This window comes from Arenimonas sp., from assembly GCF_044348765.1.
Taxonomy (GTDB): Bacteria; Pseudomonadota; Gammaproteobacteria; order Xanthomonadales; family Xanthomonadaceae; genus Arenimonas.
On sequence record NZ_JBIKSE010000007.1, the window covers coordinates 1 to 57,671 of the forward strand.

Genomic DNA, 57,671 nt, shown 5'->3' on the forward strand with positions numbered 1-57,671 from the left:
CCTTGGATGTACGGACTCGACATGCTGCATCAGGCCTCAGGGCGTTGGAAACTCGGTTTGTTGTTGGCGCTGGTCACTGCGGCGTGTTGGGCGACCCTGCCGGTGGCTCTGAAGATGAGTCTGAGCGTAATCGACCCGATGACCCTGACCTGGTTCCGCTTCGCCTTTGCCGCGGTGTTCATGGGTTTGTGGTTAGTGGGCAAACGCCGAATGGCGGCTTTCGGAGCCTTGCAACCCACGCAATGGCGCTGGCTGCTGCTGGCTACCGTTTTATTGATTAGCAATTATGTCGGGTATTTGCTCGGGGTGAAATACACCTCGCCCGGCAATGCGCAGCTGCTGATTCAGCTGGCGCCCTTGCTGATGGCGCTCGGTGGTGTGTTCATCTTCCGCGAACGGTTCGTCTGGGGACAATGGCTGGGGCTGCTGATCATCGTGCTGGGTCTGGGCCTGTTCTTCCGTGATCAGTTCGCCGGCGGTCTGGTCACCGGCCACAACTATCTGCTCGGTTCGACTATCGTCGGTGCCGCTGCCTTGTCGTGGGCCGCTTATGCCCTGATGCAGAAGCAACTGTTGTTGAGGCTGTCCTCGCAGCATATTCTCGCGGTCATCTATCTGTTTTCGGCATTGCTGCTGTGGCCATTCGCGCATCCTTCGGCACTGGCCAATCTCGATGTCCTGCATTGGGCGCTGCTGCTGTATTGCGCCGTGAATACCCTGGTCGCCTATGGCGCCTTCGCCGAAGCTCTGGAACATTGGCAGGCCTCGCGGGTGTCAGCGGTCTTGGCGACTACGCCGATGTTGTGTTTGGGCGTGATTGCGCTGGTGCATGCGCTCTGGCCCGATGCCGTGGCTGCCGAGCATGTAGGCCTGCTCGGCTTTGCCGGCGCCGTGCTGGTCGTGCTCGGCTCCGCGCTGAGCAGTCTGCTTGGTCAGAAACCGGAGCAGAAAACATGATCGGTTATGCCGACATCCTCGCTGCCGCCGCGCGCATCGCGCCCTATGCGCTGCGTACACCGGTGAAATCCTCTGCGGCGCTGGATGCCTTATCCGGCGCATCCTTGTTTTTCAAATGCGAGAACCTGCAGGTCGGTGGTGCGTTTAAATTCCGCGGTGCAATCAATGCCGTATTCGCTCTGGACGAAGCCACTGCCGCACGCGGGGTGATCACACATTCCTCCGGCAATCACGGCGCGGCGCTGGCGCGGGCCGCGAAACTGCGCGGTATCGTCGCGCATGTGGTGGTGCCCGAAGGGGCGGTATCCTCGAAACTGGAGGCCATGCGCACCGCCGGTGCCATCGTGCACCGCTGCGCGCCGACCCAGACCGCGCGCGAAGCAATGACCCGCGATCTCATTGCTGAAACCGGCGCCACGCTGGTGCATCCATACGAAGATCCGCAGGTGATGGCCGGGCAAGGCACCGCCACCTTGGAGCTGTTGGCCGAAGTGCCCGCCCTGGATGCCGTGATGGTGCCGATCGGCGGCGGTGGTCTGATTGCCGGCACCGCCGTTGCGCTGGATCCGGTCGATGTTCCACTGTACGGTGTGGAGCCGGAAAGCGCGGCCGACACGGTGGCTTCGCTGCTGGCCAAGGAGCGCATCACCCATCTGGTACCCGATACCATCTGCGATGGCCTGCGCGCTGTGGTCGGCGTGCCCAACTTCGCCATCATCGCCGAACACGTGCTGCAGGTGTTGACCGTTTCCGATGCACAATGCCGTGACGCACAGGCCTTGGTTGCCGAGCAATTGGGCAGTGTCATCGAACCCAGCAGCGCCACCGTGCTGGCGGCAGTGCTGGCCAATCCGGCATTGTTCACCGGCAAGCGCATCGGCTTGATTCTGACCGGCGGCAATGTGTGAAGGCACAGTATTCAAACACTCGTTGGCTAGCATGCGTTTTATAATGAATTCCCGACATTCACGGTCGCTTCCGGCCGAATCAGGACCACTGCCATGATCATCACCCCGAAAACCCGCGGCTTCATCTGCACCACCACCCACCCGACCGGTTGCGCCGTGCATGTTGCCGAACAGATTGCGGTGGTCAAGGAAAACGGTAGCATCGATGGCGGTCCGAAGAGGGTGCTGGTCATCGGCGCTTCCACCGGCTATGGTCTGGCTTCACGCATTACCGCTGCCTTCGGTTGCCATGCCGCCACGCTTGGCGTGTTTCTGGAAAAACCGGCCAGCGAATCCAAGCCCGGCAGCGCCGGTTGGTATAACTCGGCGGCGTTCGAAAAAGCCGCGCATGCCGAAGGCCTGTATGCCAAGAGCGTGAACGGTGATGCCTTCTCGCATGAGATGCGTGCCAAGGTCATCGACATCATCAAGGCCGATCTCGGCCAGGTCGACATGGTGGTCTATTCCCTGGCCTCGCCGGTGCGCAGACTGCCGGACAGTGGTGAGCTGGTGCGCTCGGCACTGAAGCCGATCGGTACCCCGTATCAGTCAACCGCCATCGACACCAGCAAGGATGTCATCATCCATGCCGAAGTGGAGCCGGCCACCGCAGAGGAAATCGCCAACACCGTGACGGTCATGGGTGGTGAGGATTGGGAGCTGTGGATGGACGCCCTGCAGGCCGCCGGCATGCTGGCCGAGGGCGTGAAAACGGTGTCCTACAGCTACATCGGCACCGAGATCACCTGGCCAATTTACTGGCACGGTGCGCTCGGCAAGGCCAAGGAAGACATGGACCGTGCCGCCGCTGCGCTGCGCGCGAAATTAGCAGCGCTCAACGGCAGCGCCAATGTCGCCGTGCTGAAATCGGTGGTCACCCAGGCCTCGGCCGCGATTCCGGTGATGCCGCTGTACATCTCCATCTGTTTCCGGGTGATGAAGCAGCTCGGCCTGCATGAAGGCCCGATCGAGCAGATCGACCGCATGTTTCGCACCGAGCTGTACGGCGCGGGCAACGATCGCGATGAACAGCAGCGCATCCGCATGGATGATTGGGAACTGCGTGAGGAAGTGCAGCACGCGGTGAAACTGATTTGGCCGACAGTGACTACGGTCAATCTGTTCGAACACACTGATTACGCCAGCTACAAAGCCGAGTTCCTGAAACTGTTTGGCTTCGGCATCGCCGGCGTCGATTACGCGGCCGATGTCGATCCGGTGGTGCCGTTCGATGCTATCGAACTGACCTGAGCTGCGCCGCACTTCCAGACAATTTATTGATCGATTATGGTCACAGCGTCCGCAAGGTTTCATTTGGCGGCGCTTCGGTCACCCGCCGCGTGGCCCACAGGCCGGTGACCAGCGCCAGCAGGGTGCCGCCGAGAATGCCATACAGCAACAGCGTGGTTTCGAAACGCCAGGGCAGATTGAACACCTGCACGGTAATCAGGCCAGCGATGGTGCTGGCCGCTAGCGCCGCTACCGTGCCGGCCAGCAAACCGAGGCTGCCGAATTCCGTGGCCTGAGCCAGACGCAGCTGTTTCTTGGAAGCGCCCAGCACGCGCATCACGCCGGCTTCCTGCAGGCGTTCGTCCTGCGAGGCCTGCACCGCGGCAATCAGCACCAGCAATCCCGCCAGCAGTGAAAAATAGAAGACCGATTCGACCACGCGACTGACCTGATCGACCGTACTGCGGACCTGGTTCAACACCGCATCGATATCAATGACCGACAGGTTCGGGTATTCGCGCACCAGCGCATCGATGGTCGGCAGTTTCTGTTTCGGCACATGCAGTGCGGAAATGTAGCTGGCCGAGAAGCCGTCAAGCGCGCCCGGCGAGACCAGCACGAAGAAATTCGGCTTGAAGCTTTCCCATTCCACTTTGCGCAGACTGGTGATGCGTGCCTCCAAAGGCGTTCCGGCCACATCGAAACGGATGCGGTCGCCGAGCTTCCAGTTCAGGGTCTCGGCGAATTCCTCTTCCACCGACAGCTGCACCGGACCGCGGTAGTCCGCATTCCAATAAGTGCCGGCGGTACGCTGGTTGTCGGCGCCGAAACTGGCAGCAGACGAGAGATTGAATTCACGCTCGGCCAGTCGCCGTGCACGCTCGCCCTTGCCGGCATAGGCGGCAGCATTGACCGGCGCGCCATTCACCGCCTGCAGGCGGGCCCGCACCATTGGATACAGCAGCGGTTCGGTCAGGCCCTGCGCTTTTGCAAAGGCACGCACGCCATCGACCTGCTCGCTCTGGACATTGATGACGAAGCGGTTCGGTGCATCGACCGGCAGGGTCTGCTGCCAGCGGCTGAGCAGATCGGTACGCACGAACAGCAGCAGCAACAGGGCCATCAGCCCCAGGCCGAGTGCGGACACCTGGGTGAGCGTCATGCCCTGATGCCGGCTGAGATTGGCCAGGCCGTAACGCCAGGGACCATGCAGCCGGCCGCGCACCTGTTTCAGCCAGCGCAACAGCAAGCAGGCAATCCCGGCCAGAATGATGGCGGTGCCGGCAATGCCGCCAAGAATGATGGTGCCGAGTTCCGCCGATCCGGCTTTCCACCACAGCAGTGCCGCCAAACCGGCGACGCCGAGCAGACCGACCGTCCATGCACTGGGTTCATTGACCGGCACATCGCGGCGCAGCACGCGCAGGGCCGGCACTTTGCGCAGCGCCAGCACCGGCGGCACGGCAAACGCGATCAACACGGTGAAGCCCACCGCATAACCGGACAGCACCGAGCCCCAGCCGACGGCCGGTAACGTCACGCCCATGGCATCGGCCAACCACATTCCCACGCCCCATTGCAGCAGCCAGGCCAGGAACACACCGGCGCTTGCACCGAGCAGTCCGATGAAAAACAATTCGCCCAGCTGCAAGGCCGCGATGCGGCCTTGGCTGGCGCCCAGACAACGCATGACTGCGCTGGCATCCAGATGGCGTGCGCTGTGTCGCCGCGCGGCCAGCGCGATGGCGACCGCCGCCAGAATCAACGACACCAATGCCGCCAGTGACAGAAAGCGGTTGGCCCGGTCGAGTGCCGAACGGATTTCCGGCCGTGCATCCTCCCGGCTCTCCAGGCGCTGTCCGCGTTTGAGATTTTTGCCTTGCTGCGCGGTGAATTGCGTCACGGCGCCATCGTCGCCGGCCACCACCATGCGGTATTGGATGCGGCTGCCATTTTGCACGAGGCCGCTGGCCGACAGGTCGGCATAGGCGATCAGCACTTTCGGAGCGACATTGAAATAATCGAGCGCGGCGTCCGGTTCCTTAATCAGCGTTGCGGCATAACGCAGCTGCAGATTGCCGACACCGACGGCATCACCGATACGGACATTCAATTTTCGTGCGGCATCGCCGGACAGCCAAAGCGTGCCGGCTTCGGGTCCGCCCTGTTGGGCGGTGGTGTTGCCATCGGTACCACGCAGTTCGAATTCGCCACGCAGCGGAAAGCGGCTGTCCACCGCGCGGATGTCGGCAAGGGTCACGGCGCCGGCGGTCTGCACCATGCTCGGGAAGTTCGCGGTCTGTGCATATTGAAGTCCGAGGCCTTCCGCGCGTAGCGAAACGGCATCGGCAATCGGTGTATCGGTGCGCAAAGCGGCATCGCCGCCGAACAGACGGTTGGCTTCCTGTTGCAGGCCGGCTTCGGCGCGGTCGGTGAGCATGCCGACGGCGGTGACGGCCATCACCGCCAGTACCAGAGCCATCACCATCAAACGGATTTCACCCGCCGCCAGATCGCGTTGGGTCTGCCGCCAGGCCAGCTTCAGAACGTTCATGCCACCAGACGCCCGGCGTTCAGGCGCAGCTGGCGCTGACAGCGGGCGGCAAGACGCTCATCGTGGGTGACCAGCACCAGCGTGGTGCCGCGGGTGGCGTTGAGTTCGAACAGTAGATCGGCGATGGTGCGCCCGGTATCGGTGTCAAGGTTTCCGGTCGGCTCATCGGCAAATAACACCGCCGGATTGACCACGAATGCGCGCGCGATGGCGACGCGTTGCTGCTCGCCGCCGGAGAGCTGACGCGGATAGTGCTGCAGGCGCTCGGCCAGGCCGACCTTGTCGAGAATATCGCGCGCTGCGCCTTCCGGATCGGCATGGCCGCTTAATTCCAGCGGCAGCATCACGTTCTCCAGTGCGGTCAGCGCCGGCAGCAGTTGGAAGTTCTGGAATACGAAGCCGACCGACGCACCACGCAGTTTGGCGCGACCGTCTTCGTCGAGCGCGTTCAGTGCGGTACCGAGGATGTCGACGCCGCCTTCACTGGGCGTGTCCAATCCTGCCATCAGCGAGAGCAAGGTGCTTTTGCCGGAGCCGGAAGCGCCGATAATGGCCGCGGTTTCGCCGCGGTTCAGGCTGAAGCTGACATCCTCGAGGATGCACAGTTCCGATTCCGGCAGGCGCACGCGCTTGCCGAGCTTTGTTACCCTGATGGCTGTATCCACTGATTGCTCCCGGAGATCCATGCGAAATCGCGCCCGTAATCTGTTACATGCAGTCTGGCACAGCCAATATCAAGGTTTTGTGTGTCTGGTGCTTGTGCTGATGGTCATGGCTGGCCCAGTTTCGGCCAAACAGACCCTGCTGGTGATGGGCGATTCGCTGTCGGCGGCCTATAACCTGCCGTCCGAACAGGGTTGGGTGGCGCTGACTGCGGCGCGGATGAAAAGCACGCATCCGTCCTGGCAGGTGGTCAATGCCAGCGTGTCGGGGGAAACCTCGGCCGGTGGCAAATCACGGCTGCCGGCGGCGTTGAAGACGCACAAACCGGCCTTGGTCATCATCGAATTGGGTGCCAATGACGGCCTGCGCGGACTGCCGTTGGCACAGACCCGCGCCAATCTGCAGGCGATGATCCGGCAGTCCAAAGCCGGCGGTGCCAAGGTGTTTTTGATCGGCATCCAGATGCCGCCGAATTACGGCAAGGTCTACACCGAGGGCTTCGCGGCCATTTACACCGATCTGGCCAAACAGGAAAAGACCGCGCTCCTGCCGTTTTTGTTGGCACCAATTGCGAGCGACCGTTCCTATTTTCTACCGGACCAGCTGCACCCGAACGCGAAAGGCCAGATCAAGATGCGTGATCACGTGTGGCCTATGCTCAAGCCTTTACTATAAATCTTGGGTTTTGTGCGCGAGTATATTCACCGGCGTTCCCAGGCCTCGTAATGCAGCGCACCGCATGGGCAGGTCCCAGCATAGATTGTGTCATTGTCCAAAGTAAATGCGCATCAACTGTGCACGTAATTCCGACGGCTGTTCGGCGATGGTCTCCAGTAGCCGAAAAATCCCGCGGCAGCGCAGGGTTGGGGCGGTGTTGTCGTTCTGCATGCGTTCGAGATCCTCCAGACCATCGCGGCCGTAGCGTTCGCCGATGCGCGCAGCGATGCGCTGGGTGAATTGCTGGTTCTGCCCTTCCGGAAGCGTTCGTGGCGCCTTGTCCTGGGCACTGGTCACGATTTGGAACAGGGCCGACTCCAGATCCGGCTGCAGTGCGCGGTAGGGTTTGCGCAGCAACCATGGGGTATGGCCGTTTTCATCCAAGCGCGCGGTGGTGGTGTTGAGCAGAATGCCGCACAGCCGGGCATCGGTCTGCGCCATGGCCATCAAGCGCCGTTGCTGGACCAGTAGGGCGTCGATGGCATTGTCATCGCTGCGGGACAGATATGCAGTGCTGGCATTCAGGCCCAATGCCGTGGCGATGGCGCGGCTGGCCACCTGCGTGTTGCGGCGGCCGTTGACGGCCATGAACTGACGCACCTGTTCGCGCCAGCTCACCAGAAAGCCGGCCTGCTGTTCGGCCAGCAGTGCATATGCCGGCTGCCGTTTCCGCGTTTCCATCACGACAGCCTCAGCCTGTCTTTGCAAAGCTACCGGATCCGGAGTGCTGGCAGCACGGCCGATCATGGGCATGATAAGCAGCAGCGATAAAAACAGTCGACGCATCATGAACGTATCCGTCGGGGTATTTGACTGACATCGATACTCGCCACAATCCCATCTTCTCGAGGCCCAGGACTCTGTCCGGGACGGAATGCGATGGCACTAATCACTTCCCAGCTGCTGGCGATACGCCCATCCCGGATCGGGTAGGCGGCGTTCAAGGCGCGCCAGCGGTTTTTACCGGCCAGGCCGCGCGGGCGTTGCGGGCGGGCGTCGGTGGCACCGATGGCCTGCAGCTCCTGCATGAGTGCACGCAGATCTGGGTAGTGCATGGTGTACAGTTCGCGATCGAGCACGCTGTTGCGGAAGCCCGCGCCCTGCAGCGCATCGCCGATCTGCTGGATGGCCGCAAACGGCGACACCGGCGGTGTTTCACCGATGCCGACATAGGCCTCGCGCAGCTCCGTCAGTGTTTCCGGTCCGAAACTGGAGAAGGCGAACAAGCCGCCGGGCGTCAGCACGCGGCGGATCTCACGCAGCGCATCCGGCAGCGGATGCACCCATTGCAGGCAGAGGCTGGAGAAAATGAAGTCGAAGCTGCGGTCACGGAACGGCAATTGCAGCGCATCGGCGCACACGCGTTTGATCGGCCGCCAGAAGCGCGTCTGTTGTGACACCTGGCGCAGCATGGGCAGGGCGATATCCATGGCGATGACTTGCGCTTTCGGCCAGCGTTTTTTCAGAATACCCGCTGCCCGTCCGGGTCCGGAGCCGAGATCGAGAATGCGTTTCGGCGCCGATTCCAGATAGTCGGCCTGCTCCAGCAGGCGGGCTTCTACTTCTTTCTGCAAGGCCGCCGCTGCCAGATAGGATTCGGCGGCCCGTGCGAAATGGCGTTTGATGCCGCGGCGGTCGAACAGATTCTCAGGCATGCACGCCCTCAGCAAACATCCGGATCGCATCGGCAATCGCCGCCGGATGGGTCAGGAATGGTGCGTGTCCGCCATGTTCGTCGCACTGGAAATCACCACCGGCCGTTTCTGCCGCCGCCTGCATGGCTGCCGGATTTACCAGGCGGTCGCGGCGTCCAGCCAGCCACAGGCTCGGCACCTGTAGCTGCGGCAGCTGTCCGCGCAGATCGGTGCTTTCCAGCAGATACAGACCCTGGCGCAACACCTCCGGGTCCGGCGGCCCGAACTCGAAAGCGTTGGCCTGCAGACGGCGCAGGTCGGCACGCAGATGTTCCGAGCCTTGGGCCTCGAGCATGAAGAAACGATGCAGGGTGCCGTCGTAGTCCTGCGCAAGATCAGCGGCAAACTGACGGAACACCGCTGCCGGCATGCCTTCCGGCCAATCAGGACGATCCACGAAACTGGGGCTGGCGTTCATCAGAATCAGGCTGCGGATATGATCCGGAAAATTCAATGCTCCGTGCAGTGCAAACAGACCGCCGAGCGACCAGCCGAGCACGTAACATGGAGATTCCAGTGTCGGCAGCAGGTGATGCCAGAAGGACGGATATTCCAGCGGCAGGATGCTGTCGCGTTGGCTGCCGTGCCCGGGAAGATCAATGCAGCGCACATGGAAGTGAGTCTGCAGGTGCGGCAACAGCGGCGCAAAGATACCGCCATGCATCGCCCAGCCATGCAGCAGAAGCAATTGCGGCTTGACCTTGTCTAAGTCAGTGGCGGCCATCGTCTTTCTCGGTGATTTGTGAAAGCGCATCCACCAATGCATCGATCTGTTTTTCCGTATGTAATGCCGTCAGAGTGATGCGCAAGCGCGATTTGCCTTGCGGTACGGTCGGCGGCCGGATGGCACTCACCCAGAAGCCGGCATCGCACAGCTGTTCGCTCCAGCGCAGCGCACTTGCGTTATCGCCGGCCATCAGCGGTTGAATGGCGGTGTGCGAATCTAGTATTGGTAGGCCGGCAGTCACGGCGCGGCGCCGGAAATGATGGATGTTGTCTAGTAATGCGGCATGGTATTGGGTCTGTGTTTCCAGCAAGTGCAGCGAGGCTGTCAGTGCCGCCGCCATTGCCGGCGCCGGCGCGGTACTGAATAGATACGGGCGCGCAGTTTCCAACAGGTGCTGGATGATGTCGCGTTGGGCAAAAATCAGAGCACCTTGCCCGCCCAGGGCTTTGCCGGCCGGCAATACCAGGATCGGCACATCCGCTGCCTGCAGACCAGCTGCCTGCAGACTACCCAGACCGGTTGCACCCAGTACACCGACGCCATGCGCATCGTCGATCATCAGCGTGGCGTGGTAGCGTTGCGCGATGGCGTGCAGAACCGGGAGATCCGCGGCGTCACCGTCCATGCTGAATACGCCGTCACTGGCCAGAAATAGGGTATCGGTGTTCGCTTCGGCGCAACGTGCTTCGGCCTGAACCATATCGGCATGCGGATAGCGCTTCAAGGTAGCGCCGGAAAAGCGAGCACCATCGAGCAGGCAGGCGTGGTTGTATTTGTCCTGCACGCACACCGACGCGTCATCAAGCAAGGACTGCAGAATCCCGAGGTTGGCCAGATAGCCGCTGCCGGTGAATAGGGCCGCTTCATAACCGAACAAGGCCGCCGCCTGCAATTCCAGCTCACGGTGTACGGCGAAATGACCGGTAACCAGAGCCGAGCCAGCGCTGCCGACGCCATCACGTGCCGCCGACTGCTGGAAAGCCGCGATGACGTCCGGATGCTGGGCGAAACCAAGATAATCATTGCTGGAAAAGTTGATCAGGCTTTTGCCGTCGCATTCGGCCAACATGCCGCGGCGCTGCGATTGCACGTGCCGGTTGCGCCGTGTATGCGCCGCGTCACGCTGCGCGGCGCGCTGGCGCAGGCGTTCGATCAGGGTCATAGCTCAGGCAGCGCAGCTGTCCCCGCACAGCACATCGGCGTGTACGGTCGTGCTTTCTTCCACTACCGGCATGCCCTCGATGCCGAGCTTGGCAAACAGCGCCTGATCGGCTTCCACATCCGGGTTGCCGGTGGTCAGCAGTTTTTCGCCGTAGAAAATGGAATTGGCACCAGCGAGGAAGCACAGGGACTGGAGCTCCTCGCTCATTTCGGCACGGCCGGCCGACAGGCGAACCACCGAGAACGGCATCAGAATGCGTGCAGCGGCGATGGTGCGTACGAACTCGAAGGCGTCGAGCAGGGCGGTGCCGTGCAAGGGCGTGCCTTCCACCTGCACCAAGCGGTTGATCGGCACCGAACCCGGGTGCTCCGGCAGATTGGCCAGGGTCTGCAGCAGTGCGGCGCGCGCCTCGCGGCTTTCGCCCATGCCGACGATGCCGCCGCAGCAGGTTTTCAGACCGGCTTCCCGCACGTTTTCAAGGGTATCCAACCGGTCCTGGTAGTCGCGTGTTTTGATGATGTCGGCGTATTCGTCCGGACCCGTATCCAGATTGTGGTTGTAGTAATCGAGCCCGGCCTCTTTCAGGCGCTTGGCCTGATCGGCATTGAGCATGCCGAGTGTGGCGCAGGCCTCAAGGCCCATCGCCCGCACCCCTTCCACCATGGCGGCTACATTTTCCAGGTCGCGGTCTTTCGGACTGCGCCAGGCCGCGCCCATGCAGAAGCGGGTCGCGCCGGCGGCCTTGGCCTGCGCGGCCTTGGCCAACACTTCGTCCACGTCCATCAGTTTGTGGGCTTTCAGCCCGGTGTTGTAGCGGGCCGCCTGCGGGCAGTAGGCGCAGTCTTCGGGGCAACCGCCGGTTTTGATCGAGAGCAGCGTGGAGACCTGCACCTGATTCGGATTGAAATGCGCGCGGTGCACGCTGCCGGCGCGGTGCAACAGGTCGGCGAACGGCAGGCTCATCAGAGTGAGCACTTCGGCCCGGGTATAGTCATGTCGGATGACGGCGGTCATGGGAAGTTTCCGATGGTGGCGGTGGGCAGGGTGTAGCAACCTGTACAGGATACCCCAGCCCGTCAACCGCGCGCCAATGAATCTTGTTGACCAACTCTGCAAGCACCTGAATTACGGGATTTTTCCAACGGTCTGCCGGCTCTGCGGTAATCCCGGGCTATCGGAGTGGGACCTGTGCCTGCTCTGCTATCGGGCTTTGCCCTGCCGGCCGCCGCCCAAGCTGTTCGGTGAGGGTTTGGTGTGGGCCGGTTTCGATTACGGCGACCCGGTCGACGGCCTGATCCGGCATTTCAAATTTCAGGCCCAACTCGGTGCCGGCCGCCTGTTGGCGCGATTGTGTGAGTCGGCTTTCGAGGACAGCCGACCGATGGCCTTGGTGCCGGTGCCCTTACATATCCGACGACTGCGCCAGCGGGGTTTCAACCAGTCCTTGGAGTTGGCTCGATACTGGGGCCGCCGGCGCAGTCTGCCGGTCCTGCCGGCGGCGCTGATCCGTCATCGCGAAACCGCCATGCAGTCCGCCTTGGCTTCCGCAGAGCGCGAGTCCAATGTGCGGGGCGCTTTCCGTGCCCTGACGCCGCTGCCACGGCATGTCGCGTTGGTCGATGATGTGTTTACTACCGGCGCCACCTGCCGTGCGGCGAGGGAGGCTTTGCTGACTGCCGGCGTGCAGCAGGTGGATGTCTGGTGTCTGGCGCGGGTGACTTAAAGCAGCGCCACCACGAAGCCAATGAATATCAGCAGACCAACCCATTGGTTGCTCAGGAAGGCACGGAAGCAGTCTTCCCGATGGCGCAGGGCGGCGATTTTGAATTGCCACAGAATCACTACGCCGGCCAGCGCGATACAGATGAAATAGGACAGCCCGAAATGATACTGCCGGCCGACTAGCGCTAAGCTGGCCAGAAAGCCGGCTTGCATCATGCCGATGGCCAGCAGATCCATATCGCCCAGAAAAATCGCCAGTGATTTAGCCCCGGCTTTCAGATCATCCTCGCGGTCGATCATGGCATACCAGGTGTCGTAGGCGGTGGTCCACAGCAGATTGGCCAGAAACAGCAGCCAGGCACTCTGCGGAATTCGTTCTTGTACCGCTGCGAACGCCATCGGAATCCCCCAGCCGAAGGCGATACCGAGATAGAGCTGCGGAAAATAGGTGTGCCGTTTCAGGTAGGGGTATGTCACGGCCAGCACGGCCCCGGCCATGCTGAGCAGAATGGTGAGTTTGTTGGTCATCAGCACTAAACCGAACGCAATCAGCATCATCAGCACAAACGCTGTCAGCGCTTCACGGCCGCTCAGTGCACCGCGCGCCAAGGGCCGGGTGCGGGTGCGCTCGACCTGGGGGTCCAGCCAGCGGTCGGCGTAGTCATTGATGACGCAGCCGGCCGAGCGTGTCAGCCAGACGCCGGCACTGAAAATCAGCAACAGGTCAAGCGGCGGCAGTCCCTCCGCCGCCAGCCACAGGGCCCAAAGGGTCGGCCACAGCAATAGCAGGGTTCCAACTGGCCTGTCACCGCGGATCAGCTGCCAATAGGCTTTGTGTTTAGAGGTGACTATGAGAGAATGAAGATTCACTAAAACAGTGTAACAAGCGCGCAGTGAGCCGCCTAGAATTTATGCGTAAAATAATCATCTTAATTCTATTTGTCCAGCTCTCTTGGCTTTTCATTTACCAATCGGCTGCACAGGATAGGTCCTCGACGTCAGCAAAAGCGGGTTCTGCTGGTCAAAACCTTGAGGCCGGTATCGACAGCATGTTCAAGGCCATGGATAAAGATGGTAACAAGCAACTCAGTTACAATGAATTCAAAACGGCAGTAGTCAATGAGCGTAAACAAATGCTCGTGATTGAGAGACTTCGTAACGAGTTTATCCAATTAGACAAAAATCGGAATAGCTCACTTGATGTTGCGGAGTTTAATGCTCATCCTGGCCTTAAATCATTATCTGGGCCTAAGCCGTCATTGTCGCAATTCGATCGGAATGCTGATCAGAAGCTTGATTTCGCTGAATACGTTGGTTTTATCCAGCAAATGAGCCGCGCTAAATAACCTGTCCAAGAGTTATTTCAGTGATATTCGCGCGCCTCTGAGTACTGGTCTGCCATCCAGAACATCGGTCCAGACCACATAAAGTGCCTGTGCAGTCTGCTGCATGCGTGCGAAACCGGTGCCGCGACCACGTCCCTTGAGTGTTGCCAGTAGTATCGGATTTCCGATAGGGCGGCTGTTTGTTCCAAGTCGACTCAGCCACAGGGTCTGTGTGGCAGATTCCTCGGTCCAGAGCAGCCACGCACCACCGGCATCTGCCGCAAGATCGACACGCCCCTGTACACTTTGAGCACTGCGAAGCGTGCGTGCGGGTGCGAATGTCGTGCCGCTGTCGCCCGAGTAGGCCAGACGGATTTTCGGCGTATTTCCGCTGCCCGTGTACCATGCGGCCCATAACGATGAGCCATGGGCGGCAAGTGCGGGGCCATTCACCGGACAGGCTGGCATCCGCCACCGATCGGCCGCGACCACTTTCGGAGTCTGCCATCGGCCATCGACATGGCGTACGGTGTAGACATCGCGGATTTCCTGCGGATCGCGGTCGCGGTAAATAATCACAGAACCCTTGGCGGTCATGGCGGCGTCAGTCTGGCAGCATTCGCAGGTGCGAATATCCAATTCCGACTCGGCTGTCTTGCGGCCATTGCGGTCGAATACTGCCGTGCGCAGCATCATGGCATTGTCTGACGATCCGTGTCCGGCATGCGCATCATGGCCGCCGCCGGTATTGCGGCCGTCCAGCCACGCCACTGCCAATTCGTTTTCTGACCATGGCCACAGGCTTGCAAACCCGTGTTCGGTCGGCGTGCCATCGTCGTTGACACGGATTGGTGCCGCCCAGGTCTTACCGCCGTCATCTGAGCGGTACAGCACGACATCATAGGCATAAGTGCCCTTGGCGGACTTGATCAGATTGTGAGCCCACAGCGTGCCGTCCGGCAATTGCGTCGTGCTGGGAAAGTCGGCCCAGTTCACGAACCAGTTGTCGCCTTCGGCAATGGTGCGTGTTTCGGACCAGCGCGCATTGGCAAAACGTGCGAATTTAAGTTGATGACCGTTGCCGCTGCGCTCAATCCAGCTCAAATTCACGGCTCCATCCGCGCCGCGACTCAGGCTCGGTTGCGCCGCTGCAGTGCCTGCCGGAATCGGCCAGGGTTCAATTACCGCCGGCGCGGCGATGGCAGCCAGTGGTAGCAGCAAGGCAGCGAGGACTCGAATCATATCGTTATTATACTAGCGTCGGAATGCTTTCAGAAATCGAGGTGCATGCTGAGCTTTACTTCCCGTGGCGTACCGATGCTGATGTTGTTGTCGTTGTGCGCTGATGGGTAATAGCGTTTGTCGGCCATATTTTCGATGTTGGCCTGGAGCTTCAGGTATTCGCTGGCCTTGTAATAGATGGCGGCATCGAGACGGCTGAATCCTGGCAACGATACCTTGTTACTGGCCGTGGTGTACACCTTACCTCGGCCATTGATGCCGAGTCCAAGCCCCCAGTGTGCGCTGATATCCCAGCGACTCCAGACATAGCCCGAGTGTTCGGGGACGAGGGGCAGCACGGTCCCGGCCGGAACTGAAGTCGACAGTGCATGGGTCAATTCGGCCTCCTGATAGGCATAGCCAGCCACGATCTGAAGTGTGCGGCTGATATTGCCGCCGATTTCCCATTCCAGACCACGGCTCCGCTGGGCATCGATCAGTAGCGTCTGCATGGGATTCGCCGGGTCGGTCACCGCAACGTTGTTGCGGTCGAGCTGGTACACGGCCACGCTGGTGAATAGACCCTTGCTCAGCTGCCACTTCATTCCAATTTCCGTACTAACAAAGACTTCTGGAGCCAGATTGGCGGTGTTGGGCGTCAAGGAGGCCAGCTGGTCGCCGGCACGCGGCACGAAACTTTCAGCATAACTCGCATACCCCGAGATTGCCTCCGAAGGACTGTAGATCACGCCGGCGCGCGGAGATAGGCGTGTGTCCGTGGTTTCGATGCGTGTCGCGTTGCGCTTGTTGTGGAAATCCATGTGGAACCGATCGAGGCGAAGGCCGGCGATCATCTGCCACCGGTCACCCAGATGGATCTGATCTTGGACATAGAGTGCTGCGGTTTCCGCCGTGCCCTGATTGTCGGCGTCACTGGCGCTCTGCCGGAAATGCACGGGCAGTATCGGTGCAGGATTTTCGATTGCCGCCAGTTCACTGGTCTGTGTGCTGCCGATGCTGCCGAAGTAACCGGTTTCACGGAAGTTAGCGGTATTCTGCCGCCCCAGTTCCGCGCCGACGACAAGGCGGTGGGTGACATCGTCATAGAGGATATCGACGACATAATCGGTCTGGTTGAAGACATTGGTCCGGTCGGTCCGGATGTTGTAAGCCAAAATCTCGACGCCGGTACCACCGACATTGACCGCGCCCGGATAAACGTTCTGGTAAAACTTGCCGTAATCGGCGATACGCGTCCGGCTACGCAGCACGGCACCATCCATGTCGTGTTCAACAAGGACATCGTAGGACGTGGCATCGGCATCGGCATGGCTGTCGTCAGCGTTGCCAAAAAAAAGACTAGGCTCGGTATCCAGCGGTTTTCCAAGATAGGATGGAATGCCGCGGTCAACTGTACGGGTATCACTGAACAGTTCAGCGCTCAGAACCACGCGGGTATTGGCATCGATGCCGAAGGTCATGCCCGGAGCAAAGCCGCGTAGATTGCTGCTGACATCGTTGCGGAAACTGCCGGCATTTTCAATCATGGCATTGAATCGGTAAGCAACGGTATCGCTCAGGGCATCGCCGACATCGACCTCAGCGCGGAGAAAGTCGGCGCTGCCGGCCTGGATGGAAAACGCCTGGTGGTGACCGCCATCGGCCTGTTTGCTGACGCGATTGATGATGCCGCCGGAGCCGCCGCGGCCGAAAACCATCGCATTGGGCCCCTTCAATACCTCCACTTGGCTAACGTTGTAGAGATCCCGGAAATACTGGATATCATCGCGGATCCCGTCCGTGAAGAAATCGCCGGTGCTGGTATTGCCCCGCATCACCGGGGCATCCCGGTGTCCTTCGCCTTGCGCCATGCCGACGCCAGGCACATAGCGCAGGATATCCGACATACCATGCAGGGATTGATCGTCGATTTGCTGCTCGGTGACGACAGTGACCGCTTGCGGCGTGTCTTTCAGTGCCGTTTCGGTTTTCATAGCGCTGCTCGGGTCGCTGGCCTGATAGCGGAAGGGAAACCCTTTGACTTCGATTTTATCTAGGACCGCCGGATCGTCCGGTCGGGCTTGTGCCAGGGAAGTCAGCGTAAGGCAAAGGCTGAGGGCGAACACGGTACGCGAGGGCATGATCAGCATAACCAAATATCTAAATGAGAATCAATCTTATTATCATATACAATAAATAGCAAGTCATGTCATGTTAAATCAACTAAATTATTGATTTATATATTGATTGATATTGGACAAAGCAGACGCTTTCCTTCCTTCAACTGCGAGAAAACATAGACATTCTGGCCGCCCGCTAGCGGGTTGATTACTGGCGGGTGATCCCTTTCACCATTGGGCCTGCCGCTCACGCTAGAATCGAACTGGACCACATTACAGTGAGGAATGGCATGCGGTATCTACGTCAGACGTCTATTTGTCTAGGGCTACTGATTTTGGTTGGTTGCGGCGGCGGCGGCGGAGGTTCTACCAAGCCCGATCCGCAGCCGACTATTGCCTGCTCGCAGCGACTAGGGACGGGTATTTTCGTCACCAGCACGGTCAATAATCCCTCCGTGACCGATTCCACCTGTCCGGCCGGATCGACATTGACCACGTCTGGTATTTCCTATACGAGCACGACCACCAGCTATTCCTGTCCGGATCCCAACAGCAATTCCAATCCGATTGCGACCACCACCACCTCGTCACCAATCGTGACTCAAACCAAGGTCTGTACGGTAACTCCGGTGTTGACCTGTGCGCAGAAAGACGGACAGGGTAGTTTTGTCGATAGCAGTACCACCGATACCGTCACCGACGGCACCTGTCCGACGGGGCAATACGCCGTGCAGAGCGGACTGGCCAGCATCACGACCACGACCACCTATACCTGCCTCGACCCCAATAGCACGGCCGATCCGGTGGCTTCGGTCTTGATCGGAAGTCCGGTGCCGCAGCGGCCAAAAGTATGCAATCTCATTACCCCCGTCAACTACAGCACATACTTTCGCAATAAAACCGGCGTGACTGAAGCCAATGCGGCCGGCTTCACCGGTGCCGGCGTGAAACTGGTGGTGTATGACAACGGATTCAACATCAATAATGCTTCGCTCAAAGACCGCTACAGCATCACGTTCGGCGATCTGACCGACGATGATCCGGACAATACCAGCCATGGCACCAGCGTCGCCGCCATAGCCGCAGGGGGAGCCTGGGGCGATTACCCCGGCGGTGTCGCACCGGCTTCCACCTTGGCACTGGCTGATTGGAATGCCAACATTTTCTCCATCATTACTTGGGGCGCGAAGGTATTCAATTTTTCGTTCGGCTATGGCTATAACGAAGATGACCCAAGCAAAAGCGCCCCCGATGCAAACGGCGCCAGTAGCAGCGATGTAACGCGTTATGTGGCGCCGTGGCTTGACGAGATGCGCGCCATCCGCGATTCCGGCGCGTTTCTGGTAATTTCCGCCGGCAATGACGGCGACCAGGCTGACTACGACAGTGCCGGCATACTGGCGGCGGCGCCGGCCTTCTATACCGATCTCAACAACATCGTGGCGGTGGTGGCGATGAGTCCGTTGAATGGCACCAAGGCCGGGTATTCGAATCCCTGCGGTGCGATTGCGATGGATTTCTGTCTGGCCGCTCCTGGAACCGTCAATCTGCTGTTGCCCACGGTAACCCAAACCGACCCGCTCACCGCAGACTCCTACAAATGGTTTGCCGGAACTTCGGCGGCCGCGCCGGTCGTCAGCGGCATTGCGGCCTTAGTGTACCAAGCCTTTCCGGGCTTTAATGGCAATCAAGTTCGGCAAACGCTGCTAACCACTGCCACCGATCTCGGTGCGCTCGGCGTGGATCCGATTTACGGCTGGGGTTATGTCAACGCCGAAAAGGCAGTGCGCGGACCTGCGTTATTGCCGACCTCCTTTTCTGCGGCCGTGCCGGACTCGGTGAACTGGACATTCAGCAATGATATCTCCGGAGACGGCGATCTAATTAAAATCGGCGGTGGCGGCTTGTCGCTGACCGGCAACAACACCTATACCGGGCCGACGCGCATCGACAGCGGTTCCTTGAACCTTTATGGAAGCCTTGGGAGCGATGTATTTCTCCGTGGCGGGGCGTTTAACGCCTACGGCGGCATCATCAACGGCGATGTATATGCGGATGCGGGTACGCTCGGCCTGGCTGCCGGAAGCACGCTGCAGATCAACGGCATGCTGGATCTGAACGGTACCGGCCTCAGGCTGCTCGCACCGTCTGGGTACACCAGCCAGTGGCAGGGCACGGTGCTGACCGCAACATCCATCAGCGGCACGAGCGAGAGCCAGATAGACTCGCCCTGGTTCAGTAGCAGCGCAAGCATTCGGGATACGCACATCGACGCCAGCATCCAGCGCCGCGCGGTGACCGATGTCTTGCAAAGCTACAGTGCCACGCAGTTGAATTCGGCGGCGAATCTCGAGGCGGCTTTTGTGCAGCTCGATCGTGGTGCCGGCAGCGAGGCACTCCGGCAATCGGCGGCGGCCTTGCAATCCACCGATGCCGGACGCGCGGCAGCAGCGATTCTCGCCTTGTCTGGGCAGTCACAGACCACCATGAAAGATGTTGTGCTTGAAACTAGTGATGCCTTGCAGCCGCTTTTGAACGAGCGCCTGCGGGACATCGAGCGCGTGGATGGCGAACGCGGTGGCGCATGGTTCATGTTCGCCAGTCCCGATGCGCGCAAGCGTGAAAGCGGCTTCCTGGACACCGACATCAACAGTACACTGTGGGCCGCCGGTACCGACTGGCGCTGGCAGGATGTCAGCATTGGTGCTGCGGCCTTCACGGCCGATGACCGTATACAGTACGACGGCGTCCGCGATCAGATCCGCGGCGACCGCACCGGCATTGCCCTGTATGCGCGCCAGCAAAGCGAAGTCTGGTATTGGCAAGGCTATGCCCTGTATTCGGAATTCGACAGCCGAATTACACGGACATTGGACACCGGACTCAACGATAGCTTGGCAGATAGCCGCAGTGAAGGCGATTCACGTGGACTTTCCATCGAAGCTGGCCGTAAATTCGGCCCGCATTTCGGATTGGCGTTGCTCGCCAGTGCCGATTGGGCCGACTTGGATGCCTATGCGGAAACCGGCAGCACCGGACTGGAGCTTGGTTTTCCGGACGCAAGCCTGAACCGCGTCCTGTTCGGTCCGGATCTGCGCTACGGCCGTGAGCTGCCAAACGGATTTGCCTGGGATGTGCAGGCCGGTTACCGGTTCGTGCTCAATGATGTCGATACCGGGATGCGTGCTTACTATGTCGGGCTACCGGACACCGGCTTCACCGTGGAAGGCATGCCGTATCCGGAGGGCTTCCTGAGCTGGGGGCTGGGTCTGGGTTATCGCCGCGCCGAGTCCCACTGGTACCTGCGTGGCAATGGCCAGGACAGCGGGAATGCCGACCGCTTCACGCTCTCCGCCGGTGTCCGCATCGCTTTTTGATCCGATCCGATCAGATCAGACCCAGGCTGAGTGCGTACTCCTGTAGCTCGGAGTGCGACCGGGCTTGGGTTTTCTGCATGATGTGGGTGCGGTGTGCATACAGCGTCTTGTCGGTGATGCCCAGTTCGGCAGCGATGGCTTTCGGATTCTTGCCCTGCAACAGGGCCCGCAACACATCGCGTTCGCGTGGGCTGAGACGAATTTCCGGATGTTGCATCCCGCGCGCGATGTCCGAAGACAGATAGCGGTTGCCGTTGATTACGCTGCGGATGGCCAGAACCAGTTCTGCGGCGGCGCGGGTCTTGGTGATATAGGCGTTCACGCCGAATGACAGGGCCTTGGACACGAAGCCGGGATTTTCATGCATGCTCAGTACAATCACCAGCAGCTCCGGATATCCGGGCCGGATGCGCTGCAGCAACGGGAAGCCGCCGCCTTCGGGCATGTTCAGGTCGGTGATCAGTAGATTAGGTCGGTGCCTTTGCAGTAGCGGTTCAAGTTGACTCGGCCGTTCGCATTCGGCACAGACCTGCAGGTCTGCCTCGCTGTTCAGCAGATGCTTGATGCCATCGCGGAGGATGGCATGGTCATCGAGCAGGGCGATTTTGATCATGGTCCATTATGCCAAAGAATCCGCACCGGCACGCCGGCCCTCAACGGACCTCTGTATGTCCGTTCGGTTACGGACTGTATGTATATGCTGCTGTGGCAGCCTGGCGAGGCTAAAGAAAATCGCAGGGATCGACGTCGAATGACCAACGTACCTTCCGCGATGACTTGAGAGCATGCACCTCATCGCGGATAGCGGCCAGCAGGCTCTGCAGGCCGTTCCGTTGCATCGCATTCAAGACCAGCTGCCAGCGGTAACGGCTGGCCCGGCGCGGCATGCCGGCCGGCAGGACGCCGGAGCTGTGCATCGCAAGTTTTAGTTCGCGCCGTTGCGCATCGATCATTGCGGCCACCTCATTGAGGAAGCGTTGAGCGGCCTCGCTATGAACCGATTCCGCGCGCAGCAGTGCCATGTGGGTGAAGGGCGGTAGCTCCGCCAGCCGACGCTCATCGAGGGCCTTGCGGGCGAATCCCCGATAGCCGCCAGCGAGTAGATCCGCCAAAAGCGGGTGGTCCGGATGATGCGTCTGGATCAGTACCTGTCCGGGTTTGTCGGCGCGACCAGCACGTCCGGCCACCTGGATGAGCAGTTGCGACAGTTTTTCATGGGCGCGGAAATCGGATGAGAACAGGCTTTCATCGACGCCGACCACGCCGACGAAGCGCAGATTGGGAAGATCATGGCCTTTGGCCAGAATCTGGGTACCGACCAGAATGCCGGGAGCATCGCCGATTTCCGCCAATTGACCGGCCAGTCCGTCACGCCGGCGCGTGGTTCCGCTGTCAACGCGAATGCAGGGATAATCCGGGAATGCCGCGGTCAATGCTTCTTCCAAGCGCTCGGTGCCGAAGCCCTGCGGCTGCAACGCCAGCGAAGCGCAGTCAGGGCAGGCCGGGGGTCTTGGTTTTTGATGGCCGCAATGATGGCAATGCAGACGCCGCTGTCCGGCATGCAGGGTCAGTGCGGTGTCACAGCGAGGGCACTGTGCGATGAAACCGCAGTCATGGCAGAGCAGTGCCGGGGCATAGCCCCTGCGGTTCTTGAACACCAGTGCCTGGCCGCCGTCATCGAGACAGGCCGCGATGCCATCCAACAGGGCTTGGCACAGTCCATGCTGCAGCCGGATTTTCCGGATATCGGTGATGCGCACCATCGGCGGTTTGGCGGATCCGGCCCGTTCCGGCAGATGATGCCGCCGATAGCGACCAATATCGGCATTGTGCCAGGACTCCAGGGACGGTGTCGCGCTACCGAGCAGCACCGGGACATCGAGGGACTTCGCACGCAGCACGGCCAAATCGCGCGCATGGTAGTGGAAACCATCCTGTTGTTTGTAGCTGCTGTCGTGCTCCTCATCGATAATCACCAGGCCCGCTTCCGGCATCGGCGTGAATACCGCCGAACGGGTGCCGATTAATACGCGTCCGATACCCTCGGCCATGGCGGTCCAGGCCCGCGCACGGTCACCATCGGAAAGATTCGAATGCAATACATGCACCGGTACCGGCAGGCGCGACCGGAAGCGCGCCACGGTCTGCGGCGTCAAGCCGATTTCCGGCACCAGAACCAGGGCCTGCTTGCCGCGCGCCAGGCAGTCGCGCACGGCCTGGATGTAGATTTCGGTTTTGCCGCTGCCGGTGACGCCCTCTATCAAGTGCACGGTGAAACCAGGTGACGTTTGCAGGGCTTGTACACAGGCCTGCTGGTCGGCATTCAGCACCGGTCCATCCGCCACCGGTGCCGCGCCTGCCTCGTCGTAACGGTTCAAGGCGAGCCGTTCGACCCATTGCCGTGCCTGCAGACTGCGCATGCTACTACGCCAGCCCACAGTATCGGAATCCAGCAGCGCCTCCGAGACAGCGCCGGAACGCAGACGCATCGCCAGCGCCTGCGGTTTGCTGTTCCTACGCAGGCTGTCGATGCCGGCATTGCCTTCGGCAGTCAATTGCCACGCATAAATACAGACCTCCGGTGGTGTCTTGCCTTCGCGCAGCAATGCAGGCACGGCGGCACTCAGGACCTCCCCGAGTGGCGCCTGATAATACTGAGCGGTCCAGCGCAGGGTCTGCAGCAGTTCCGCCGTCATCACCGGCATCCGGTCCAGACGCGTCACAATCGGCTTGAGTGCTTCCGGTGGTGTTTCCGCCACGCCCACGGCACTGACCCAGCCGACTAATTCCCGGGCCCCGAACGGTACCCGAACCCGGCAGCCGATCCAACTCTGGTCAGGAGTGTTTCCGTCCTCACTCAGATAATCGAACAAGCCCGGCAGTGGCAAGGGGAGGGCGACCTTCAGACATTGCAGCGGTTTGAACAAGCGGGCCGTCTCGGTGGCGGTGGATAAAAGTGTGGATGCAAGAGTTCTAGAATAGTCCATATGGCAGTGTGTCGCCGCATACTGGCGCAGCGATGGCTCTGGCCGGTCATTGTGTCATCTTTGCAAACAGCAGCTTAACGAAGTGTGTAACCCGATGGCGATGTCCGCTGTCCTGAAAAGTGCGAATCAAATACCTACTGCAATGCTGTGCACAAATTTCAGTCGCTTAGCCATGACTTGCCTTGCATGCGGGTAATTCAATGCCATGCTGGAGGGCAATTGTCCTCAGTTGCTGGGGGTTGTTGAGCATGTCTTCCAAGACTATGGACTATCTTGTTCATCTATATCGAGAAACCGTATTATCCACATGCATTGTGGATAACAATGTGGATAGGGCGGCGAACAAGCCACGTCGGGCTCTTTGTGACGGTCATTTCAGCAACTTGATTATTTTTTAATCAAATTGAAATAATTAATATAATTCAATAATTTATGAAGATAATAGGTGGCCTTGACCGGCTAATTCAGCAAGCACCAAAGCAAAACTGGTGATTTTTTCACCTGTTGAAAAGGTTTCACACGCAAAGCCTTGTTCAGACAGCATTCAGTAAAAAATCCACTAAAAACTGCGTAATGTTTCACGCAGTCACAGCAGCAACAGACCGAAGAGAATATTCAGAACCACACCGAAGGCCAGCAAGCTCAGATAGCAGAGTCCGAGCAGCATGAATTTGAATACCGTCATTTTCCAGCTTTGCCGGTAAGTCCGCTTCAGCCCAATCAGGAGGTAGGCCGGCACCCAGAGCCCCAGCAGGCTGCTGAACAGAACCGTCAATGATTGCCACCAGTTGGAGGAGACCCAGTCGCTCATCCACCACAGTACGATGTCGAGGGAAATCGTCAGCAGCACAAACGCATGGTTATGCAGGGCGATGATCAGATGCTCCATGTACAGACGCCTATCGAACAGATAGACGATTTTCAACAGCAGAGCGAAGAGCGGCAATAATACCAGCAGGGCTTGGGGCGCCGCCGCCAGTCCCGTACGCAGCAGCTGCGTCCAGTCTTTGTTGCCGAGGATTTTTTCCAGTCGGCTCAAGCGTTCGTGCAGCAAGTCTTTGGCCCCATCCGGTAACCCATTGGCCGCGATCGGAGCGGCCTTGATATCCCCGATGGCGGAGTACATATCATCGCCGAACGCTTTTGCTGCGCCCGGCTCGATGGAGCTCAGGGTGGTTTGCTCCCCAGTCAGGATCTCGAGATTTTGCTGGATCAGAAAGAATGTCACGATGCTGAGCAGGAAGTACAGCTTGATCGGGCTGATGTAGCGAGTACGCCGGTCGGCGAAGTATTCGTTGCTGAGCCGCCCCGGGCTTAACAACAGGACTTTCAGGGTGTCCAGCAGGCGGGTGTCGAGATTCAATACATCATTGAAGAATTCGCCGGCCAATTGCCCGAAATGCCGCACCGGGGATTTCTGCTTCTGCCCGCATTGCGGGCAGTAAATGCCGTTCACTACGGCTAGGCAGTCGCCGCAGCGTCGTTGCTGCGAAGAGGGTAGCGTCATGGCGTGTGCTCCGAGATCTGGTTTAAACTGGGTAATTCTCGAGTGGCCACTATGACGCATTCTCCTTCGTCCTGGCAACGGCTGCGCGCCGAGTCACGGATCACCTTCGCGCTCGCACTGCCCATCGCCATCGGTCAGCTGGCGTCCATGGCCATGAGCGTGGTGGACACCTTGTTGGCCGGACGCCATGGTCCAATTACTCTGGCGGCGGTAGCGGTCGGCAGCGCTATCTGGTCATTGGCGTTGTTGATCTGTGTTGGGCTGATGATGGCGATTCCGCCGACGGTTTCCCAGCTCAACGGTGCCGGTCGCCGTTCGGAAGTCGGTCCGGTCTGGCGTCAGGCGCTTTGGCTGGCGCTGGCCGTCGGCCTGTTGCTGCAACTATTCATGCGCTGGAGTCCGCAGCTGCTGGTGTGGATGCAGATTGCGCCCGAAGTGCTGGCCCCGGCCACGGCCTTCCTGCATGCCATCAGCTGGGGTGCGCCGGCACTGGCGCTGTTTTTCGCCACCCGCTATCTGAGCGAGGGGCTGTCCTGGACCCAGCCGACGCTGGTGTTCGGCATCGCCACGCTGATTCTACTGATTCCCATCGGTGCCCTCTTATTGTTCGGCTATGGTCCGATTCCGGAAATGGGTGCGGCTGGCTTGGGCTATGCCACCGCCATCGTGATGTGGCTGGAATTCATCGCCTTCGCCGTTTATTTGCAGCACTCCACGCATTTCCGCGATCTCGGTCTGCTCTCGCGCTTTGAATGGCCGAATCTCAAGGTTATCCGGGAGCTGTTGGTGCTTGGCGTGCCGATGGGTATCGCCATTTTCATGGAGGGCAGCCTGTTCGTGGCCACTGCCCTGTTCATCGGGCGCTTGGGCGCGGTGGATGTCGCCGCGCACCAGATTGCCCTGAATGTGGCCAGCGCTAGTTTCATGATTCCGCTCGGCGTGGCTCTGGCGACCACGGTCCGTGTCGGCCATGCCGTCGGTGCCGGCGATGTCGCGGCCGTGCGCTGGGCCATGCGTGCGGGGCTGTTGCTGGTCTTGATGACTCAGACCTTGTCGGCGCTGATGCTGATTTTCGGCGGGCATGTCATCAGCGGCTGGTATACCGATGACGCCGCCATCGCCGGTCTGGCCGCGACCTTGATGGTCTATGCCGCCGTATTCCAGTATCCGGATGGTATCCAGGCCCTGTCCGGTGGCGCTTTGCGTGGATTGAAAGATACCACGGTGCCGGCCATCATCACCGTATTCGCATACTGGGCGGTTGGCCTCAGTTCCGGCATCTATCTCGGCCTGGTGCTCGGCTTGCGTGCTCCGGGCTTCTGGATCGGCCTGAGCATCGGCCTGAGCGTAGCGGCGATACTGCTGTTCCTGCGCTTCCGGCGTGCGGTCGACAAACTCACGCGGCAATGACGAATGGCACACGAACCCCCGGCTGAATCGGGTATTCTAGATGCCTAATTCGAGGAGTTCCTGCGCCATGAGCGATGCCAAACCGGGCCCAATCCGCACCTTTTTCCAGTTTCTCTGGAACGCCATCAACTTCACCAATCATCTGGTGTTCAATCTTATCATGCTGTTTGTCCTGATTGGCATCCTTGCGGTGATTTCCGCCGGCATGTCGGCCAAGTCGTTCACGCCGATACGAGACAATACCGCGTTGGTGCTCGATCTCGAAGGTGTACTGGTCGAGCAGCGCACGGTCGACTCCATCAGTACCGCGCTGGCTGAAGTCCAGGGCGGTGGCGAGCGTGAAATCCTGCTACGCGATGTGTTGCGCATCATCAAAGCCGCCAAGAACGATTCGCACATCACCCATCTGGTGCTGAATACCGGCGGCTACAATGCGCCGGGAATGGCATCCACTCGCGAAATCGCCGCGGCTCTGAAGGATTTCAAGGCCAGCAAAAAGCCGGTATATGCCTTTGCCGATAACTACGAACAGAAACAATATCTGCTGGCGGCGCAGGCCGATAAAATATTCCTCGATCCCGAAGGTGCATTCTTTCCCGAAGGTCTCGGCCGCTACCGTTTGTTTTACCGTGAAGCGCTGCAGGACAAGCTCGGTCTGGATGTACATCTATTCCGTGTCGGCGAATTCAAATCGGCTGCCGAACCGTTCATTCTTGATGCCGCCTCGGAGGAATCCAAGCAGGCCGATTTGTACTGGATGAACGACATCTGGCAACGCTATCTGCAGCAGGTCGGTACCGCCCGCGGTATTGCCCCGGAGGCCATCGCCGCCGCCATCAAGGAATTACCGCAGCGTCTGGCAGCGGTCAAAGGCAATCTGGCGCAGTTGGCCTTGAATGAAAAATGGGTCGATGGGTTGAAAACCGCCTACGAGATGGAACAGTACCTGGTCGATCAAGGCGTTGCCTTCGATGACGAAAGCGGCAGCTTCCAGCAGATCGACATGATCGATTATCTCGGACACGTCAACAGTAAGGAAATGACCAAGCCGCAGGCGGATGCCGTGGCCGTGGTGGTCGCTCAGGGCGAAATCGTCGACGGTGAGCAGCCGCAGGGCATGGTCGGCGGCGTCAGCACCTCGGCACTGATCCGTGCCGCCCGCGAAGATGACGAGATCAAGGCCCTGGTGCTTCGGGTCGATTCGCCCGGCGGCAGCGTATTCGCTTCCGAGCAGATCCGCCGCGAAGTGGAATTGACCAAGGCCGCCGGCAAGCCGGTGGTGGTGTCGATGGCGAACGTGGCCGCTTCCGGCGGTTACTGGATTTCAATGAACGCCGACCGCATCTATGCCGATGAATCGACCATCACCGGTTCCATCGGTATCTTCGGCCTGATGATCCGCGCGCCACGGACGCTGGAAAAAATCGGTGTACGCTCCGACGGCGTCACCACCACGCCCTGGGCGGCCGCCTTCGACATGACCCGGCCGATGGACGACCCGACCAAGCAGGTGGTCCAGAGTGTCATCGACCATGGCTATTCACAGTTCATCAGCAAAGCTGCCAAAGCCCGCAAGCAGACGCCTGAGGCGATTGACGCCAACGCCCGCGGTCGTGTCTGGAGTGGATTCCAGGCCAAGCAGAAAGGCCTGATCGACGCCTTCGGTGGATTGCAGGTTGCCATTGATGATGCCGCCGCACGCGCCAAGCTGGGCAAGAACGATTACCGTGTGGATTACATCGAGGAGCCGATGTCGCCGTTCGAGCAGTTCGTTTCCAATCTCGCCGGCAACAGCGAAACCCAGGGTCTGGTGCGTTGGGCCTCGCCGGCACTCGGGCTGATCCAACAGACCCGCATGGGCCAACAGATCCGTGCCGATCTGCAATGGCTCGACCGCAACACCAGCAAATCGGTGAACGCCGTCGCGCATTGCTTCTGTACGTTCTGAGGCCATGCATCCGCGCTGGCGTCTGCAGCAACAGACCGCGCTGGTGACCGGCGCCAGTGCCGGCATCGGACGCGCTGCGGCGCGCGAGTTGGCCGGCCTCGGTGCCGAAGTCTTGCTAGTGGCGCGCGACGAAACCAAGCTGGCCGAAGCCGCCGCCGAGATCGAAGAGGAATGCGAGGGCGCGGTGGCGCGCTATTTCGCCGCCGATGTCAGCGATGCCGAGCAGCGCCAGGAAATCTTCGACTGGATCACCGATCTGGATCTGCCGCTGTCGATCCTGGTCAATAACGTCGGCACCAATATCCGCAAGCCCACGCTGGATCTCACCGAAAACGATTTCGCCGCCGTACTCGACACCAATGTGCATGCACTGTTCGAACTTGCGCGCTTGGCGCATCCGTTCCTCAAGCAGCACGGCAGCGCCAGCATCGTCAATGTCGGCAGCGTGTCCGGGCTGACCCATGTGCGCACTGGCCCGCTGTACGGCCTGAGCAAGGCCGCGGTGCACCAGCTCAGCAAAAACCTGGCCTGCGAATGGGCCAGTGACGGCATCCGCGTCAATTCGGTGGCGCCTTGGTACATCCGCACCCGGCGCACTTCCGAAGCGCTGTCGAATCCCGACTATTTCGAGGAAGTGATTTCACGCACGCCCATGCGCCGCATCGGCGAGCCGGAAGAAGTGGCGGCCGCCATTGCGTTTCTGTGCCTGCCGGCCGCCAGCTACATCACCGGCGAATGCATCGCGGTGGATGGCGGATTTCTGCGTTACGGTTTTTGACGCTCGGCCTGCTTCGCGCAGGACATCCGCCAATCCATATGTTTGCGGTTAGCACACTATCCGGGATGATCCGCATGTTGGTTATTGCAAGAATCTCCCGGGCCGAATGTCTGCCGCGGTGCTTTTAAGCTAAGGAGCCGCAATCACATAGCGCTGTATCAGATCGGCGGAATTTCCGTCCGATCTCTCGGAAATCAGCACGCCACCATTGGCCATGATCATTCTGGCGGACACCTCGTTGTGCTTATAGCAGTGAATGTGCAGCTCAGCGATGCCCCGCTTGCGCGCTTCTGCGATGGTGAGCGATAAAAGAAAATTCCCAAGGCCACGGCCACGCGCCTGCGGCCGAATGCCCATGCCAATATGGCCGCCGGCGTTGAAGATTCTTTCGTTCAGGATGTGGCGGAGATTCGATACTCCGACCAGCTCTCCGTGTTCAATGAGCCAATAGGTCGAGCTGGGCACATACCCTTCCGGCAAATTCCGCCCGGCTTCGATATCATTGAGCCGGCGCAGCAGCGCAGGAAAGTCCTTGTGGTCGAAGTCCAAGGGAAATGGGTAGCGCTCCTCGTCGCCGAGTTCCGCGATGTATGCACGGTAGCTGCTCTGGTATTTTGTACTTGGGCGGACCAGTTCGGCAGACATGCGGTATGCGGGTATCAGGCGTTTGCGGTTTTCTTCGCTGCTTTCTTGACAGACTTTTTGGCGGCTTTCTTAGTGGCCTTCTTTACCGTTTTTTTGACTGTGGCTTTCTTCTTTGCAGTTTTCTTGGCAGCCTTCTTCGCTGGTGTTTTTTTGGCGGCAGGTGTTTTCTTCGCGACGGCCTTCTTAGTGGCTTTCTTGGCGGCGCGACCGAACTTACGCACCGGCTTGCCTTCGGCCAGCAGGGCTTCGCATTCGTCCTGCGTCAATGAGGCCGGCTCGCGGTCTTTCGGAATCTTGGCATTGAACGCGCCATCGGTGATGTATGGACCGAAGCGGCCGTTGAGAATCTGGATCTCGGTGCCATCGAAGGTCTTGATGAAGCGGTTGGCCAGGTATTCGCGGCGGCCGTGAATCAGTTCAACCGCCTTATCCAGCTCGATCTGATACGGATCAATCTCTTTCGGAATCGACGCGAAGGTGTCGCCATGCTTCACGTACGGACCGAACTGGCCGATGGCGACCATGACCGGCTTGCCTTCCAGTTCGCCGAGGTCTTTCGGCAGCTCGAACAGTTTCAGTGCATCCGGAAGCTGCAGGGTGAAGATGCTCTGTTCCGGGCGCAGCGAGGCGAATTTGGGCTTGTCTTCGTCGTCCTTGCTGCCGATCTGCGCGAATGCGCCGTATTTGCCCATGCGCACCGATACCGGCTTGCCGGACACCGGATCGATGCCGAGATCGCGCTGGCCGGTGCCTTCCGAGCGGTTGACCTCGTCGGTCTTCTCGTCGAGCGTGGCCTTGAACTCTTTCCAGAATTTTTCCATCAGCACCGTCCACGGCTCCTCGCCGCGGGACACCGAGTCGAGCTCGTCTTCCAGTTTGGCGGTGAAGTCGTAGTCGACGTAATGTTCGAAATGCGAGGTCAAAAAGCGGTTGACCAGACGGCCGACGTCGGTCGGCCGGAACGCGCGGCTTTCCAGCAGTGCATAGGCCTTATAGATGAGGGTCTGGATGATGCTGGAGTAGGTCGATGGCCGTCCGATGCCGTACTCTTCCAGGGTTTTCACCAGGCTGGCCTCAGTGTAGCGCGGCGGCGGCTTGGTGAAGTGCTGTTCGCCGAGGATATCGTCGAGCGTGACGCTCTGGCCTTCGGCCAGTGGCGGCAGCTGGGTGTTGGCCTCGTCGTCCTCGCTGTCTTTCTGGTCCTTGCCTTCTTCGTACACCAGCAGGAAGCCCGGATCGACCACGGTGGTGCCGGTGGCGCGGAAACCGTGCTGCGGGCCGGCGGCGAGTTCGACGCTGACCGTGTTGAGCGTGGCCGGAATCATCTGGCAGGCCACTGCACGTTTCCAGATCAGTTCGTACAGACGGCGTTCGTCGTCGCTCAGGTATTTGCCGATGCGGGCCGGTGTGCGTCCGGCAAAGGTCGGCCGGATGGCCTCATGCGCTTCCTGGGCGTTCTTCGATTTCGATTTGTAGACGTTGGCTTCCGCCGGCAGGTTGTGTTTACCGAATTCCTGTGCGATGACCTCGCGCAACTGGCCGAGTGCTTCGCCGGAAAGACTGGTCGAGTCGGTACGCATGTAGCTGATCAGACCGACGGTGCCTTCTTCGCCGACGTTGACGCCTTCATACAGCTTCTGTGCGATCTGCATGGTTTTCTTGGTGGTGAAACCGAGCTTGCGCGCGGCCTCCTGCTGCAGGGTGGAGGTGATGAATGGCGGCGACGGGCGACGTTTGCGTTCCTTGCGGTTGACTTCCGCCACTTTCAAGGCGTTTCCGGCAGCGGCTTTTAGGCGCGCCAGTGCGACTTCCGCGGTTTTGCCATCGGTAATGCTGAATTGTTCGAACTTGCCGCCATCCAGCTTTACGCAACGGGCGCTGAAGCTCTGTCCTTTTTCCTGTAACTGGGCGGTGAACGACCAGTGCTCACGGCTGATAAAGGCCTCGATTTCGTCTTCGCGCTCGCAGATCAGGCGCAGTGCCGGCGACTGCACGCGTCCGGCCGACAGGCCGTTCTTGATTTTGCGCCACAGGATCGGCGACAGATTGAAACCGACCAGATGGTCGAGCGCCCGCCGCGCCTGGTAGGCGTCGACCAGATTACCGGCGATGGCGCGCGGATGTTCGACCGCATGCGCGATGGCCTTCGGGGTGATTTCGGTGAACACTACCCGATGCAGGGCTTTGCCCTTAAGCAGGCCCTTTTCCGTGAGAATCTCACCGATATGCCAGGCGATGGCCTCACCTTCACGGTCCGGATCGGAGGCCAGATAGACCGCATCGGCGTCCTTGGCGGCTTTAGTGATGGCGTCCACATACTTCTGGTTCTTTTCCTGCACTTCGTAGCGCATGGCGAAGTTGTCATCGACATTGACCGCACCGTCCTTGCCCGGAAGATCCCGGACATGCCCGTACGAGGCCAGAACCAGGAAGTCCTTGCCGAGGTATTTATTGATCGTTTTGGCTTTCGCCGGCGATTCAACAATCAGTAAATTTTTTGCCATGCGCTGCTCCGGAAAACGGGTGAAACAGAAGCCGAAGCCCGCACGCGGCGGGCTGGTTCTTTTTTATTAAGGCACCAAGTCGGGGGGTGCTGTCAAGTCCGGATGGCTGCCGATCAGTGCACCGGCTCGGGGTCATCGATGAAAATCTGGCTTTCCATCCAAGCAAATGCCGCTTCCGAGCCGGGCTGGTTGAACAGCACCATCAGCACTACCCATTTCAGATCATCCAATGCGATATCATCCTGATCCAGCGCCATGGCGCGATCGATGACCAGTTCGCGTTGCTCGGCCGAAATCACGCCATGCTGTTCGAGGAACATCAGAAAGCCGCGGGCTTCGACATCGAAGCGGTCGAGCTCGGCTTCTGCGAACAGACGCATCGGACCCTGCAGGGCGCTGGTTGCCGATTGCGGACGGTCCTGCGCGAGGGTTTCAAGCCAATCGAACGCCTTGCTGACTTCGGTGGGCGAAAAACCGGCCTGAATCAGATTGTTTTGCAGAGTGTCGGGGTCTTGAACCAGCTCGGGGTGGTCGTAGATGTAATGCTCGAAAAGGTAGAGTAAAACATTCAGTATCGATTCTTTCATTACCCTCTCGCTGACGGTGCGTCGTGCATCCCTCTATGGTAGCGACCGAAGTGGTTTTCAACCCAGCCCGACAGTTCCATGTCCATCAAAATGGACGAGATATCCGCTGCTGTCAATCCCGTGCGCAGACAGAGCGTGTCGATGGCTACCGCATCGTGTCCAAGTGCTTGCCACACTTGTTGTTGTTGGGTGTTCAGGCGCTGCGGTTCGGGCGAAGTCGTTGGCGGATTTGGCGGCAATTGCGCATCCGGGATTACGCCTGAAGCGTGAGCACCCAGGCTGCAGCCAAGGATGTATCGGACCTCCTCGGGCTGCTCGACCAGAAACGCCCCTTCACGGATCAGCTGGTGACAGCCGTAAGCGACCGGATTGTGGATCGAACCCGGCACCGCCATGACCTCTTTCCCCAGCTCAGCGGCCAGACGTGCGGTGATCAGAGCACCGGAACGGATTGCGGCCTCAATCACCAAGGTGCCCTGGCTGAGCGCCGCGATGATGCGGTTACGTGCCGGAAAGTGGCTGCGTAGGGCTGGCACGCCAGGCGGATGCTCGGTGACGATGGCACCGGCTTCGCAAATGCGCCGGTACAGTCCGGCATTGCTGCGCGGAAAGGCCAGGTCGGGCCCGGTAGCCAGTGCGGCGAGGGTATGTCCGGTGAGCAGCGCGCCCTCATGGGCGGCGGCATCGATGCCGCAGGCCAGTCCACTGGTGATGGTATAACCCTGTGCAGCCAACCTCCGAGCGAAATAATGGGCGCACTCGGTACCGGCCGCGCTCGCTTGGCGGGTACCGACGATGGCAATCTGCGGGTGCCAGAGCATGTCGCGTCGTCCGCGCACGAACAGGAAGGGCGGTGGCGAGGACGTTTGACGCAAGGACGGCGGATAATCGGGTTCATGCCAGGCGATCAGATGATTGCCGGAACCTTCAAGCCAGGCTCTGCCGCGGTCCAGGAGAGCTTGCTTCGCTTTCAGTCCGGGCTTCAAACTGCGGTCAAGTTGGCACAGGGCGTCCCATGCCATTGCCGGATCGCGGTAATGCATAAGTGCATCACGAATCTTCCCGGAGCGGGCGGTGCTGTGAATCAGTTGCAGGCAGGCCAGCGGGACATCTCTCATGTCCTAAACGATAACGGCACCCGAGGGCGCCGAGTATCGGAAAAGCTTCCGGTAACGTCAGGATTAATTCGCGTCGGGGTGGCGCAGGAAATAGCCTGGCATGATTGGCAAGGCATTGTTCATGACGATGGCATAACTGGTTTTGTCGAATGTACGGAACACCATCAGGGTGCCAACACGTTCCTGCGGCATGTGTTTGCGGTTGCTCTGCGCAGCGATTTCGTTGCCGTGTTTGATGCGATCGGCTTCGACATCACCCGGCCGCCAGATAGAGTAGGTATTGCCGTTAAGGACGCCCTGTAGACTGCCGAGCGGAATTGCTACGATGGTGCGACCGCCGGCGATCATGCCGTCACGTACGGCGATGATACGCATTTCCGCACCGATGTCTGGACCCGGGCTCGGATAGTAATAGGGGTCATAGTCGCCGCCGGCCGCCGGAGCGACGCGATCGCCCTGCCTGATTTCGCGGTTGGCTTCGGTCACGATGACGGTTGCGGTATCGCTGCTGAGTTTGCTGACCACGCCATTGGCGACGCGGACCATTTCGGTACCGACATAGGTCCGTGAGCCGGGCTTGTCGGACGTCGTGTTCCAGAGATGTTCGCCATCCACTGCCATACGATCGCCACGTGCATCCAGATGTGAAGTCGACAGACGGTTGTGGGGATTCATGTAACCGCTGCCGAAGTGCATCGTGGCGCGGAAAATTTCGACAGTTTCACCCACGCCGACATCCTTCAGGCCCTGCACATAAACCACCCGGTCGGTGGTCCCGAGCAGATGGCCTTCCTGATTGCCCAACACGTAGGGCATAGTCTTGAAATCGCTGGAAATGCGCAAATCTTTCAGGTAGGCGCGGTACATCGAGGTGTCAATCGCGCCGACCGGGGAGTCGCCGCTGCTGCGGGTACCGGAATCGTTCACGCTCAGGTAGGGCTTGCCGTCGATATAGACCAGCCGGACCATATCCCCGGGATAAATCAGGTTCGGGTTCTTGATCTGTGGATTGCCTTTCCAGATCTGCGGCCATTGCCAGGGTTTGTCGAGGAAGCGTCCGGCGATGTCCCAGAGGGTGTCGCCCTTTACCACGACATATTCGGTGGGGTGGCCGGTTTTGAGCGTATTGGCGGCGGCCGATTGCATGACCAACAGGCTGGCGCTCATGGTCAAAGCGACGAGTAATTTGCGCATGGTGAATCCCCCCTAACACTTCTTATTACTGACAATATAGCCGAAATCGCACCGATATTTGCAGCAGGGAGTAAAATAGCCTCCTGTCGAATTTTAAACCGGACAACGGCCATGAGTTTACTCACCATATTGGAATACCCCGACAAGCGTCTGCGCACGCTCGCCTCTCCCATCGAGGCGGTCGATACGGCCTTGTCTGCTCTGATCGATGACATGTTCGAGACCATGTACGATGCACCCGGAATCGGCTTGGCCGCGACCCAGGTCAATGTCCATAAGCAATTGCTAGTGCTTGACATTTCCGAAGATAAAAGTCAGCCGATGGTATTCATCAATCCGAAAATCGTGGCCCGCGACGGCAAGCAGGTGTATCAGGAAGGCTGTCTGTCCTTGCCGAACATCTACGCCGATGTCACCCGCTATAACCAGATTACCGTGGAGGCCCTCGACCGGTCCGGCCAGCCGTTCACGCTTCAGGCCGATGGCCTGCTCGCGGTCTGCATCCAGCATGAAATGGATCATCTGATCGGAAAAGTATTCGTCGACCATCTGTCGCCCCTGAAGCGTGCCTTGGCGGAAAAGAAGCTGGCTAAATTGCGCAAGCTCAGCGCCGAGGCCTGAGTGTCGCTACGCATCGTCTTTGCCGGCACGCCGGAATTCGCCGTACCTGCCCTGCGCGCCGGTGCCGCACGCGGCGAAGTCGTGGCGGTGTATACGCAACCCGATCGCCCCGCCGGCCGCGGCCGTCAGCTGCAGATGTCGCCGGTCAAACAGGCGGCGCTCGAACTTGGCCTGCCGGTCCAGCAGCCACTGAATTTCAAATCGGATGAAGCGCTGGACATGCTGCGCAGTCATGCTGCTGATCTGATGGTGGTCGTGGCCTATGGACTGATCCTGCCGCAGGCGGTGCTGGATACGCCGCGTCTGGGGTGCTGGAATGTTCATGCCTCGCTACTGCCGCGCTGGCGTGGTGCCGCACCGATCCAGCGCGCCATCGCATCTGGCGATACCGTGTCCGGCGTCTGTCTGATGCAGATGGAAAAGGGCTTGGATACCGGACCCGTGCTGCTGCAACTGAAAACACCGATCGGCCCGAAGGAGACCGGCGGCAGCCTGCACGACCGGCTTTCGCAGCTGGGTGCGGAAGTGCTGCGTGACGGCCTGGCCCTGGCCCGCGCCGGCATGACGTTGCAGGCGGAAGCGCAGCCGAAAGACGGCGTCACCTATGCGCGCAAAATCGAAAAATCCGAAGCGAAACTGGATTGGACCCTCGCCGCCAAATCCCTTGCGGACAAAGTCCGCGCCTTCAACCCGTGGCCGGTGGCCGAAACCGAGTTGCAGGGCGAGCGCTTGCGCGTGTATCAGGCGATAGGGCTTGACCACAATTCCGGCAAACCGCCGGGAACAGTTCTGGCCGCTGGCAAAGACGGCATCGATGTCGCCTGTGGGCAGGGTGCGTTGCGATTGCTGGCAGTCCAGCGCGACGGCGGGCGCGTGCAGTCGGCGGCCGAATATCTCAACGCCCGGCCGCTGGCGCTTTGAACAGCGCCGGCGCCCAGCTCCGGGTTTCCGCGGCACGGGCCATACATCAGATCTTTCAGGGACGTTCGCTGAAAGCGGTATTGGCGCAGGAACGCAGTGCTTTCGCCGACGGCCGTGACCGCGCCCTGTTGGAGGCGATGACGGTCGGTACCGTACGGCATCGGCGCCGCCTCGAATTTGCATTGGGCCGTTTTCTGAGCAAGCCGCTGGCCCCGAGCGAACCGCTCAGCCATGCCCTATTGCTGGTGGGGCTCACGCAATTGCATTTGCTGATGCTGGCACCGCATGCCGCGGTATCGGCGACGGTGGAAGCTGCACGCGAGCTCGGCAAGGGCGCGCATGCCGCCTTGATCAACGCGGTGCTGCGCCGCAGCCAACGCGAGGGCTTGCCGGCCAGTGACGACATCGGCATCCAGGAAAGCCATCCCGACTGGCTGTTGACGCGCCTGCGTGCGGATTGGCCGGAGTCCTGGGCCGACATCGTCGCCGCCAATAACCGGGTGGCACCGCTGTGGCTGCGCATTCCCGGGGGATCGCAGGAGCGCGAGGCTATCGCCGCCGCACTGCAAACGCAGATGATTGCGCACCGGATTTCCGAAATCGCAGCGCAGGCCATCCGCATCGATGCCGCCATCGCACCGATGCAATTGCCGGGCTGGCCGGAAGGCCGCATTGCGGTACAGGATCTGTCGGCGCAGCTTCCGGCCATTGCGCTGGCAGTGAAAGCGGGTGAAACGGTCTGGGACATGTGTGCCGCCCCCGGTGGCAAGTCGGCGCAATTACTGGAAGCCACACCGACCATGTTGCTGCTCACCGACAGCGAAGCCGACCGGATTCCGAAAATAAACGCGCTGTTCGCGCGTCTTGGCTGTGGCGAGGATGCCGCTGCTGTGCATGCCTTGGATGCCACACAGCCGCTTCAGGAATCCCTGCCACAGCAGTTCGATGCCATTCTTCTCGATGCACCATGTTCGGCCACCGGCATCATCCGCCGGCAACCGGATGTGAAATGGCACCGGCGTGAGAAGGACATCGGCGCACTTAACACTCTGCAATGGCGTCTTCTGAAAAACGCCTGGCGGCATCTGCGTCCAGGCGGACGTCTTTTGTACAGCACCTGCTCGGTGCTGAAGGCGGAAAATGAATTGCTGATCGGCCAGTTCCTACAGCAGCATGCTGATGCCAATGCTTTGCCCCTGGATGCCCGTTTTGGTAGAGTCAGCGGAGTCGGCCGGCAACGGATGCCTGGCGAGGATGATGGTGATGGATTTTATTACGCGTTGTTGCATAAGGTCTGATCAGGGCCGCTACGGAAAACGAAGCGACCCTCTCTCAGGGTTTATTGCGGCCATATACGCGGACCCAGTCCACAACCATGGCGATATCGCCTTGCCTGATCCGTTCAACCGTGCTGGCAGGGATGCCTGAATAGGGCACTTCGATGCCATTGGTCTTGAATGGATAGGCGCCGCCCACGGCGAAATTCAGGATCACGAACTTGGGTGTGTCGAAGCTCCATTTCCCGTAATGCTCTGCCATTTTACGGGTAACGCGATAGGTGAGTTTGCCATCCACCAGGAAGCGTATCTGGTCAGACGTCCATTCCACCGCATATTCATGCCACTGGGTGGCATCGGTTTCCGGCGGAAAGAAATGCTTGTTGACCAGCGGGGTATCGCCAAAATATCCCTCACCGTGCAAGGCAACGCCAGTCCAGTCGGCCTCACCCACATATTCCATGATGTCGATTTCACCGGTATCGGGCCATTTGCCGTTGCCCAGTAGCCAGAAGGCCGGCCAGACGCCGATCGCGTCGGGCATCTTGATGCGCGCGGCCGCGCGGCCATAGGTGAATTCAAACTTGCCGCGCGTATCGATTCGGCCCGAAACGAAATCTACCTTACGTCCATCCGGCGTTTCGAAACCCTTCCAGTACATAGGCTGCAGGGCGAGCGCCCCGCCATCAGCACCGGCTGTTTCGCTAATAGCCATGAAGCGGATGGTTTCAGGCGCGTCGATATAGACTTGCTGCTCGTTGTTCACCCAGAAATCCGGGCCGATGACATTCCATTTCGACCGGTCGAGCTGGCCGGAATTGAACTCATCCGCAAACAGCAGATCCCCATCCTGCCACGTCTGCGCCTGCGCCGCGGGGGGCGCAGGCTCTGTTGAGGTCCGGCAGTGTGCCAGATCCGGGCCTACCACCAGAATGACGGTCAACAGCAGCAAGCGCATATCGTAATTGTCCGGTTTGCAGGTGGCAGAGGATTCAGGCCACCGCCGGCTTGCGCGCATAGATGCCAAAACCGGCGATGATGGCATAGCAGGCTGCAGGCAGTACGAGCGCAAAAGAAAGGCTGTCGCTAACATCTGCAATGACGCCAGTGAGAAGCGGGATCACCGCTCCACCGAAAATGGCGACATTAATGATGCCGGATCCATCCGCAGCCCGGCTACCCAGCTTTTCGCACGCGAGGCTGAAAATGGTCGGGAACATGATCGCATTCATCAGGCCAATCGCCAGCAGGCTGTAGCCTGACAGCATGCCGGTGCTGTTGGTCGATAGAGCGATCAGGGCGATAGCACCTACGGCCACGCATGCCAGCACTTTTCCCGGACTCACCATGCGCAGCACTACCGATCCGATAAATCGGCCGACCATCGCGCCGCCCCAATACAGGCCGATCAGTTTGCCCGCCGCCTGTTCCTGCAGACCCATGACACCGGGCTGCATCAGGTAATTCACGATCAGCGAACCAATCGATACTTCGGCGCCAACATAAAGGAAAATGCATAGCGCGCCGAAGCCGAAGCGAGGGCGCTTGAGAAGATCGGCGCCGCCAAGCCCGGAGCTGGGCTCATGCCGTTCACCCTGCAGCTTGTCGCGGAACACCCAGACCACGGCGGCCACCAGCGCCAACGCTATGGCAATGCCGACATAGCCATTCACGATCGCCTGGCTTTCCGCCACGCGATAGGCGTCCAGTTCAGCGCCCGATAATTGATCTGCACTCAGGGACGCCAGGCTTCCGAGGATAAGGATGGAACCGGCAATCGGAAAAACGGTCGTGCCAAGCGAGTTGAAGGCCTGGGCGAACGTCAGTCGGCTATGGGACGTGGAAGACGGGCCGAGCAGGGAAATGAGCGGGTTTGAAACCACCTGGACCAGCACCACGCCGCTTGCCAGCACAAACAGGGCGAAGAGGAATAGCTCATAGGTCGCCGTCTGCGATGCAGGAATGAATAGCAGGCAGCCGAACAGCATAGTCACGAGGCCTGCAACCGCGCCGCGCATGTAGCCGATCTTCTTGACCAGTTTGGCGCCGGGAATACCGATCACCAGATAGGCGGTGAAGAAGCAGAACTGCACCAGCATGGCCTGCGTATAGTTCAGCGTGAACAATTCCTTCAGCTTGGGGATGATGACATCGTTAAGCGAGGTGATGCCGCCGAAAATGAAGAACAAGGCGAAGACGAATCCCTGCAATCCGGGCGCATGGATGGGCGCGCCGTCTTCCTTCACCGGTGAAGGATCCGCGCTGCTCGAAATGCCGGGTGTCACTGCCATATTCTCTCTCCCCGCGCGCCCTTGATTCATGCGGTACGCGCTCGTCGTGGTGGTTGGTGTGCCCTTGGTCCGCCGTCGGCTAAAAATAAAGACTCTAGGGCGGCCTTTTGCAAGACAATGACAGCCATTGATAGCGATGTCAATATCCCCGGCGGGCCTTGCAGGGGCTAATGCTCGGCCATTAGAAGTCCAAATAAAGTCATTAATAACAACAATATATATTGTATAGCGGATCGAGATGGCGCCGGCCTGATAGCTGCAGCCAAGGGGGGGTGTTTCGGCCGAAGCGGTGCCGTTGTTGACATCGTTGTCATAAATCGGTAAATTTCCGTTCAATCGGCCTCATGCCGGTCTGCGACACCTACAGAAAAAACCGGATGGCCATGGCCTATAGGCATGCCAAGCCGATAACGAAACCGAATTGATGGAGAGAGGGTTATGAATTCCAGTCTACGAACCATCCTGTCGGCGGTACTGATGCTTGCATCGGTGCTGTTCACGCAGGCACATGCTCAGGAGAAGAAAGCCGCGGAAACCGCTGCCGCCAGTGACGATGCCAAGGCCAAAGTGGCGGCTGCCGGCAAGGAAACGCCGCAGGTGCTGGAAGAGGTCACGGTAACCGCCACCAAATTCGAAACCACTCTGATGCAGACGCCCTTGGCGGTTTCCGCATTCACCCAAGACACGCTCGACCGCCAAGGTGTGCAGGACGTCCGCGATCTCGGCAATCTGGTGCCTAACATGCAGGTCGGGTTCTCGCCCTCCGATTCCGGCGTGCAGGTCGTGGTGCGCGGTATCACCTCCAACAATTTCACCGAACTCGGCGATCCCACCGTCGGCATCCACATCGACGGCAGCTACACCCCGCGACCGCAGAACGGTTTGGCATTGATGCATGACGTCGAGCGCGTGGAAGTCCTGCGTGGGCCGCAGGGCACCCTGTTTGGCCGCAACTCCACCGCCGGTTCCATCAATATCATCTCCGCACGCCCGGTCACCGATCAGGTCTTCGGCGGCGGCGACATCGAATTCGGCAACAACAACCACAAGCTGATGCGCGGCATGTTCAATGTGCCAATCAACGACTGGATCGCGCTGCGCGGTTCGTTCATGGTCGACAAGACCGACAGCTACATCGACCAGCGCATGGACACCTTCGACCTGAACTGGGATACCAACAGTGACGGCATCTTCAACGGTCCGAACGACGTACCGGCCGATGGCATCGTCAATACCGACCAGCGCCGCAACCACCGCGTCGAGGATTCCGACGCCTATGGCAACTCCAACCGCTGGGCCGGCCGCCTGAGTCTGGGCATGAAGCCGACCGAAGATATCGATTGGCTGCTGACCTTCGACCGCTACCGCGATCAGGGCGCTGGTATGATTTCGCTGAAGGACTGCGAAAAAGCCAAAGGCACCTTCTTCGAATGCGACCAGCCGCAGTTCTCGGCCAACATCAATGTGCCGGGCGAGCTGAACATGACCATCGACACCTGGCGTTCCGAGTTCAAGTGGCAGGCCGCCGATGACATTCTGGTCGAGCATCGCATCGCCTACTCCGAGGAAACCCGTTCCCAGGCCTATGATGGTGACGGCGGCGCCTTTGCCGATCCGGACCATCCGGCCTATGGCATCAACCGCGTCTGCTGCGGCGGCTTCGGCTTCCTGATCCGCGATCAGCAGGCCATCATCGATGCCGGTTTTGCGCCGTATGCCCTGTTTCCGTTCGAAGACCTGCAGCTAACCACGCGCTACTCCAACTACGATTCGCTGACTAGCGAACTGCAGATCAAGTCTTCCGGCGATGGCCCGCTGAAGTGGGTACTTGGTGCGTTCTACCTGCAGGAAAAAAACAACATTCGTTTCGACGTTGAAATTCCGTTCTGCTGCTCTGCCGGCATTCCGCTGGCACAGTCCTTCGTGCAGCCGGACCGCCGCGTCGAGTCGGAAGCGCTTTTCGGCCAGCTCGATTACCAGGTAAACGACAAGCTCAACTTCACCGCCGGTTACCGCTACAGCTGGGACAAGAAGAGCGATAAAGGCGGCTCGAATCACGAAACTATAGGCTACTGGGTCAACCCGGGACTTTTTGGTGGAAGCTTCTGGTATGAGAGCTGGGGCTTGATCGGCATTGTTCCGTATTGGTCTACCTCCGGCGAGCTTTACCAGGCCGGCAATCTGAACAACAGCATGGGCTCGTTGGCGGAAGACTTCATCGACCGCGTGCCCGGCACTGACAACACCTTCTCGGCCAAGTGGAGCAAGGGCACCTGGCGTCTCGGCGCCGATTATGAGCTCAACGAAAACTGGTTCTTGTACGGCTACGCCGCCACCGGTTACAAGGCCGGCGGTTTCGGCGATAAGGTCAACGTCTGCGATTGCGAGGGCGGCCTGACCGCATTCGCCTACGAGCCGGAAGAAACCACCACCATCGAAGCTGGCTTCAAGGCCCGCCTCGCCGATGGCAAACTGAATCTGCTCGGCAACGTGTTCTTCACCCAATACGACAACATGCAGCGTACCACCTGGGCCGTCGTCGGCAAGTCGCAGGTCAGCAACCGCGACATCGGTACTTTGCTGACCACCAATATCGCGGAAGCAGAAGTGAAGGGTTTGGAAATCGAGTTCGACTGGCTGCCGTGGAAAGGCGGTCGCGTATACGGCTGGTTCACCTACCTGGATGCCACCATCACCAAGTTTCCGGGTGCTGAAGACGGCTGGTTCTGTTTCGAACGCGCTTACCTCGGCCTATCCGAATGCGCCCCGGAAGATCCGTCCCAGGTCCGCCCGGACAACAGCCTACGCCGCCCGGCCGACTACCGCGGCAAGAAACTGCCTTGGTCGCCGGAATTCTCCACCACCATCACCATGGAGCATACCTTCGCGCTCGATTCCGCCAAATTCGGCGAAGGCAAGCTGCTGATTCCGAACGTGTCGATGCACTGGCAGAGCGAAATGTTCTTCGCCGACAACAATTTCGACGAAGGTCCGTTCCACAGCGGCCAGCGCGCATTCGCCACCTTCAACGCATCACTGCGTCTGGTGGATACCATGGATGGCTGGAGCTCCGAGCTGTACATCTATAATCTGACCGATAAACTGGTCCGTCAGTGGGCCGATCCGGGTCCGGGTTACATGAAGGCCAGCTTCTTCCCGCCGCGTTCCTACGGGATCAAGTTCCACAAAGATTTCTGATCGTCATCCGTGTAACCGGACGCTTCGGCGTCCGGTTACACCGGGTTGGAGCACACGATGAACAAGCGATTGACCGCAGCCGTATGTCTGGCTGCGCTGATGACGGCACCGATCTACGGCATGCCGCAGGACACCGGAAACACCGCCAATTGGCAACCCATACCCAACCCCGTACCGGCCGATCCGGCGCTCGAAAAACGCATTGACGGCATCCTCGCCGCAATGACGCTCGAGCAGAAAGTCGGCCAGATGATCCAGGCCGAAATCCGCAGCGCCACGCCGACGGATGTCCGCAAATATGCGCTCGGTTCGGTCCTGAACGGCGGCGGTTCGTTCCCGCAGACCAACAAGCAGGCCAAGCCGGGCGATTGGCTGGTACTCGCTGATGCCTACCATGATGCCGCTGTGGATGTCGGCGGCACCCGCATTCCGGTGCTCTGGGGCACCGATGCCGTGCACGGCCACAATAATGTTTTCGGTGCCACGCTGTTTCCGCACAATCTTGGGCTGGGCGCCGCCAATGATCCGGCTCTGGTCGAGGCCATCGGCGTAGCGACCGCGGAAGAAGTCGCCGCAACCGGCATCGGCTGGGTATTCGCACCGACTGTGGCGGTGGCCAGTGATTTTCGCTGGGGTCGCACGTACGAAAGCTATTCGGAAAATCCCGATATCGTCAAATCGCTTGGGACGGCCCTGGTGAACGGACTGCAGGGTCGGGCCGGCAGCGCCGACTTCCTCCGCCACAACCGCGTCATCGCCACCACCAAGCATTTCATCGGTGATGGCGCAACCGCCGACGGCGTCGATCAGGGTGATGTCCGGATCAGTGAGGCCGAACTCGCCGCCGTGCATGGTGCCGGTTACCGCGGCACGCTCGGCGCCGGTGCACAGACGGTGATGGTTTCGTTCAACAGCTGGCAGGGCAAGAAGCTGCACGGCCATGAGTATCTGCTCAATCAGGTATTGAAAGGACGTCTGGGTTTCGACGGTGTCGTGGTCAGCGACTGGAACGGCATCGGCCAGGTATCCGGTTGTTCGAATGCGGATTGCGTTCCTGCGGTCCTGGCCGGCATTGATCTGTTCATGGTGCCGGAAGAATGGAAAGCCTTCCATGGCAATCTTCTGGCAGCCGTGAAACGCGGGCAGGTGCCTGCAGCACGCATCGATGATGCGGTGCGCCGCATCCTGCGGGTGAAGCTGCGTGCCGGTCTGCTGGATGCGCCACGTCCGTCGCAGCGTCTGGCCGTGCATCCGGCGAAACCGGTCGGTGCCGCCGAGCACCGTGCCCTGGCGCGCCGTGCCGTGCGCGAATCCCTGGTGCTGCTGAAAAACAACAAGGGTCTGCTGCCGCTGAAAACCGACATGCATGTCTTGGTCGCCGGTGATGGCGCCGATGACATCGCCCGTCAATCCGGTGGCTGGACGCTGACCTGGCAGGGCACCGGCAACAGCAATGCCGACTTCCCCGGCGCGACTTCGATCTACAAAGGCATCGCCGATGCCCTGCAGGCACGCGGCAGTATCGAGCGCAGTCTGGACGGCAACTTCAAAACCAAACCGGATGCCGCCATCGTGATCATCGGCGAAGAGCCCTATGCCGAAGGCCAGGGTGACCGCCGCGATCTCAACCAGGCGCGCGCCCGGCCGGCCGATCTGGCGCTGTTGAAGAAATTCAAAGCCCAAGGCATCCCGGTGGTCACCGTGCTGCTGAGTGGCCGTCCGCTCTGGACCAATCCGGAACTCAACCAATCCGATGCTTTCGTGGCGGCGTGGTTGCCGGGCTCGGAAGGCTCAGGTATCGCCGATGTGCTGTTCCGCAAAGCCGACGGTGGTATTGCCTATGACTTCATCGGCCGTCTCCCCTTCCGTTGGCCGGCTGAACCGCTGCAGGCACGGGTCATCCGCGATGCCAGCGCCCCCCAGCCCCTGTTCCCCGTCGGATACGGACTGAACTATGCCAAGCCATCAGCGCTTGCCGATGATCTGCCCGAATTCGGTGCCGCCGAAGCCGTCACCGCCGCCTCCGAAATTATCCTGTTCGAACGCGGCCCGGTGGCACCCTGGAAACTTTCACTCGGCGACAAAGGTGGCTGGAGCCTGCCGGTGACCGGCAACACCACCACCTCCGCCAATGGCGCGGTCACGGTCAGTTCTTTCGACCGTAAAGTCCAGGAAGACTCGCGGCGGGTGGTGTGGAACGGCAGCGGCGTCGGACAGGTGTTCCTGAACAGCACTTCGCCGCAGGATCTGACGGCCCTGCGTAAAGCTGGCGGGGCACTGGTCATCGATATGATGCTTGAATCGCGACCGACCCAGCCGGTAGAATTACGCATCGATTGTGGCTATCCCTGCGGCGCCAAAGGCAACCTCAGTGACGTCTTCAAGCGCGCACCCCTGAATACCTGGTTCTCGCTGAGCATGGATCTTTACTGTTTTGAAAAAGCCGGCGCCGACCTCAAACGTGTGGATACCGGCATGCTGATCGCCACCTCCGGAAAGCTGTCGCTGGGCATCACCGGCGTGCGCATGGTGCCAGGCATGGCCGGCAAAGCCGTCATTCGTTGTGAACCACCCCGTGAATAAATTCAAGCCCCGGAAATCAGCCAAGGTCGCCACACAAAGCGGTAAGCGCAGCCTGTCAGCCGCTGCGCCGGCCGATGCGCCGCGTCCGGGCCGTCCGACCATCGGTGATGTCGCAGCGCTGGCTGGGGTATCGATCAAGACCGTCTCACGCGTGTTCAACAACGAGCCCAATGTCGCGCCAGCCACCCGCTCGCTGGTGCAGACTGCCATCACCGCACTCGGTTACAGCCCGAACCACTCGGCCCGCAGTCTAGCCGCCCGTGAATCGCTGACGCTCGGACTGCTTTACGACAACCCGAGCCCTAATTACATCCATCAGGTCCAGCGCGGCGCGCTGCAGTCCTGTCAGGAGGCCGGTTACGATCTGCTGCTGCACCCCTGCGAGTTCGGCAACAAAAGCATCAGCGACGAGATCATCAATCTGCACCGACAGGGCCGCTTCGATGGCGTCATTCTGACCCCCCCGCTGTCCGACATGGCCGCCGCCGTGGATGCACTGGTGGCCGCCGGCGTGCCGGTGGTGGCAATCGCGCCGGCGGAAATCCGAGACGATATCCTGCAGGTGGTGACCGACGATGAACGCACCTGCGTGGCGATGACGCGCGCGCTGTATGCACTCGGTCACCGTCGCATTGCATTCATCGCCGGACATCCGGATCACCGCGCGGTCGGTCTGCGTCTGGAGGGTTACCGTGCTGCACTGCGGGAACTCGGCCTGCCGTCGCGCGAAGACTACGTGGTGCAGGGCTACAACTCATTCGAGTCGGGCGAGGTCGCCGGTGCAGCGCTTCTGGCGCTGCCGCAGCCGCCTACCGCGATTTTCGCCGCTAACGACGATATGGCCGCTGGAGTAATGCGCATCGCGCATAAATTTGGCGTCAGCGTTCCCAGCAACCTGTCGGTGGTCGGCTTCGATGATATCCCGCTGGCCAGCCAGGTTTGGCCGGCCCTGAGTACGGTGCGTCAACCGATCGAAGCTATGGCGGCGAATGCGGTGCAACTGCTCATCGCTAAACTCCGCGAGCAGCCGGATATTCCGGTGGAAGTGATGATTCGCTCCGAGCTGGTCCTGCGGGAAACAACCAGCGCGCTCTGAGTGTCGGTGGCAACCAGCTCGGCATGCACCGGACACTGCGGTATCCTAGGCACATCGGCGCGCCGCGCCTTGACTCCCCGGGAGAAGGACATCGATGTCTGAAGTCCGCAACATGTCGACGATGCTGTCTGATAAATCTGTCTGGTGGTTTTTCGCCATCGCGTTCGTGGTGCTGTTTGCCGGCTATGGCCTGCGCGATCCCTGGCCGGCCGACGAGCCGCGCTTCGTGCTGGTGGCCAAGCAAATGGTGGAGTCCGGCAACTGGCTGTTTCCGCACCGCGGCATCGAGCTGTATCCCGATAAACCGCCGGTCTATTTCTGGCTGTTGGCCTTGTCGTATTTCCTGATCGGCAGCTGGCGCTGGAGTTTCCTGTTGCCCTCCCTGCTGTCGGGCATGGCGGTATTGTGGCTAGTCTACGATCTCGGGCGCCGCCTGTGGCAGCCACGTGCCGGTTTGTGGGCGGCGGCGGCCATCCTGGTGTCGCTGCAGTTCATGTATCAATTCAAGCGTGCCCAGATCGATCCGACGCTGGTCCTGATGACCACGGCCTCGTTCTATCTCATTGCACGGCATGTGCTGCTAGAGCGTGACTGGCGTCTGCTCTGCGGCGGCTTCGCCTTGGCCGGCCTGGGTGTAATCACTAAAGGCGTCGGTTTCCTGCCATTGCTGGCGCTGCTGCCCTTGGTGGCTTACCGGCATTGGCAATGCGCGCCGATGACAGCGGCACAGTGCGGCGACGGCTGGCGTTGGCTGGCGGCCGTCGGATGTTTCCTGCTTCCGATTGGACTCTGGCTATCGTCCATCATCTATCTGGGTCTGAATTCGGGCAACCCAGAGCATGCCGAATACCTCAATAACATCCTGTTCAAGCAGACCGCCGAACGTTATACCAATCCTTGGCATCATTATGAACCGTTCTGGTACTTCGCAGAAATCATTACCTTATTCTGGTTGCCGTTCTCGCTGAGTTGGTTCTGGCTGCTGAAGCCGTGGCGTACCGCATTTTCCGAACGCGATCTGCGCGTGCTGTTTCCGCTGGTGTGGGGTGCGCTGGTGGTGCTGTTTTTCAGCATCAGTTCCGGTAAGCGCGACATGTACATCCTGCCGGCACTGCCGGCTTTCGCCTTGGCGGCGGCGCCCTACCTGCAGGGTCTCAGTGAACGCCGCGGTTTCCGCCTCGCGTTGCTGGCATTCGTGCTCATGCTCGGTCTGATCTTCACCGGGCTTGGCATCGCCGCCTTGAGCGGGCAAGCCGGCTTTGTCGAAACGCTGGTCAGTCAACGCGGCCTCGGTGCCGAGGTCCGCTGGCTGTGGTGGATGCTGGTGGTCTGCGGTGGTATCACTCTGTTGGTTGGTCTGTGGGCGCGAACGCGGCACGTCTTAGCGGCTGTTGCTATCAGTCTGAGCGTGCTCTGGCTCGGCTACGGCTTTGTCGCGCATCCGGTGCTGGATGCCAGTAGCTCCGCGCGCAAGCTGATGCAGCAGGCTTTTACGCAGGCCGGACCGGGAACGGAGATCGGCTTGGTGGCCTGGAAGGAGCAGAATCTGCTGCAGGCCCGTGGTCGCGTCACCGAGTTCGGATTTCGGCAGCCCCATGCCGTGCAACTCGCGCGTGGCATGGCCTGGATGCAGCAAAGTCCGAAAACCCGGCTGCTGCTGGTGCATGAAAACAAGGAATTGGCCTGCATCGATTACGGCGGGCCGGGCACGCTCGCGATGGATAAGGCCAACCGCCGCAGCTGGTGGCTGGTCAATATCACGGCGGTTACAGCCTGCGCCGATGTAAGGACTCCGTTATCATGGACGCCATGAACGCAGGGAAGTTGCCATGAAAATCCTCATTCTCGGCGCCGGCCAGGTCGGCAGCTCGGTAGCGGCAGCGCTGTCGGTTGAAGACCAGAACGACATCACCGTGGTTGACAGTAACTCACTACGCCTGCGCGAGCTCACCGAAAAGCTCGATATCCGCGCCGTTGCGGGCCATGCCTCGTTGCCCAGCGTGCTGGCCCAGGCCGGACTCGACGAAGCCGAACTCCTGGTGGCGGTCACGTCATCCGATGAGGTCAACATCATCGCCTGCCAGATCGCCGCCCAGCAGCCAAATGCGCCCACGCGCGTGGCACGCCTGCGCGAACTCGAATATCTGGCGCTGGCCAAACAGGGGCTCGGTGGCGAAGCCGCGGTCACTGCCGCCATCAGTCCGGAAGATCTGGTCTGCCGGCATGTGGAACGTTTGATTGCTACCCCCGGGGCTTTGCAGGTGCTGGATTTCGCCGAAGGCCGTGCCCAGCTAGTCGCGGTGCGCGCCCTGCATGGAGGCGCTCTGGTCGGCCATGAAATCCGTGAACTGCGCCGACATCTGCCGCAGGGCATGGACGTGCGTGTGGCCGCCATCTTCCGTAAAGGAAAGGCGGTCAAGCCCGAGGGTATCACCGTCATCGAGGCCGGCGACGAAGTGTTCTTCCTCGCCCACCAGAACGCCATTAAAGCGATGATGAGCGAGTTCCGTTCGGCCGATAAACGCCTGACCAAGCGCATCTTCATTTCCGGCGGTGGCGGCATCGGCCGGCGCCTGGCACGCTCGCTGGAAAAACGCTATTCAGTGAAAGTGCTCGAGCGCTCGCGTGAGCGCGCCCGCAGCATCGCCGAGGATCTGCTCAACACCATCGTACTGGTCGGCGACTGCGCCGATGAGGATCTGCTGCGCGAAGAGAACATCGACCAGACCGATGTATACTGCGCGCTCACCAACGACGATGAAGCCAATATCCTATCGGCTATGTTGGCCAAGCGCCTGGGCTGTCCGCGCGTGGTCGCGCTGATCAACCGTGCGTCCTACGCCGAGCTGGTCGAAGGCAGCACCATCGACATCGCCATCAGCCCGCAGTCGGTCACCCTTAGCGCTCTGCTTTCGCACATCCGCGAAGGCGCGCCCGAGCGCGTGTACTCGCTGCGCCGTGGCGCCGCCGAAGCCATCGAGGTGGTGGTACGCGGCGACCGCCGCAGTTCACGCGTGATTGGCCGTGAACTCGATGAACTGGCGCTGCCGGACTCGACCACCATCGGCGGCATCGTGCGCGGCGATGAGCTGCTGATCGCGCATCACGACATCGTGATCGAGCCGGGCGATCACATCATCCTGTTCGTCGCTGACAAGCGCGATCTGCCGGTGGTCATCGCTCTGTTCAAAGAGATGGACTGGCGTTGAGCAATCGTGCCGGTGCCATGCTGCGGGTGTTCGGCGCGGTCACCGCGCTGTCCTCGTTGATCATTCTGCCGTCGCTGTTGTTGGCCGCCTTGTGGAATGAGTCGACGGCATTACCGTTCCTGGAGGCGATGCTGCCGACATCGGTAATCGGAGCCGTGCTCTGGTACGCGTTCCGCAATAGTTACTATGAGCTGCGTCTGCGCGATGGCTTCCTGATCACGGCCGGCATCTGGATCATCGCCAGCTTGGTCACTGCGGTGCCGTTCTATCTGGCGCTGCCGCAGCTAAGCTATACCGATGCCGTGTTCGAGGCGACTTCCGGCTTGACCACCACCGGTGCCACGGTGTTGACCGGCCTGGATAATCTACCGAAGAGCCTGCTGTTTTTCCGTTCCTCGCTCAACTTCTTCGGCGGTATGGGTATCGTGATTCTCGCCATCGCTGTGCTGCCGATGCTCAAAATCGGCGGCATGCATCTGTTCAAGGCCGAAAGCACCGGTCCGGTGAAGGACAACAAACTGACCCCGCGCATCGCCGAAACCGCACGGACGCTGTGGGTTGTGTATCTGGGACTGAACGTGCTGTGTGCGCTGGCCTATTGGTTTGCCGGCATGAACCTGTTTGATGCGGTCAATCACGCGATGACCACCGTGGCCACCGCTGGCTTCTCCACCCACGATGCCAGCTTCGGCTACTGGGACAATGCACTGATCGAAGGCATCGCCATCGTATTCATGCTTTTGGGCGCGGTCAGTTTCAGCCTGCACTGGTATGCCTGGCGTGCGGCCACGGTCAGTCACTATCAGGCCAGCAGTGAGCTGCGGGTGTTCGCCATGATGGTGGCGGTGGTTGTATTCATCGTCACCGTCTACCTTCTGCTCTCAGGCGAGATTACCGGGTTCGACCAATCCCTGCGCCATGCCGCATTCCAGACCGTATCGCATCTGACCACGACCGGTTATGCCAGCACCGGTTTCGCGCATTGGCCGGGCATGCTGCCGATTCTGATGATCATGCTCGCCTTCATCGGTGGCTGCTCGGGCTCCACCGCCGGCGGCATGAAGGTGGCGCGGGTACAATTGGTCGTGCAGCAAGGATCGCGTGAATTGAAGCAGCTGGTGCATCCGAAAGCGCAGTTTCTGGTGACCATGGGCGGCAAGCGTGTTTCGGAAAGCGTGGTGATTTCGGTAGCCGGCTTCTGCGCCCTCTACATCAGCCTGTATTTAGTGCTGGTACTGCTGCTGTCCGCCGATGGATTGGACCTGACCACGGCGTTTTCGGCAGCGGCTTCCTGTCTGAATAATCTCGGCCCGGGCCTGGGGCAGGTCGCACTCCATTTTCAGGTGCTCAGCGATTTCTCGACCTGGCTGATGAGTTTCGCCATGCTGGTCGGCCGCTTGGAAATCTTCACCATCCTGGTGCTGTTCATTCCGTCGTTCTGGCAGGAATGATGGCTTTCAGTCTTTGCTCCGGTACTGGCGCGTAATCCGTGCGACCTGCACCGAATAGGATTCATACCAACGCTCACGGCCGGTCTGCTACGCCAGAAGGTGCTCGGGATGATTGCGCCAGCGGCGGATGCTTTCTTCATCCGGCCAGTACGATAGCGCGACTTCTTCGGCGCCTTCACTGACGGCATGGAATTCGATGCATCCGAATTCGGCAATCGCCAGTTCACGCATGCGTGCCGCGACCCGCACATATTCATCATCGAGTTTCCGGATACGCGCCCGGAAAATGACCATGACCATTTGGGCTTCTCCATTCACCTAGCAATCGCCGCTGAAACTTCATGGTGCAGCGCCACCGCCTCATCGAACGGCAGATAGCGAACGGCCAGCGCCGGTTCGCCCATGCCCGCATTCACCGTATCGCAGAACACCGTGGCCATGCCGTGCCGGCGGTCGAACGGCGATTGCTTCAGGTAAACCGCCTGCACTTTGCGCGTTTGCGCAAAGCGCCAGTGCTTGCCGATCCAGCCTTCGCGCACTGCAATCAAACCATTGGCATGCGCATAGCCCGCGTGCCGCGCCCAGATTTTCGACTGCACATACAGCCACGGAATACCGAGCAGCGGCAGCAATCCGTAGTACCCGAACCAGAACACACACACCGCGCTGATCGGCAACAGGAAAAACGCCGGCACTTTGAACCGACGCTGCCAGGCGTTCGGATGCAGCGGCAGCCATTCGGTCACCGGCCAGGAGCCCTCCGGCAAAACCCTTCCGATGATGTGCGCGATGCCGGCATCGTCGGCAATCGGGGCCAGCGCCCAATGCGATTCCAGCTGTTCGTGCTTCTGGTTGCTGCCGGCGGCGGCATCCACCTGCAGCGCGTAGCGTTTGAAACGGCGCTGCAACCAGCCTTGTTTCAATGTCCAAGCCTGGATGCGATCACGGGGTAAGGAGCCGTTGAAGCGACTCAACAGACCGCGGGTAATCGACAGGCGGTGTGCATCGCTACTGAGCACGAAGCCGTGGTAATGCAGCAGCGCCTGCAGTATTGATATCAGACGCAGCAAGGTGAATGCCGCCAGCAGCACTAACATGCCGCCCAGCACATAGGCCATCGGGCCGTTACCGAGGTCGTCGCGATGCGCCATCAGCCAGCTACCGACATGTTCGAAAAGCGCTTGCGGCAGTTTCCAGTTCAATTGATAGGCGCCACCGATGCCGGCCGCCACCAGCAGCATGCCTTTGTTCGAGATCAGGCCGAGTTTGAGCAGTTCCCGGGTCGGCAATTGCAGCAGTACCTGGTCTTCGGCCGCGGATGCTTCGGCATCAGCCGAACTTACGGGCAGTTCCGAACTGCGGATGATGCCTTGCAGGGCCTGCGCTTCGGCGAAGCCGAGGACACGCATGCGGCCTTCTTCCTTGTCTTCGCCGCCGCCGGTTTCCAGGCGTACTTCCGCCACGTTCATCAGCCGGTGCAGCAGCCCTTGATGCAGGGTCACGTTTTGGATGCGGGTGAACGCGATATCGCGCACGGTTTTGTGCAGCAGGCCCGAGCGGATCACGATACGGTCGCCGCCGATGCGGTAACGGAAGCTGTAATAACGCGCCACCGCCAGCGGCACCATCACCCCAACGCCGAGCAGACCCCACAGTTCATAGCGGTCGCCCTGCCCGGTAAACAGAAGGATGAGAATCGGCACAATGAACTGCCGCAGCACATTGAACAGTTCGAACAGCCACGACAGCGGATGCAGCCGCTGTTCGGGAATGGCTTCCACCACAGCCTCAGAGGGCGCTGTCGTCACGGCGGCGTTCCGGAATCAGTGCGTCGCGCAGATCGGTGGCGGTCTGCAGGCTGAAGCCCTGCTGTTTCAGGGCGTGGCTTTCGGTACCGGCGGTGTGGATCACCAGCGTGGCCAGTCCGCGCGAACGCTCCATCGGGCCGTTGTGGATGTCCAGATGCTGCACCCGCGAACGCGGAATGAAAATTTCCTGCTGCCACCAGCGGCCTTTGCGCAGACGGAAGCCGGCATCATCCAGACGCCAGCGCGTGCACTGCCAGCGGTTACGTCCGAAAGAAATGCCAAGCACCAGACAAAGGGCGGTCACCGGCAGGGTAATGGCCAGACCGGACCAGCCGGGTATCAGCGTCATCGGCACAACCGTAGCCGGCGCAATCGGAATCAGGAACGGTAGCAGTCCGAACCAGAACATCAGGGGTTTGGCGGCCGGCTCCAGGCCCTGCCAGCCTTCGGCATCCAAATCATTCAATACAGTGTTCATGTGTAGGGATTCTTCTCGTTCGGGTCTTGGCGGATGCTAAAGCGTTTGTAGGTCCATTGGTACTGCCGGAAGTCACGGGTGGCAATCGCCGCCACGCGCCGGTTCATGGCGGTCAGCGCCACCTGCAGATCGGGCTCGTGCAGGGCCGGCTCCTCGGCCTCGAACACGACATTGAAGCCCGCGCCGCTGCGTTCGGTGTAGGCAAACACCACCGGTGTGCCCGCGCGTTGCGCCAGTTTTGCAATCAGGCTCAGGGTCAGTGCCGGGCGGCCGAAGAAAGAAATGAATTCACCGCCGCCCTTGCGCGGTTGCTGGTCCGGGGTGATGCCGACCACTTCACCGTTCTGCAGGGCGCGCAGCAGGGGCCGCATGCCGGTGGTTTCGGCCGGTACCAGCTGTACATTGGCGCCGCTGCGGGCCTTATTCAGAAAACGCTCTAGCCCGGCTTTATCGGGCGCTTTAAAGACCAGGCTGAACGGACCGCGCGCGGCCATGAATTCAATCAGCAATTCCCAGTTGCCGTAGTGCGGCACCGCCAGCAAGACACCGCGGCCCTGCGCCAAAGCCGTCTGCAGGTGGTGTTCACCCTGCACCTGCTGCACCAGGCGCAGCACCCGCGCCCGCGGCCGGGTCCAGATGGCCAGGGTTTCCATCAGGCTCTGGCCCATCGAGCGCATCAGCGCGCGGGTCATGTTTTCCCGGGCGGCATCGTCGATGTCCGGGTGGATCAGGACCAGATTGCGGCGGGCGATGCGGGTTTCGCGGCTGTCCAGACGGTAGGCCAGCCCGCCGAACGCCACGCCCAACGCGCGCAGCGCGGGCATCGGCAGCAGGCCGATCAGGCGTGCAAAAGCATACAGAAGGGTGCCAAACCAGGCGAAACGGATCATCGGCTCAGTGTAACGGATTCCCCCTTTTGCGGACATTTGCGGAACTTTTCGGTAAGGTTATGGTCTAACTGTCACGCATACTGCAACTCCGGTCCGAATAACGCATGATTGCCCTTATCCAGCGCGTCAAACAGGCCAGTGTGGCGGTGCAGGGCGAAACCATCGGCGCCATCGGCACCGGTCTGCTGGTCTTGGTGGCGGTGCAGCCCGGCGATACCGAAGCATCCATTGAACGCATGGCCGAACGCCTGTTGGCTTACCGCGTGTTCAGTGATGCCGAAGGCCGGATGAATCTGTCGGTGCAGGCCGTGGCCGGTGGGGTCCTGCTGGTCAGCCAGTTCACCCTGGCTGCCGATACCCGTTCCGGTCTGCGCCCGAGTTTTACCTCGGCCGCGCCGCCGGAACAGGCCTTGGCCGGTTTTAATGCTCTGGTCGAGGCCGTCCGTCGCCGGCATGGTCCGGTCGCCACCGGCCGCTTCGGCGCCGACATGCAAGTCAGCCTGGTCAACGACGGTCCGGTGACCTTCTGGCTGGAAACATAAGTCAATTCGATTCAATAAGTTACTAAGAAAAGCCGACCCTCTGTTATAATAATCGGTTCCCCCTCACCTCTGGCTAGACGAGCGCATATGACCACCCCACGCAATATCAAATCGGAAATCGAGGAACTCATCGCCAAGGGCGTGGATCAGGGCTACCTGACACTGGCCGACGTCAACGACCACCTGCCGGAAGATCTGATCGATGCCGACGAGATGGAAAACATCATCGGCATGATTAACGACATGGGCATCGTGGTGCACGAGTCGGCCCCGGACATCGAAGCGCTCCTGTTGTCGGGCCGCAGCGTTGGCAGCAGCGTCGACGTGGTCGCCGCCGAAGAAGCCGTGGCCGTGCTGTCCTCGCTCGAGAACGAAGCCGGCCGCACCACCGACCCGGTGCGCATGTACATGCGCGAAATGGGTTCGGTCGACCTGCTCACCCGCGAAGGTGAAATCGTCATTGCCAAGCGCATCGAAGAAGGCCTGAACAAGCTGCACACCGGTCTGGCCAATTTTCCGTGGATCGCCCAGCAGATTCTGTCCGATTACGAAGAACACAAGGCCGGCCGCAAGCGCCTGTCGGAAGTGGTCATCGGCTTCCTCGATCTGGAAGGCGACGAGCCGGAACTGCCGCCGGTGGTGGAAGCGGTCGAGGTCGAAGACGATGCCGATGGCGAAACTGCTGCGGTTGAAACCGGCCCGGATCCGCTGGAAGTAGCGCGCCGGATGGAGCTGCTGGCCGCTCTGACCGTGAAATTCCACAAAGCCGTCGACAAGTTCGGCCTGGAAAACAGCAAGTCGCAGAAGCTGCGTCTGGCCATCGCCGATGAGGTGCTGCGCCTGAAATTCCCGCTGGTGCAGACCGATTCCCTGCTCGGTCGTCTGCGTGAAGTAATCGGTGAAATCCGCCGCCACGAAGCCGCGGTGCTGAAACTGTCGGTGGATGCCGCCAAGATGCCACGCAAGGATTTCATCAAGGCCTGGAAAGGCAGCGAGACCGATCTGAAGTGGGCGGAAACCGTGATTGGCCGCAAACAGAAGTGGTCTTCGGGTATCCGCGAACACAAAGACGCCATCATCGCGCAGCAGGAAATACTGGTCGCCATCGAGAAGGAACTGTTCGCGCCACTGGCTGAAATCAAGCGCGCCAACGATGAAATGCGCTACGGCGAGGAGATGGCGCGCAAGGCCAAGAAGGAAATGGTCGAGGCCAACCTGCGCCTGGTCATCTCGATCGCCAAGAAATACACCAACCGCGGCCTGCAGTTCCTCGACCTGATCCAGGAAGGCAACATCGGCCTGATGAAAGCGGTCGACAAGTTTGAATACAAACGCGGTTACAAGTTCTCGACCTACGCCACCTGGTGGATCCGCCAGGCTATCACCCGTTCGATCGCTGATCAGGCGCGCACCATCCGCATTCCGGTGCACATGATCGAAACCATCAACAAGCTCAACCGCATTTCGCGCCAGATGCTGCAGGAAATGGGCCGCGAGGCCTCGCCGGAAGAACTGGCCAAAGCCATGGAAATGCCGGAAGACAAGATCCGCAAGGTGATGAAGATCGCCAAGGAGCCGATTTCGCTAGCCACCCCGATCGGCGACGACGAGGATTCACACCTGGGCGATTTCATCGAAGACAGCAACATCGAGTCGCCGATGGAAAATGCCACTAACATCGGTCTGCGTGAAGCGGTCAATTCCGTGTTGGCCGGTCTCACTCCGCGGGAAGCGAAAGTGCTGCGCATGCGTTTCGGCATCGACATGAACACCGACCATACCTTGGAAGAAGTCGGCAAGCAGTTCGACGTGACTCGCGAGCGTATCCGCCAGATCGAAGCCAAGGCCCTGCGCAAGCTGCGTCATCCCTCGCGCGCCGACATCATGCGTTCCTTCCTCGACTCGGATAATCCATGATTGCTTAATGGTTCAGCGAGATTCAAGGCACTTAAAAAACCTACAACTTCGCTTGTAGGTTTTTTATTTAAGTGTATTTTCGGTGCTGGCGAGTTTACAAAATGGCACACTTTATTCTTCAAGTTTACAAAAATGGCACAATTCAATGTGCCGATTTGAAGTTATTTCGCATGCAAAGATAAGATTCTGTCCCGCAATGTCAATAGTAAAGCATTGCGTTCTGGGATAATTAGGCGTGCTAAACAATACCTATTAACTTTTCGAATTAAAACTATATGAAAAATATCAAGCACTC

The 57,671-nt window shown here is 60.1% G+C and carries 46 protein-coding genes (1 of these 46 running past the window's edge); 22 read left to right on the forward strand and 24 right to left on the reverse strand.

Going from position 1 to position 57,671, the window contains the following annotated elements; translation table 11 throughout:
* From ACIQ0Q_RS02255 to fabV, 3 genes are all read left to right on the forward strand, one after another.
* Positions 1–957: DMT family transporter (locus ACIQ0Q_RS02255; RefSeq protein ID WP_395771321.1), on the forward strand; the 957-nt coding region annotated here is incomplete at its 5' end.
* On the forward strand, positions 954–1,865 hold the full coding sequence (locus ACIQ0Q_RS02260) for a pyridoxal-phosphate dependent enzyme (protein ID WP_395771322.1): 912 nt from the start codon (positions 954–956) through the stop codon (positions 1,863–1,865). The genes ACIQ0Q_RS02255 and ACIQ0Q_RS02260, both read left to right, overlap by 4 nt.
* Positions 1,866–1,958: 93 nt before the next feature.
* Complete coding sequence (fabV, locus tag ACIQ0Q_RS02265) at positions 1,959–3,155, forward strand: enoyl-ACP reductase FabV (protein WP_395771323.1); 1,197 nt, start codon at positions 1,959–1,961, stop codon at positions 3,153–3,155.
* A gap of 40 nt (positions 3,156–3,195) precedes the next feature.
* Here the strand turns inward: fabV and ACIQ0Q_RS02270 are convergent, their stop codons facing one another.
* On the reverse strand, positions 3,196–5,688 hold the full coding sequence (locus tag ACIQ0Q_RS02270) for an ABC transporter permease (RefSeq protein WP_395771324.1): 2,493 nt from the start codon (positions 5,686–5,688) through the stop codon (positions 3,196–3,198).
* Positions 5,685–6,374: an ABC transporter ATP-binding protein gene (locus ACIQ0Q_RS02275; protein WP_395771325.1), complete on the reverse strand. Its 690-nt coding sequence runs from the start codon at positions 6,372–6,374 to the stop codon at positions 5,685–5,687. The genes ACIQ0Q_RS02270 and ACIQ0Q_RS02275 overlap by 4 nt, the downstream gene beginning before the upstream one ends.
* Here ACIQ0Q_RS02275 and ACIQ0Q_RS02280 point away from each other — a divergent pair.
* Entirely contained in the window at positions 6,373–7,026 is a 654-nt protein-coding gene (locus ACIQ0Q_RS02280; protein WP_395771326.1) for an arylesterase, read from the forward strand. The two genes, ACIQ0Q_RS02275 and ACIQ0Q_RS02280, sit on opposite strands and share 2 nt — an antisense overlap.
* A gap of 90 nt (positions 7,027–7,116) precedes the next feature.
* On the opposite strand, the gene ACIQ0Q_RS02285 is transcribed toward ACIQ0Q_RS02280, so the two are convergent.
* Genes ACIQ0Q_RS02285 through bioB form a run of 5 tightly spaced genes read right to left on the reverse strand, consistent with a single transcriptional unit; the run spans position 7,117 to position 11,665 of the window.
* Complete coding sequence (locus tag ACIQ0Q_RS02285; protein ID WP_395771327.1) at positions 7,117–7,857, reverse strand: hypothetical protein; 741 nt, start codon at positions 7,855–7,857, stop codon at positions 7,117–7,119.
* Positions 7,854–8,723 (reverse strand): malonyl-ACP O-methyltransferase BioC, encoded by an 870-nt coding sequence (gene bioC, locus ACIQ0Q_RS02290; protein WP_395771328.1) that lies wholly within the window; start codon positions 8,721–8,723, stop codon positions 7,854–7,856. The genes ACIQ0Q_RS02285 and bioC overlap by 4 nt, the downstream gene beginning before the upstream one ends.
* The gene (gene bioH, locus ACIQ0Q_RS02295) at positions 8,716–9,486 is read right to left on the reverse strand and encodes a pimeloyl-ACP methyl ester esterase BioH (RefSeq protein WP_395771329.1); all 771 of its coding nucleotides are present in this window, start codon (positions 9,484–9,486) and stop codon (positions 8,716–8,718) included. Before bioH ends, bioC begins: the two co-directional genes overlap by 8 nt.
* The gene (locus ACIQ0Q_RS02300) at positions 9,473–10,651 is read right to left on the reverse strand and encodes an 8-amino-7-oxononanoate synthase (protein ID WP_395771330.1); all 1,179 of its coding nucleotides are present in this window, start codon (positions 10,649–10,651) and stop codon (positions 9,473–9,475) included. The genes bioH and ACIQ0Q_RS02300 overlap by 14 nt, the downstream gene beginning before the upstream one ends.
* 3 nt (positions 10,652–10,654) lie before the next feature.
* Entirely contained in the window at positions 10,655–11,665 is a 1,011-nt protein-coding gene (gene bioB, locus ACIQ0Q_RS02305; RefSeq protein ID WP_395771331.1) for a biotin synthase BioB, read from the reverse strand.
* 76 nt (positions 11,666–11,741) lie between these two features.
* Here bioB and ACIQ0Q_RS02310 point away from each other — a divergent pair, with 76 nt between their 5' ends.
* The gene (locus tag ACIQ0Q_RS02310; protein WP_395771332.1) at positions 11,742–12,374 is read left to right on the forward strand and encodes a ComF family protein; all 633 of its coding nucleotides are present in this window, start codon (positions 11,742–11,744) and stop codon (positions 12,372–12,374) included.
* Here ACIQ0Q_RS02310 and ubiA read toward each other — a convergent pair.
* Positions 12,371–13,243 carry a 4-hydroxybenzoate octaprenyltransferase gene (ubiA, locus tag ACIQ0Q_RS02315; RefSeq protein ID WP_395771333.1) on the reverse strand — a complete coding sequence of 291 codons (873 nt, stop codon included), beginning with the start codon at positions 13,241–13,243 and terminating at the stop codon, positions 12,371–12,373. The genes ACIQ0Q_RS02310 and ubiA overlap by 4 nt on opposite strands.
* 23 nt (positions 13,244–13,266) lie before the next feature.
* Between ubiA and ACIQ0Q_RS02320 the strand changes: the two genes are divergently transcribed.
* Complete coding sequence (locus tag ACIQ0Q_RS02320; RefSeq protein WP_395771334.1) at positions 13,267–13,719, forward strand: hypothetical protein; 453 nt, start codon at positions 13,267–13,269, stop codon at positions 13,717–13,719.
* A 12-nt stretch (positions 13,720–13,731) separates the two neighbouring features.
* Here the strand turns inward: ACIQ0Q_RS02320 and ACIQ0Q_RS02325 are convergent, their stop codons facing one another.
* On the reverse strand, positions 13,732–14,940 hold the full coding sequence (locus tag ACIQ0Q_RS02325) for a sialidase family protein (RefSeq protein WP_395771335.1): 1,209 nt from the start codon (positions 14,938–14,940) through the stop codon (positions 13,732–13,734).
* Between the two features lie 29 nt (positions 14,941–14,969).
* On the reverse strand, positions 14,970–17,069 hold the full coding sequence (locus ACIQ0Q_RS02330; RefSeq protein ID WP_395771336.1) for a TonB-dependent receptor: 2,100 nt from the start codon (positions 17,067–17,069) through the stop codon (positions 14,970–14,972).
* Between the two features lie 260 nt (positions 17,070–17,329).
* On the opposite strand from ACIQ0Q_RS02330, the gene ACIQ0Q_RS02335 reads away from it, so the two are divergent.
* Entirely contained in the window at positions 17,330–20,416 is a 3,087-nt protein-coding gene (locus ACIQ0Q_RS02335) for a S8 family serine peptidase (protein ID WP_395771337.1), read from the forward strand.
* Between the two features lie 10 nt (positions 20,417–20,426).
* On the opposite strand, the gene ACIQ0Q_RS02340 is transcribed toward ACIQ0Q_RS02335, so the two are convergent.
* The 3 genes from ACIQ0Q_RS02340 to ACIQ0Q_RS02350 form a co-directional block, all read right to left on the reverse strand.
* A complete protein-coding gene (locus tag ACIQ0Q_RS02340; protein ID WP_395771338.1) occupies positions 20,427–21,029 on the reverse strand; it encodes a response regulator in 603 nt (200 codons plus the stop codon).
* Positions 21,030–21,138: 109 nt separating this feature from the next.
* Positions 21,139–23,343, reverse strand: a complete 2,205-nt coding sequence (locus ACIQ0Q_RS02345) for a primosomal protein N' (RefSeq protein WP_395771339.1) — start codon at positions 23,341–23,343, stop codon at positions 21,139–21,141.
* Between the two features lie 646 nt (positions 23,344–23,989).
* Entirely contained in the window at positions 23,990–24,910 is a 921-nt protein-coding gene (locus ACIQ0Q_RS02350; protein ID WP_395771340.1) for a DUF3667 domain-containing protein, read from the reverse strand.
* Positions 24,911–24,952: 42 nt separating this feature from the next.
* Here ACIQ0Q_RS02350 and ACIQ0Q_RS02355 point away from each other — a divergent pair, with 42 nt between their 5' ends.
* The 3 genes from ACIQ0Q_RS02355 to ACIQ0Q_RS02365 all read left to right on the forward strand — a co-directional run bounded on the left by ACIQ0Q_RS02355 (position 24,953) and on the right by ACIQ0Q_RS02365 (position 29,046).
* Complete coding sequence (locus tag ACIQ0Q_RS02355; RefSeq protein WP_395771341.1) at positions 24,953–26,320, forward strand: MATE family efflux transporter; 1,368 nt, start codon at positions 24,953–24,955, stop codon at positions 26,318–26,320.
* Between the two features lie 67 nt (positions 26,321–26,387).
* Entirely contained in the window at positions 26,388–28,268 is a 1,881-nt protein-coding gene (gene sppA / locus ACIQ0Q_RS02360; RefSeq protein WP_395771342.1) for a signal peptide peptidase SppA, read from the forward strand.
* Between the two features lie 4 nt (positions 28,269–28,272).
* A complete protein-coding gene (locus ACIQ0Q_RS02365) occupies positions 28,273–29,046 on the forward strand; it encodes an SDR family oxidoreductase (RefSeq protein WP_395771343.1) in 774 nt (257 codons plus the stop codon).
* Between the two features lie 129 nt (positions 29,047–29,175).
* Here the strand turns inward: ACIQ0Q_RS02365 and ACIQ0Q_RS02370 are convergent, their stop codons facing one another.
* The 5 genes from ACIQ0Q_RS02370 to ACIQ0Q_RS02390 all read right to left on the reverse strand — a co-directional run bounded on the left by ACIQ0Q_RS02370 (position 29,176) and on the right by ACIQ0Q_RS02390 (position 35,094).
* Positions 29,176–29,691, reverse strand: a complete 516-nt coding sequence (locus ACIQ0Q_RS02370; protein ID WP_395771344.1) for a GNAT family N-acetyltransferase — start codon at positions 29,689–29,691, stop codon at positions 29,176–29,178.
* Positions 29,692–29,705: 14 nt separating this feature from the next.
* Positions 29,706–32,195: a DNA topoisomerase I gene (locus tag ACIQ0Q_RS02375; protein ID WP_395771345.1), complete on the reverse strand. Its 2,490-nt coding sequence runs from the start codon at positions 32,193–32,195 to the stop codon at positions 29,706–29,708.
* A gap of 113 nt (positions 32,196–32,308) precedes the next feature.
* Positions 32,309–32,782: a DUF494 family protein gene (locus ACIQ0Q_RS02380; RefSeq protein ID WP_395771346.1), complete on the reverse strand. Its 474-nt coding sequence runs from the start codon at positions 32,780–32,782 to the stop codon at positions 32,309–32,311.
* Positions 32,782–33,900 carry a DNA-processing protein DprA gene (gene dprA, locus ACIQ0Q_RS02385; protein WP_395771347.1) on the reverse strand — a complete coding sequence of 373 codons (1,119 nt, stop codon included), beginning with the start codon at positions 33,898–33,900 and terminating at the stop codon, positions 32,782–32,784. The genes ACIQ0Q_RS02380 and dprA overlap by 1 nt, the downstream gene beginning before the upstream one ends.
* Before the next feature lie 63 nt (positions 33,901–33,963).
* The gene (locus ACIQ0Q_RS02390) at positions 33,964–35,094 is read right to left on the reverse strand and encodes a LysM peptidoglycan-binding domain-containing protein (RefSeq protein WP_395771348.1); all 1,131 of its coding nucleotides are present in this window, start codon (positions 35,092–35,094) and stop codon (positions 33,964–33,966) included.
* A 111-nt stretch (positions 35,095–35,205) separates the two neighbouring features.
* On the opposite strand from ACIQ0Q_RS02390, the gene def reads away from it, so the two are divergent.
* From def to rsmB, 3 genes are read left to right on the forward strand one after another with little or no spacing between them, the layout of a single operon-like run.
* Complete coding sequence (gene def / locus ACIQ0Q_RS02395; protein ID WP_395771349.1) at positions 35,206–35,715, forward strand: peptide deformylase; 510 nt, start codon at positions 35,206–35,208, stop codon at positions 35,713–35,715.
* The gene (fmt, locus tag ACIQ0Q_RS02400) at positions 35,716–36,636 is read left to right on the forward strand and encodes a methionyl-tRNA formyltransferase (RefSeq protein WP_395771350.1); all 921 of its coding nucleotides are present in this window, start codon (positions 35,716–35,718) and stop codon (positions 36,634–36,636) included. It abuts the gene before it with no gap.
* Positions 36,633–37,934 (forward strand): 16S rRNA (cytosine(967)-C(5))-methyltransferase RsmB, encoded by a 1,302-nt coding sequence (gene rsmB, locus ACIQ0Q_RS02405; RefSeq protein ID WP_395771351.1) that lies wholly within the window; start codon positions 36,633–36,635, stop codon positions 37,932–37,934. Before fmt ends, rsmB begins: the two co-directional genes overlap by 4 nt.
* A 34-nt stretch (positions 37,935–37,968) precedes the next feature.
* Here the strand turns inward: rsmB and ACIQ0Q_RS02410 are convergent, their stop codons facing one another.
* Positions 37,969–38,871: a family 16 glycosylhydrolase gene (locus tag ACIQ0Q_RS02410; RefSeq protein WP_395771352.1), complete on the reverse strand. Its 903-nt coding sequence runs from the start codon at positions 38,869–38,871 to the stop codon at positions 37,969–37,971.
* A gap of 34 nt (positions 38,872–38,905) precedes the next feature.
* Positions 38,906–40,540 carry a sugar MFS transporter gene (locus ACIQ0Q_RS02415; protein ID WP_395771353.1) on the reverse strand — a complete coding sequence of 545 codons (1,635 nt, stop codon included), beginning with the start codon at positions 40,538–40,540 and terminating at the stop codon, positions 38,906–38,908.
* 102 nt (positions 40,541–40,642) lie between these two features.
* On the opposite strand from ACIQ0Q_RS02415, the gene ACIQ0Q_RS02420 reads away from it, so the two are divergent.
* The 6 genes from ACIQ0Q_RS02420 to ACIQ0Q_RS02445 all read left to right on the forward strand — a co-directional run bounded on the left by ACIQ0Q_RS02420 (position 40,643) and on the right by ACIQ0Q_RS02445 (position 51,741).
* Positions 40,643–43,402: a TonB-dependent receptor gene (locus ACIQ0Q_RS02420; RefSeq protein WP_395771354.1), complete on the forward strand. Its 2,760-nt coding sequence runs from the start codon at positions 40,643–40,645 to the stop codon at positions 43,400–43,402.
* Between the two features lie 57 nt (positions 43,403–43,459).
* Positions 43,460–45,985, forward strand: a complete 2,526-nt coding sequence (locus ACIQ0Q_RS02425) for a glycoside hydrolase family 3 protein (RefSeq protein ID WP_395771355.1) — start codon at positions 43,460–43,462, stop codon at positions 45,983–45,985.
* Positions 45,978–47,081, forward strand: a complete 1,104-nt coding sequence (locus ACIQ0Q_RS02430; protein WP_395771356.1) for a LacI family DNA-binding transcriptional regulator — start codon at positions 45,978–45,980, stop codon at positions 47,079–47,081. The genes ACIQ0Q_RS02425 and ACIQ0Q_RS02430 overlap by 8 nt, the downstream gene beginning before the upstream one ends.
* Positions 47,082–47,175: 94 nt before the next feature.
* Positions 47,176–48,894 carry an ArnT family glycosyltransferase gene (locus tag ACIQ0Q_RS02435; protein ID WP_395771357.1) on the forward strand — a complete coding sequence of 573 codons (1,719 nt, stop codon included), beginning with the start codon at positions 47,176–47,178 and terminating at the stop codon, positions 48,892–48,894.
* Positions 48,895–48,910: 16 nt separating this feature from the next.
* Positions 48,911–50,290, forward strand: a complete 1,380-nt coding sequence (gene trkA / locus ACIQ0Q_RS02440) for a Trk system potassium transporter TrkA (protein WP_395771358.1) — start codon at positions 48,911–48,913, stop codon at positions 50,288–50,290.
* The gene (locus ACIQ0Q_RS02445; RefSeq protein ID WP_395771359.1) at positions 50,287–51,741 is read left to right on the forward strand and encodes a TrkH family potassium uptake protein; all 1,455 of its coding nucleotides are present in this window, start codon (positions 50,287–50,289) and stop codon (positions 51,739–51,741) included. The genes trkA and ACIQ0Q_RS02445 overlap by 4 nt, the downstream gene beginning before the upstream one ends.
* 87 nt (positions 51,742–51,828) lie before the next feature.
* Here ACIQ0Q_RS02445 and ACIQ0Q_RS02450 read toward each other — a convergent pair whose 3' ends face one another.
* The 4 genes from ACIQ0Q_RS02450 to ACIQ0Q_RS02465 are packed head-to-tail and all read right to left on the reverse strand — an operon-like array spanning position 51,829 to position 54,953.
* Positions 51,829–52,041, reverse strand: coding sequence for an antibiotic biosynthesis monooxygenase family protein (locus tag ACIQ0Q_RS02450; protein ID WP_395771360.1), 213 nt, complete (start codon positions 52,039–52,041; stop codon positions 51,829–51,831).
* Between the two features lie 14 nt (positions 52,042–52,055).
* A complete protein-coding gene (locus ACIQ0Q_RS02455; protein WP_395771361.1) occupies positions 52,056–53,549 on the reverse strand; it encodes a PH domain-containing protein in 1,494 nt (497 codons plus the stop codon).
* Positions 53,530–54,027: a PH domain-containing protein gene (locus tag ACIQ0Q_RS02460; RefSeq protein ID WP_395771362.1), complete on the reverse strand. Its 498-nt coding sequence runs from the start codon at positions 54,025–54,027 to the stop codon at positions 53,530–53,532. Before ACIQ0Q_RS02460 ends, ACIQ0Q_RS02455 begins: the two co-directional genes overlap by 20 nt.
* Entirely contained in the window at positions 54,024–54,953 is a 930-nt protein-coding gene (locus ACIQ0Q_RS02465) for a lipid A biosynthesis lauroyl acyltransferase (RefSeq protein ID WP_395771363.1), read from the reverse strand. The genes ACIQ0Q_RS02460 and ACIQ0Q_RS02465 overlap by 4 nt, the downstream gene beginning before the upstream one ends.
* A 68-nt stretch (positions 54,954–55,021) precedes the next feature.
* Here ACIQ0Q_RS02465 and dtd point away from each other — a divergent pair, with 68 nt between their 5' ends.
* The 3 genes from dtd to ACIQ0Q_RS02480 form a co-directional block, all read left to right on the forward strand.
* Positions 55,022–55,459, forward strand: a complete 438-nt coding sequence (dtd, locus tag ACIQ0Q_RS02470) for a D-aminoacyl-tRNA deacylase (protein ID WP_395771364.1) — start codon at positions 55,022–55,024, stop codon at positions 55,457–55,459.
* Between the two features lie 87 nt (positions 55,460–55,546).
* Positions 55,547–57,376 (forward strand): RNA polymerase sigma factor RpoD, encoded by a 1,830-nt coding sequence (gene rpoD, locus ACIQ0Q_RS02475; RefSeq protein WP_395771365.1) that lies wholly within the window; start codon positions 55,547–55,549, stop codon positions 57,374–57,376.
* A gap of 275 nt (positions 57,377–57,651) precedes the next feature.
* Positions 57,652–57,671: the beginning of a putative Ig domain-containing protein gene (locus tag ACIQ0Q_RS02480; protein ID WP_395771366.1), read on the forward strand. The gene runs 2,806 nt beyond the window's last position; only the first 20 of its 2,826 coding nucleotides appear in the window; the start codon lies at positions 57,652–57,654; its stop codon lies off the right edge, out of view.

Excerpts from the sequence above, each read along its gene's own strand:
- ACIQ0Q_RS02260 (WP_395771322.1), top strand. The coding sequence starts at position 954 with ATGATCGGTTATGCCGACATCCTCGCTGCCGCCGCGCGCATCGCGCCC.
- fabV (WP_395771323.1), top strand. The coding sequence starts at position 1,959 with ATGATCATCACCCCGAAAACCCGCGGCTTCATCTGCACCACCACCCAC.
- ACIQ0Q_RS02270 (WP_395771324.1), bottom strand. The coding sequence starts at position 5,688 with ATGAACGTTCTGAAGCTGGCCTGGCGGCAGACCCAACGCGATCTGGCG.
- ACIQ0Q_RS02280 (WP_395771326.1), top strand. The coding sequence starts at position 6,373 with ATGCGAAATCGCGCCCGTAATCTGTTACATGCAGTCTGGCACAGCCAA.
- ACIQ0Q_RS02275 (WP_395771325.1), bottom strand. The coding sequence starts at position 6,374 with ATGGATCTCCGGGAGCAATCAGTGGATACAGCCATCAGGGTAACAAAG.
- ACIQ0Q_RS02285 (WP_395771327.1), bottom strand. The coding sequence starts at position 7,857 with ATGATGCGTCGACTGTTTTTATCGCTGCTGCTTATCATGCCCATGATC.
- bioC (WP_395771328.1), bottom strand. The coding sequence starts at position 8,723 with ATGCCTGAGAATCTGTTCGACCGCCGCGGCATCAAACGCCATTTCGCA.
- bioH (WP_395771329.1), bottom strand. The coding sequence starts at position 9,486 with ATGGCCGCCACTGACTTAGACAAGGTCAAGCCGCAATTGCTTCTGCTG.
- ACIQ0Q_RS02300 (WP_395771330.1), bottom strand. The coding sequence starts at position 10,651 with ATGACCCTGATCGAACGCCTGCGCCAGCGCGCCGCGCAGCGTGACGCG.
- bioB (WP_395771331.1), bottom strand. The coding sequence starts at position 11,665 with ATGACCGCCGTCATCCGACATGACTATACCCGGGCCGAAGTGCTCACT.
- ACIQ0Q_RS02310 (WP_395771332.1), top strand. The coding sequence starts at position 11,742 with ATGAATCTTGTTGACCAACTCTGCAAGCACCTGAATTACGGGATTTTT.
- ACIQ0Q_RS02325 (WP_395771335.1), bottom strand. The coding sequence starts at position 14,940 with ATGATTCGAGTCCTCGCTGCCTTGCTGCTACCACTGGCTGCCATCGCC.
- ACIQ0Q_RS02330 (WP_395771336.1), bottom strand. The coding sequence starts at position 17,069 with ATGCTGATCATGCCCTCGCGTACCGTGTTCGCCCTCAGCCTTTGCCTT.
- ACIQ0Q_RS02335 (WP_395771337.1), top strand. The coding sequence starts at position 17,330 with ATGCGGTATCTACGTCAGACGTCTATTTGTCTAGGGCTACTGATTTTG.
- ACIQ0Q_RS02340 (WP_395771338.1), bottom strand. The coding sequence starts at position 21,029 with ATGATCAAAATCGCCCTGCTCGATGACCATGCCATCCTCCGCGATGGC.
- ACIQ0Q_RS02350 (WP_395771340.1), bottom strand. The coding sequence starts at position 24,910 with ATGACGCTACCCTCTTCGCAGCAACGACGCTGCGGCGACTGCCTAGCC.
- sppA (WP_395771342.1), top strand. The coding sequence starts at position 26,388 with ATGAGCGATGCCAAACCGGGCCCAATCCGCACCTTTTTCCAGTTTCTC.
- ACIQ0Q_RS02365 (WP_395771343.1), top strand. The coding sequence starts at position 28,273 with ATGCATCCGCGCTGGCGTCTGCAGCAACAGACCGCGCTGGTGACCGGC.
- ACIQ0Q_RS02370 (WP_395771344.1), bottom strand. The coding sequence starts at position 29,691 with ATGTCTGCCGAACTGGTCCGCCCAAGTACAAAATACCAGAGCAGCTAC.
- ACIQ0Q_RS02375 (WP_395771345.1), bottom strand. The coding sequence starts at position 32,195 with ATGGCAAAAAATTTACTGATTGTTGAATCGCCGGCGAAAGCCAAAACG.
- ACIQ0Q_RS02380 (WP_395771346.1), bottom strand. The coding sequence starts at position 32,782 with ATGAAAGAATCGATACTGAATGTTTTACTCTACCTTTTCGAGCATTAC.
- dprA (WP_395771347.1), bottom strand. The coding sequence starts at position 33,900 with ATGAGAGATGTCCCGCTGGCCTGCCTGCAACTGATTCACAGCACCGCC.
- ACIQ0Q_RS02390 (WP_395771348.1), bottom strand. The coding sequence starts at position 35,094 with ATGCGCAAATTACTCGTCGCTTTGACCATGAGCGCCAGCCTGTTGGTC.
- def (WP_395771349.1), top strand. The coding sequence starts at position 35,206 with ATGAGTTTACTCACCATATTGGAATACCCCGACAAGCGTCTGCGCACG.
- ACIQ0Q_RS02410 (WP_395771352.1), bottom strand. The coding sequence starts at position 38,871 with ATGCGCTTGCTGCTGTTGACCGTCATTCTGGTGGTAGGCCCGGATCTG.
- ACIQ0Q_RS02420 (WP_395771354.1), top strand. The coding sequence starts at position 40,643 with ATGAATTCCAGTCTACGAACCATCCTGTCGGCGGTACTGATGCTTGCA.
- ACIQ0Q_RS02425 (WP_395771355.1), top strand. The coding sequence starts at position 43,460 with ATGAACAAGCGATTGACCGCAGCCGTATGTCTGGCTGCGCTGATGACG.
- ACIQ0Q_RS02435 (WP_395771357.1), top strand. The coding sequence starts at position 47,176 with ATGTCTGAAGTCCGCAACATGTCGACGATGCTGTCTGATAAATCTGTC.
- trkA (WP_395771358.1), top strand. The coding sequence starts at position 48,911 with ATGAAAATCCTCATTCTCGGCGCCGGCCAGGTCGGCAGCTCGGTAGCG.
- ACIQ0Q_RS02450 (WP_395771360.1), bottom strand. The coding sequence starts at position 52,041 with ATGGTCATGGTCATTTTCCGGGCGCGTATCCGGAAACTCGATGATGAA.
- ACIQ0Q_RS02460 (WP_395771362.1), bottom strand. The coding sequence starts at position 54,027 with ATGAACACTGTATTGAATGATTTGGATGCCGAAGGCTGGCAGGGCCTG.
- ACIQ0Q_RS02465 (WP_395771363.1), bottom strand. The coding sequence starts at position 54,953 with ATGTCCGCAAAAGGGGGAATCCGTTACACTGAGCCGATGATCCGTTTC.
- dtd (WP_395771364.1), top strand. The coding sequence starts at position 55,022 with ATGATTGCCCTTATCCAGCGCGTCAAACAGGCCAGTGTGGCGGTGCAG.
- rpoD (WP_395771365.1), top strand. The coding sequence starts at position 55,547 with ATGACCACCCCACGCAATATCAAATCGGAAATCGAGGAACTCATCGCC.